This is a genomic window from Methylorubrum subtropicum (assembly GCF_038442325.1).
GTDB lineage: Bacteria > Pseudomonadota > Alphaproteobacteria > Rhizobiales > Beijerinckiaceae > Methylobacterium > Methylobacterium subtropicum.
In genome coordinates this window covers 1-53,614 of record NZ_JBBXMW010000025.1, presented here as the reverse complement: position 1 = coordinate 53,614, position 53,614 = coordinate 1, and the positions used below count along the sequence as shown (strand labels likewise).

Here is a 53,614-nt window from a genome sequence, read left to right as displayed (position 1 = left end):
TCGAACTGGCCCGTGGGCAGGGCCTTGGCGACGCGGGTCTTGGACCAGAGGTGATGGTTCTCGTGGATCTTCACGTAGCCTTCCGGCGCGTCCTTGAACTCGATGCCGGGCGAGGCCGCGACCACCTTGTCGACGTCGAAGGAGCCCGCCTTCTCGACCGCCATCTTCCACAGGAACGGACCGAGATAGCCCGCCTGGGTGACGTCGCCGAGCACGGTCTTCTCGCCCCACATCTTCTTGAAGGCGGCGACGAACTTCTCGTTGTTCGGGTTCTTGAGCGACTGGAAGTACTTCATGCAGGAATAGGCGCCGGCGATGTTGTCGCCGCCGATGCCGTCGATCTCGTCCTCGGTGACCGAGATCGTCAGCAGGGTCTGCTTCGACAGATCGATGCCCGCCGCCTTGAGCTGCTTGTAGAACGCCACGTTCGAGCCGCCGACCACGTCGGCGAAGATCACGTCGGGCTTCTTGAGCTTGATCTTGTTGATCACCGAGTTGAACTGCGTGTGGCCGAGCGGATAGTATTCCTCGCCGACCACCGTGCCTTTCAGCACGTTCTCGATGTGCTTGCGGGCGATCTTGTTCGAGGTGCGCGGCCAGATGTAGTCCGAGCCGATCATGAAGAAGGTCTTGGCGCCCTTCTCCTTGTTGACCCAGTCGAGCGAGGCGAGGATCTGCTGCGTCGCCTCCTGGCCGGTGTAGATGACGTTCTTGGACTGCTCCAGGCCCTCGTAGAAGGTCGGGTAGTACAGCAGGCCGTTGTACTGCTCGAACACCGGCAGCGCGGCCTTGCGCGAGGCCGAGGTCCAGCAGCCCATCACCGCGGCGCAGTGGTCGTTGACGAGGAGCTTCTTGGCCTTCTCGGCAAAGGTCGGCCAGTCGGAGGCGCCGTCCTCCTGGATGATCTTGATCTTGCGGCCGAGCACGCCGCCCATCTCGTTGATCTGGGCGATGGCGAGCTTTTCGGCCTGGATCGTGCCGGTCTCGGAGATCGCCATCGTGCCGGTGGCCGAGTGCAGGATGCCGACCGTCACCTCGGTGTCGGTGACCGCGAGCCCGGTGGTGTTGACCGCCGAGGTCGGCGCGGCGGCGAACGACGGCCGCGGCATCAGCGCCAGCGCGGGCAGTCCGGCCATGCCCATCAGGAGCTTGCGCCGCAGCGGCGAGCGCAGGCCGTTCTCGGTGTCGGAAGTGTCCTTCGCCATTCTGCCAGCCCTGTACGCGTCCGGCGGCTCCTGGGGCGGCCGCGGATCGACGAGGTGCAGGCTAGGCCGTGCATTGCATCGCAGCATATACGCTGTTCTGCGTATGGCCCCTCCCCCAGCCGGGGCGCAGGATGGTCTCCCTTCGTATGAAATCCTCCGGCGTGCCGCCCGGCGCGCACGGCTCTTGCCTGCGTGGTGGCGGGGCGCGCATCCTGCCTCTCACGCCGAAGCGCAGGCTCGTCCGGCGTCGCACGGGACCGACGACACCCCTCACGATGAACGGCCGCCAGCACATCATCCCGATCCGGCGCGCCTACAACCGCCTCGTCGCCGACGAGACGCTGGAGGATTACGCGCTCCGCTTCACCGCCAAGAAGGCGCGGCGCTGGAGCCCGCTGGCGGTGGCGCAGACGGCGCTCGGCTCGATCTCGTTCCTGGCGCTGGAGGCCATCGGCGGCACGCTGGTGCTGGCGGTGGGCTTCACCAACACGCTCGCCGCCGTGCTGCTCGTCGGCGCGCTGATCTTCGCCACCGCCGCCCCCATCGCCGTCTACGCCGCCCGCCACGGCGTCGACATGGACCTGCTGACCCGCGGCGCGGGCTTCGGCTATCTCGGCTCGACCGTGACCTCGCTGATCTACGCGAGCTTCACCTTCCTGTTCCTGGCGATCGAAGCCGCCATCATGGCGCTGGCCTTGCAGCTCTGCTTCGGCCTGCCGCTCTGGCTCGGCTACATCCTCTGCGCGGGAATCGTGATCCCGCTCGTCGTCTACGGCATCCGCCTCATCAGCCGCTTCCAGATCTGGTCGCAGCCGGTCTGGCTCGCGCTCAATCTCCTGCCGCTCGTCTTCATCGCGGCGAGCCCCGACGCCCCCGCCTCGCTCGGCACGCTGGCCGCCTTCCCCGGCCTCGGCGACGGAGCAGCCGTCGGGTTCGATCCGCTGCGCTTCGGGCTCGCCACCAGCGTACTCCTCGCGCTCCTCGCCCAGGTCGGCGAGCAGGTCGATTTCCTGCGGTTCGTCCCCCCGGCTCGGGGCCGCGGCGATCGGCGCTGGTGGACGGCGGTATTGGCCGGCGGCGCCGGCTGGATCGTGCCGGGCCTTCTCAAAATCCTGCTCGGGGCGTTCCTCGCGGTGCTGGCGCTCGGCCACGGCATCCCGGCGCCGCAGGCCGCCGAGCCGACCCGGATGTACGCCGTCGCCTTCGGCTACGTCACGCCCTCGCGGGAGGGGGCACTCTTGCTGATGGCCGGCTTCGTCGCGCTGTCGCAGATCAAGATCAACCTCACCAACGCCTATGCCGGCTCGATCGCGTGGTCGAACTTCTTCTCGCGCCTCACCCACAGCCATCCGGGCCGCGTGGTCTGGCTGGTGTTCAACGTCGCCATCGCGCTGATGCTGATGGAACTCGGCATCGACAAGACCATCGAGAGCACCCTGCCGCTCTACGCCGTCGTGGTCTCGGCCTGGGTCGGGGCGCTGGCCTCGGATCTCGGCGTCAACAAGCCGCTCGGGCTCTCGCCGCCGGGCATCGAGTTCAAGCGGGCCCATCTCTACGCGATCAATCCCGTCGGCACCGGGGCGATGGCGCTGGGGCTGGCGCTCGGCTGGCTCGCCTATGCCGGCGTGTTCGGGAGCCTCATGGCCGCCTTCGCGCCGCTCTTGGCGCTCGCCGCCGCGTTCGCGACCGCGCCGCTGATCGCCTGGGGCACGGGCGGGCGCTTCTACATCGCGCGCCAGCCCGCGCCCGTGGCCGGCGAGATCGTCTGCCGCGTCTGCGAGCTACCGTTCGAGGGCGAGGACATGGCGCATTGCCCGGCCTATGACGGGCCGATCTGCTCGCTGTGCTGTTCCCTCGACGCCCGCTGCGGCGACCTGTGCAAGCCGCACGGGCGCCTCGACGCACAGGCGCAGGCGAGCCTCGGGCGGTTCGTGCCTGCGCCGCTGGCCGCCTGGATCGGCGCGCCGCTCGGGCGCTACCTCGCCCTGATGCTCTGCCTCGTCGGCGTGATCGGGCTGATCCTCGGCATCGTCCATGCGGGGGCGAGCAGCGGCCACCCGGAGCACCGCGAGACCCTGCGGGCGGCGCTCACCAGCGTGTTCTTCATCCTCGTGCTGATCCTCGGCATTGTCGCGTGGCTGTTCGTGCTGGCGCAGGAGAGCCGCCGCGTCGCCCAGGCCGAGACCGAGCGCCAGACCGCGCTCTATCAAGCCGAGATCGCCGCCCATAAGATCACCGACGCCAAGTTGCAGGAAGCCAAGGAGACGGCGGAAGCCGCCAATCTCGCCAAGAGCCGCTACGTCGTCGGTATCAGCCACGAACTGCGCACGCCCTTGAACGCCGTGCTCGGTTACGCCCAATTGCTGGAGGTCGATCCCGAGATCCCGGCGCCCCGGCGGCGCGGCTTGCAGGTGATCCGCCGCAGCGCCCAGCACCTGTCGGGCCTGATCGACGGGCTGCTCGACATCTCGCGGATGGAGGCCGGGCGGCTCCAAGTGCACCGCAACGAGATCCGGCTGTCGGATTTCCTCGACCAGATCGTCGACATGGTCCGCCTCCAGGCCGAGGCCGCGGGGCTGACGTTCCGCTTCACCCGGCCCGAGAGCCTGCCCGCGGTGGTCGCCACCGACGAGAAGCGCCTGCGCCAGATCCTGCTCAACCTCCTGTCGAACGCGATCAAGTTCACGCCGTCCGGCGAGGTCGGCCTCGACGTGACCTATCGCAGCCAGGTCACCGTCTTCACCATCCGCGACACGGGGCTCGGCATCCGCCCGGACGACCTGCAGCGCATCTTCGAGCCGTTCGAGCGCGGCTCGATCCCCGCCGCCCGCAGCCAGCCGGGCACCGGCCTCGGGCTCACCATCGCCGGGCTGCTCGCCCAGGTGATGGGCGGCGAGATCACGGTGGAGAGCGAGGTCGGGCGCGGCACCCGCTTCCGCGTGCGGCTGATGCTGTCCTCGGTCGACCGCCCGGCCCCCGCCCCCGCCGCGCCCACGGTGCCGGCGCTCGCCGCCGCGCCGCGCCGCTATGCCGGGCGCAAGCGCCGCGTCCTCGTGGTCGATGACGATCCGGCCCATCGCGCGCTGATGCGCGACATCCTCGAACCCCTGGGCATCGCAGTGGCCGAGGCGCCCGACGGCCCCGCCTGCCTCGCCCTGTTCGACGCGGGGAAGCCCGCGCCCGACCTCGTCCTCCTCGACATCGCCATGCCGGGCCTGAGCGGCTGGGCGGTGGCCGAGCGCCTGCGCGAGGGCGCGCCGGGGGTGCGCATCGCCATGATGTCGGCCAATGTCCACGAGATCAGCCCGACGCGGGGCATCGACGCCCGCCACGACGCGATCATCGCCAAGCCGTTCGACCTGCGCGATTTTCTCGATCAGGTTACCCGCCTGCTCGGCCTCGATTGGGTCGAGGGGACGCCGGCCGCGCCGGAGCCGTTCCCCTCCCCCTTGCGGGGAGGGGTCAGGGGTGGGGCAGAAGGCACCGCTGCGGTCCCTCCTGCACCACCCCCACCTCTCACCTCCTCCCCGCAAGGGGGAGGAGGAGTCCCCCTCCCCGTCCTGAACGAACTCCTCCGCCTCGGCCGCATCGGCCACGTGCGTGCCATCGAGGTCCGGCTCGCCGAGATCGCCCAGGCGGAACCCGCCTCCGCCGCCTTCGCGCAGCGCCTGCAAACCCTCGTCGCCGCCTTCGACCTGCCGACCTACATGCGCGCCCTTCAGGAAGCCGCCTCGAAAGAACCCGCTCGGGAGGCCAGCGATGCCTGAGGCGCCCGGCCAGCGCGACATCGTCCTCGTGGTGGACGATTCCCCCGACACCCTGAGCTTCCTCACCGAGGCGATCGAGCGCTCCGGCGCCACCGTCCTCGTCGCGGTGGCGGGCGAGGCGGCGTTGGCGCTCGTCGACGAGATCACCCCCGACATCATCCTGCTCGACGCGGTGATGCCGGGCATGGACGGGTTCGAGACCTGCCGCCGCCTCAAGGCCAAGCCCGCGGTGGCGGCCGTGCCGGTCATCTTCATGACCGGGCTGTCGGAGACCGAGCATATCGTGGAGGGGCTGGAGGCGGGCGGCGTCGATTACGTGACGAAGCCGATCGCCCCCGACGAGATCCTGGCGCGCATCCGCGTCCACGTGGCGGGCGCGCGGGCGGCGCAGAGCCTGCGCGCGGCCCTCGACACCACCGGGCGCACCCTGTTCGCGGTCGATCCCGCGGGCGCCGTGCTGTGGGCGACGCCGCAGGCCTCGCAGGTGCTGGCGGCCTGCGCGCCGCGGGCCGACGACGCCTACGGGCTCCCCACCGCCGGCCGCGCATGGCTGCGCGGCTGCCTGGCCGGCACACAGGGTGCGCCTTTCACCCTCACCGACCTATCGGGGGCGGCGCACACGGTCAGCTTCGTCGGGCGCACCGGCAACGAGGTGCTGCTGCGGCTCTCGCGCGACGCCACCGCCGCCGGGATCGAGCTGCTGCGCACGCGCCTGCCGATCACCGCGCGCGAGGCCGACGTGCTGTTCTGGCTCGCGCGAGGCAAATCGAACCGCGACATCGGCGAGATTCTCAGCTTGAGCCCTCGCACGATCACCAAGCATCTCGAAGGCATCTACGCCAAGCTCGGCGTCGAGAACCGCACGGCGGCCTCGATCATCGCCGCGCGGCATCTGCAGGATCTGGGCTGATTCAACCCATCCGCTGCGCGGTCCAGCGGCCGGAGCAGGATCCCAGGCCCCCGAGCGACCATTGGCCCGCGCCGCTCGTGCCGCGCAGCTTTCCGGTCACCGCGATGCGGGCGAGACCGGAGCGGATCGTGCCGTTGATGCGCCCGTCGGCGGCGGCCCGGCCCGAGGCATCGACGCCCTGCCCGCCGCTGTCCTTCAGCACGCCGTCGCGGATCGCGATCGGGTAAGTGTAGGGGCCGGAGCAGGAGCCGGTCTCGGCCACGGCCTGGACCGACCATGCGCCGTCGAACGGTCCCGCCGCCGCGGGCAGGGACAGAAGGGTCAGGGCGAGAAGCGGGGCACCGAATCCGGTCAGCCGGCGTCGGGCGGTCATCGAGACAACTCCTTGGTTGGAAAAAAGAAAATTCAGGTCCAGCCGGCGGCCGCGTCGGGGCCGGCGGCGATGTAGCGGATGAACAGCTCGCTGGTCGCCCGGTCCGCGTAGGCCGTCAGCGGCTCGTCGGGATGGGGCGGCACCAGAGCGGTGACGGGCCGGCCCGCCAGCAGCACGGCGACCTCGCGCGGGGTGAAGCCGGCCGCGGTCGCCTCGCGTAGCGCCGTCCCGGCATAGGCGTCCGCGTCCTCGCACAGGACCGTGCCGGCGGCGGACATCGCCGGATGCTGTGCGCCGAGGACGGGCCAGGGCTGGATCGGACGTGTCGCGGTGCCGGGTGCCGGAACGGCCAAAGCGGGTCTCCTCGTGAACGGTTCGAAAGGGCGCCGACGCGAATCCGCCGGGTGATGGCCCGCGGCGGTGTCGGCATGACGGGAAAGTGGTGGGTCGGAAGGTCATGTCACTGATACCGACATACCGGTATCGATGATTTTCAGGACATCGTCGTGCGCATCCGCACAAATTGGCCTTGCGGCGCAATCAAATCGAAGATGCCGTCACGGATAATGACGGTTACATCCTGAAATACCGTTTCTGAATGTTTCCTGAAACGCCGCGAAGCCGCGCCCGGATCGTTGGAAGATTGCGGCGCATCGCCCGGATGGGCCGCGCCTGTTACCCGCGGATCAGCGGCAGGTCCGCCCGGATGATGGCATTGCCGGCCATGCGCCGCACCGAGGCGATGACCCGGCACGAGGTCTCGGAGGCGCCCCCGGCCTCGGCCTGCATCTCCAGTTCGGTCAGGCGCCGAAACATCTCCCGCTCGCGCCGGGCCGGCGACAGCGGCATCGTCTCGGCGAGCAGGCCGACCATCTGGTGGAGGTAGCGGCACCGCAGCGGCGGCACGTCGGGATTCATGATGGGCGGCGTCCGCGGCGGTCGGGGACGGCCACCATGGTCCGTGCCGCGCTGCCGCGCCGCAACAAGGATCAACATGGGAGCTGCGCCGCTGAACGATCCCGGACGCCACGAAGATGGAAAGGTGCGACCCAAACCGGCCGGACGCCGCGACCCGATCACGAAACAGGAGGAACCGAGCGCAAGGCTGTCGGCGCGTCCTGTGAGATTGTCCAGAAGATCGTGAAACGTCGTGTGATGGCGCGCCCGAAAGGATTCGAACCTCTGACCCCCAGATTCGTAGTCTGGTGCTCTATCCAGCTGAGCTACGGGCGCCCTTGTCGTGTCGTGTCACCCTTGTCGGGTGATCTCCTCTTGTTTGGTCGGAGTGGCAGGATTTGAACCTGCGACCCCCACGTCCCGAACGTGGTGCGCTACCAGACTGCGCTACACTCCGAAGCCGCCTGCCCCGTGGGGCGTCGGCGAGCGGGTGTATAGCTGGCACTTTCCGGGGTCGCAAGCGGGTCTTTGCCGTTCGGCGGTTCTTTTCTCCGGCGGCCGGTTTCGGGGCCGATCGGGCGAACCCGATTCCCCCCTCGCGAGTTGGGCGGGGGAAGAAAACCACGACAGGGATAAGATACGCCATGCGCACCTCTTCACGGATCACCACGCCGGCGCTCGCCGCCGCGCTCGTCCTCGGTCTTGCGGGCGGGGCCTGGGCGCAAGGAACGGCGCCGGGTGCCACGACCCGCAGCACGGGCGAGCCGGGCGCCCTGCAGGGCAAGGACGGCGGGGCCATGCAGCGCAGCGGTCAGGTCCCGGCCGGGAACCCGACCCAGGACACGACCGGCGCCATCGGCCATCCGAAGAGCAACAACAGCAACGGCGCCACCACGGCGCCGGCGGCCCGCTGAGGGCGGCATGAACGCGCGCGGCGGGCCTCGAACGGGCCCGCCGCGGCTTTTCAGCGGATTTCGGCGATCTCGAATTCGTTGCCGTTGACCGTGACCGTGTCGCCGACGCCCTTACCGGTCAGCGCGCGGGCGAGCGGGGCGACGTAGGAGATCGAGCCGGCATTCGGGTCGGCCTCGTCCTCGCCGACGATGCGGAAGGTCTGGCGGGTGTCGTCCTCGCGCAGGACCGTCACGGTCGCGCCGAAGCGCACCGTCTCGCCATCGGACGCCTCGTCCACCAGCTGCGCCGAGGTCTTGCGCTGGCTCCAGTAGCGCAGGTCGCGCGAGACGCGGGCGTGATCGGCCTTGTTCTCGGGCGAGAGCCCGGACAATTCGGCCTCCAGCCGCGCCGCCTCGGCCTCGATCCGGGCGAGGCCCTCCGGCGTGACGTAGTTCGGGTGTGGGGAGATCGGCCGGTCGGGCAGGTCCTCGAAGGCCTCGCCACCTTCCGGCTCACGGACGAATGCTCTGCTCATGAGCGCGGCAATGCGCGGAGCCGGCGGGCGGTTCCGCGCCAACGTGTCACGGGATCGCGACGACGGTCCGGCCGCGCACCTTCCCGGCCAGCAGCGCCTCGGCGCGGGGGCCGGCCTCTTCCAGCGGAATCGTCGTGGTCATGCGGTCGAGGAGCGCGAGGTCGAGGTCGCGGGCGAGCCGGGCCCAGGCGGCGCGGCGCGGCTCCAGCGGGGTCGTCACGCTGTTGATGCCGAGCAGCGACACGCCGCGCAGGATGAACGGCGCCACCGAGGAGGGCAGGTCCATGCCGCCGGCATTGCCGCAGGCCGCGATCGCCCCTCCCCCCTTGGTCATCGCCAAGGCGTTGGCCAGAACCTTGCCGCCGACCGCGTCGATGCCCGCCGCCCAGCGCTCCTTGGCGAGCGGACGCGGCTCGCCGCTGAGCGCCTCGCGCTCCAGGATCTCGGCGGCGCCGAGTTCCTTGAGGTAACCCGCCTCGTCGCCGCGGCCGGTCGCGGCGATGACGTGCCAGCCGGCTTTCTTGAGAAGCGCCACCGCGACCGAGCCGACGCCGCCGGCCGCGCCTGTCACCAGGGCCGGGCCGGAGGCGGGCGTGAGGCCGTGATGCTCCAGGGCCAGCACCGAGAGCATCGCGGTGTAGCCCGCGGTGCCGACCGCCATGGCGCGGGCGGGCGTGAGGCCCTCGGGCAGCGGCACCAGCCAGTCGCCGCGCACGCGGGCGATTTCGCCGAGCCCGCCGAGATGGGTCTCGCCGACGCCCCAGCCGGTCAGCACCACGGCGTCGCCCGGCTTGTAGGCCGGATGCTCGGAAGCCTCGACCGTGCCGGCGAAGTCGATGCCGGGGATCATGGGGAAGCGGCGCACCACCGGCATCTTGCCGGTCATGGCGAGCCCGTCCTTGTAGTTCAGGCCCGAATGCGAGACCCGCACGGTGACGTCGCCGTCCATCAGTTCGGACCGCTCGACTTCGCGCAAGGCGAGCGTCTGGCCGCTCTCCGCCTTCTCGATCACCCAGGCCTTGAACGCCGCCATGCTCCGCTCCCCCGATGTCTATCGGGGGAGGGAGCTACGGCGGCGCCGGTCCGATTCAAGGTGTTTGTTCGTCTTGGTGGCTTCAGGCGCCACCGCTCATCGCGATGGCACCGTTCACCCGAACAGAATCAGTAGCCGTCGTAGACGCTGCCGCGGGAGAAGCCGAGACCGACGCCGATGTCGGCGGCCGACGCGCCGGCCAGCCCGAAAGCGTCCGGGATCGAGCCGACGCCGACCGGGCCGTAGCCGGGGCGCGGGCCGTAGGCCGGGGCGGCGGGCACCCAGGCGGCGCGGGCGGGTTGGACCAGCACTTGGCGCTGCGTCGTGGCGTAGACCGGCGGCACGGTCTGCGGGATCACTTCGGCGGGGCGCACCAGCACCCGGCGGGTCTGCACGGCGTATTGCGGCGGGGTCGTCACCCAGCAGCCGACGAGCTGGCCGTGGGCATCATAGCTCGTCTGCCAGCGGCGCCCGCCGGGGGCGACCAGCACGCGCTCGGACACGGTGTCGTAGACCGGCGGGGTCGTGCGGTAGACCGTGCGGGCGGGCTGGACCAGCACCTGCTCGGAGACGGTGTCGTAGACCGGCGGCGTGGTGACGCGGCGGTAGCACTCGGCGCTGACGCAGCCGCCGCCGGCCTGGGCCGGGACGACGCTCGCCGACAGCGCGAGGGCCGCGGCGAAAAGGGCGGGACGAAGAGCAAGGTGCGGGGAACGGGCGGCCATCTGTGAAAGAGTCCTCGGCAAGACGCGTTACTTGAGGTGTCGAGCGCCGCCGCCGATTCCGGCGCGCGCTCCTCTCGACGCCACAAGTGCAGCCAAGGTTGCGTTGCGGACAAGCTCGATTGTCGAAGACAGTAAAATTAACCAACGACTCAGACTACGCAGACCTTTCCGTCATCGTTCGACTTTGCCGGAACCGATGCGAGGGCGGGCGGGATGCCCCGATGCCGCCGTCAGCGGATCGCGGGGTGCCCGCGCCCCTCGCCGTCGTACCACCGTGGGATCGGTTTGCCCGGCCGGTGCGGTCGAACGGCGCTTGTCAGCCCATCGGCCAGGGTCTAGAGCGCTTGGCCGACCGGGCGGCGCCCGCTTCACGGCCACCGTGAGGCGGGCATAAGGAAGTCCGCCCGAAACCGGGCGCGCGTCCCTCGCGGCGCGGAGAGGATTGCAGGACCGAACGGCCCATGACCTACGTCGTCACCGACAATTGCATCAAGTGCAAGTACATGGACTGCGTCGAGGTGTGCCCCGTGGATTGCTTCTACGAGGGTGAGAACATGCTCGTGATCCATCCCGACGAGTGCATCGATTGCGGCGTGTGCGAGCCGGAATGCCCCGCCGAGGCGATCAAGCCCGACACCGAGGGCAACCTCGAGACCTGGCTCAAGGTCAACGCCGACTACGCCAAGTCCTGGCCCAACATCACCCAGAAGAAGGACGCGCCGTCCGACGCCAAGCAGTGGGACGGGGTCGCGGGCAAGTTCGAGGCGCATTTCTCCGCCAACCCCGGCTCGGGCGACTGAGCCGGCGCCTCCGGGCCTTCGCCTCAAAAATCTCGCGGTCGGCCCCGCTTCGGGGCCCTGCCCTCGTTTCGTCATCCCCCGCGGATACGCGCCCGACGCGCCGGCAATCCTTTGATTCGCCGGCCATTCGTGCTATACGAATGGCCGCCGTCGCTCACGCCCGATGCGCTTCCTTCGTCACCGCCCTGGCGGGTTCCATCTTCCTGGAAACGAGGTTGGCTGCGATCGACCGTCGGAAGCATTTCGCTCCCGGCGCGTTCTTTCGTGCGGTGTGGGTTGCGCGGACCAGTGCCCGGGAACCGGCAGGCTTATCGATCGGGCCCGCCGGACGAGGCGTGCGCCGGGTGTCCCACCCCGGAAGCGACGAGCGCGGGCGAGAGACCCGCGTGGATGACAGTGGAGGCTCATTCCGCATGACCACAGCCAAGAAGACCACGGCAGCAGGCCGCCAAGGCTTCAAGACCGGCGAGGCGGTCGTGTATCCGGCGCACGGCGTCGGGCGGATCACCGCGATCGAGGAGCAGGAGATCGCCGGCTACAAGCTCGAACTGTTCGTCGTCGCCTTCGAGAAGGACAAGATGGTCCTGCGCGTGCCCACTGCGAAGGCCAACAGCGTCGGCATGCGCAAGCTCGCCGAGCCGGAACTCGTCAAGAAGGCGTTGGACGTGCTGACCGGCCGCGCCCGCGTCAAGCGGACGATGTGGTCGCGCCGCGCCCAGGAATACGAGGCCAAGATCAATTCCGGCGACCTGATCTCGGTGACGGAAGTGGTGCGCGACCTCTACCGCTCCGAGGCCCAGCCCGAGCAGTCCTACAGCGAACGCCAGCTCTACGAGGCCGCCCTCGACCGCGTCGTGCGCGAGATCTCCACGGTGAACAAGATCACCGAGACCGAGGCGCTCAAGCTGATCGAGCAGAGCCTCGCCAAGTCGCCGCGCCGCGCCAAGGCCGACGCGGATGCCGAGGGCGAGGGCGACGAGGGCGACGTGGAGGAAGCCGCCTGAGGCGGTCGCCGGCGGGCAGAACCCTCGGCCCACGATTTAACCATGTTGACGAGAGGGTCCGGCGCAAGCCGGGCCCTTTTTTCATGCGCCTTTCGCATGCCTCTTGAATTTCTTGTGATCGGTTCCACGCGCTCGCAGGGAACCACCCCCGCGGCAATGTGTTGTGCCTGAGCCACGAATGGCCCGACCCGGGGTACCGTTTGCGTCCGCAGCCGCGGGCTTCCAGCGAACGATCCGACGCCCTGCGGTCCTATCCAAGAACGCTCACGAGAGAGGCGGGCATGGCAGAGATCGCGGGGATGCGGCGTCAGTTCGTTCGGACAGCGATGGAGGCGCCGTTCCTTGCGCGGGAAGAAGAGCGGGGCCTCGCGGTGGCCTGGAAGGAAGAGCGCAACGAGCGCGCCCTGCACCGGCTGATCTCCGCTCATATGCGCCTCGTGATCGCGCTCGCCGGCCGCTTCCGCCATTACGGCCTGCCCATGGCCGACCTCGTCCAGGAGGGGCATGTTGGCCTGATGGAGGCGGCGGCCCGGTTCGAGCCGGAGCGGGACGTGCGCTTCTCGACCTACGCCACGTGGTGGATCCGCGCCTCGATCCAGGACTACATTCTGCGCAACTGGTCGATCGTCCGCGGCGGCACCAGCTCGGCGCAGAAGGCGCTGTTCTTCAACCTGCGGCGGCTCCGCGCCCGGCTGATGCAGTCGACCGAGGAGCAGGTCGGCTCCGAGATTCACAGCCGCATCGCCACCGCCATCGGCGTCTCGCGCGAGGACGTGGCGCTGATGGACGCCCGGCTGTCCGGCCCCGATATGTCGCTCAACGCCCCCGTCGGCGAGGACAACGATGCGTCGTCCGAGCGGATGGACTTCCTCGTGGACGGTGCGGCGCTCCCCGACGAGACCGTCTCGGCCCGCGTCGACGGCGAGCGCCGCCTGATCTGGCTGCGTCAGGCCCTCACCGTGCTGTCGGAGCGCGAACTGCGTATCCTGCGCGAGCGCCGGCTCGCCGAGGATCAGGCGACGCTCGAAGCCCTCGGCCACCGCCTCGGCATCTCGAAGGAGCGCGTCCGCCAGATCGAGAACCGGGCGCTGGAGAAGCTGCGCCGGGCGCTGGCCGAAAAGTTTCCGCAGGCGCCGAGCAGCGTTTACGCTTGAGCCGTCGCTGAGTTTCGAAAGGGGGCCGTACCTATGGGTGCGGCCCTTCTTTTTTCATCGGGATGCGGGCGGTTCGCACTGACGCTTTCCACGCCACGCCGTCATTGCGAGGCGAAGCCGAAGCAATCCAGCGCTCCGCAGATTTAGAAAAAGCCGCGCTTCTTCCACCGTTTCCAACCCACACCCTCATCCTGAGGTGCGGAGCGCAGCGGAGCCTCGAAGGAGATCTCCAGGGATCGCTGAACGAACTGGAGCCCTCCTTCGAGGCTGCTTCGCAGCACCTCAGGATGAGGGGGGATGGGTGGGATGAGCGTGTCGATGAGGAGCTGTTTCGCTCCCTTCGGCCGACGTCGCGCCCTGGATTGCTTCGGCTTCGCCTCGCAATGACGGTGCGGGTTTGCCGGCCGGCCTCGCGAGTGATCCCGAAAAAAATCAGGGCGACAGCGCGCGTTCGATCACCCGCGTCCGGGCCGGCGTGGCGGCGGGGCGGCGGGAGTCGCGGGAGGCGGTGGCGAGCACCGCGGCGAGGCGCTTGGTGGCGAAGTCGATGAAGCTGCGGGACTTGGCCGGCAGCAGCCGCGAGGTGGTGACGAAGTAGACCGGCGTCGCCGGCAGGGTCCAGTCCGGGAGCACCCGGCGCAGGCGCCCGTTGGAGACGTCGCTGTCGACGTTGATGACGTTGGCGGTGGTGATCCCCTGGCCCGCGACGGCGAAGCGCCGGGCGAGGCTCGGCGAGTTGCAGGAGATCGGCCCGCCGACGGTGATCGCCACGCTCTCGCCGCCGCGGCTCAGGGTCCAGACCGCGCTGGCGCCCTGCGCGGGCACGATGACCTGATGGTTCTCGAGATCGAGCGGGGTCGCGGGCTCGCCGCGCTCGTCGAAATAGGCGGGGGCGCCGAACAGGCCGTTCTCGACCTCGGCGACCTTGCGCACGATCAGCGAGGTCTCGCGCGGCTCCTCGATCGCGACGGCGAGGTCGTAGTTGTCGCCGACGAGATCGACCGGAGCGGGCTTGAGATCGACGTGGACATGGATGTGCTCGTGCTGCGACGAGAACTCGGTGATGACGCCGGAGAGATGGCGCAGCACCCAGAAATCCGGCGGCGCGGCGATCTTGAGGAAGCCGCTCGGCCCCTTGGCTACGGCCATCATGTCGTCGAAGGTGCGCTGCGCCTCGTCGACGAGGCGCGAGACCTGGGCGAGATAGGCCTCGCCGTAGGAGGTCAGCGCCAGCTTGCGCGTGGTCCGGTCGAGCAGGCGCAGGCCCACCGCCGATTCGAACAGGGTGATGCGCCGCGACAGGGACGAGATCGGCATGCCGAGCGCGGCCGCGGCCTGACTGAAGCTCTTGCGGCGCGCGACCTCGACGAAGAGGGCCATGTCACGCAGCAATTGAGGATGCGGCATTGGTCCGCGGTCCACCCGCTCTGTCCTTACATGGGCGCCCGGCTCGCTATTCCCGGCCCTGCGCTCATTTTTCTCACGTACCATAGCGGTTTCAACGAAACCCGGCCATGCGAGGTCCATTCGGAAAAGACGTTTCGCGATATGGGATAATCTCAGAGCGTGTCTGAATTGCGCGCAATGCAGAGCCGGACGAGGGAATTTTCTTCCCGAAACCTTTTCGCGACGCGCGGACGGCGCGCCGCCTCAGGTGAACAGGCTCGACACGCTCGATTCGGTGGCCGTGCGCCCGATCGCCTCGCCGAGCAGCGGCGCGATCGAGATCACGCGGATGTTGCGGGCGAGCTTGACCGCCTGGGTCGGCAGGATCGAGTCGGTGATGACGAGTTCCTTCATCCGCGAGGCGGCGATGCGCGAGACCGCCCCGCCCGAGAGCACCCCGTGGGTGATGTAGGCCGACACGTCCTTGGCGCCCGCGTTCAACAGGGCCTCGGCCGCGTTCACCAGGGTGCCGCCGGAATCGACGATGTCGTCCACGAGGATGCAGGACTGGCCCTCGACCTCGCCGATGATGTTCATCACCTCCGACTCGCCCGCCCGCTCGCGGCGCTTGTCGACGATGGCGAGCGAGGCGTCGATGCGCTTGGCGAGCGCGCGGGCGCGCACCACGCCGCCGACATCGGGCGAGACCACCATGCGCTGGCCCGGCGCCAGCCGCTCCTTGATGTCGCGCACCATCACGGGGGCGGCGAACAGGTTGTCGGTCGGAATGTCGAAGAAGCCCTGGATCTGGCCGGCATGGAGATCGAGGGTGAGCACCCGGTCGGCGCCAGCCTCGGTGATGAGGTTGGCGACCAGTTTGGCCGAAATCGGCGTGCGGCCCGACGTGCGCCGGTCCTGCCGGGCGTAGCCGAAATACGGGATCACCGCAGTGATGCGCCGCGCCGAGGAGCGCCGCGCCGCGTCGATCATGATGAGCAGTTCCATCAGGTGATCGTTGGCCGGGAACGAGGTCGACTGGACGATGAACACGTCCTCGCCGCGCACGTTCTCCTGCAGCTCGACGAAGATCTCCATGTCGGCGAAGCGCCGGACCATGCAGCTCGCCAGCGGCAGTTCGAGATAGGCGGCGATCGCCTCGGCGAGCGGGCGGCTCGCATTGCCTGCGATGATCTTGATCGACGACGTCATGCCGGGCGTCTCTCGGCTCTCTCAAGGGGCGGAACGCGCACGACGACGCACGGCCGAGACCGCGCCGCAATCCGGTCGCGCCGGCTCATAACAGCGGGGCTGCTTCGTCACAACAGCTTCGCCGGGCGAAGCTGTTGTGAGGTTTTTGGCTGACCTTGGTCGCCGGCGTGAGGTCCGCTCCGTCAGACGCCTCGGTTGGCGCCGAGGCCGCTGCGCGGGGCGCTCTTCGCGCCCGGCTATACGGAAGCAGGACGATCTCTTCGCCCGTTCGGGCGCCGCCCTCACGGCTCGAGCAGGCGGTGCAGGTGGACGATGAAGTAGCGGGTCTGGGCGCTGTCGACGGTGGCCTGGGCCTTCGACCGCCACGCCTTCTGCGCGGAGGCGTAATCCGGGAAGATGCCGACCACGTCGAGGTCCTTCAGGTCGCGGAAGCGCACGCCCGAGACGTCCTCCAACTCGCCGCCGAACACGAGATGGAGCTTCTGGTCCGATTCGATCGCCGTGGTCACGAAGCCTCTCCCAACCGCAGAGCCCGCTCCGGGAAGGCACGAGCCGTGCCGCGTCGGTCGCAGAGGCGGCAGGGCGGGTCAAGCCGCCCCCGCGGGGGAGGGGGTTGCGCATCGATGTGGGGAATGCCCCCCTTCTGGCCAGCCGGCCAGACGGGGGGAAGCAGGAGGGCCCGTGTCCGCTCGCGAAGAAGAAACCCTCGCCTGGACCGTGGAGGAGGCCTGCCTCAACGCGTGGCCCTCGCCGCGCCAGCGCCTCGTCGGCGGCTACCTGCTGCGGTCGTCCGGCGGGCCGTCGCGGCGCCCGAACTCGGTCAATCCCCTGCGCGGCCCCCGGGACGAACCGGAGGCGGTGATCGCGGCCTGCGAGGCGGCCTATGCCGAACGCGGGCGGCCCGCCCTGTTTCGGGTGCCGGAGATCGCGCCCGATCTCGACGCGCCGCTGGAGCGGCGGGGCTACGCCGCCTTCGGCCGCTCGCTGACCCTGCTCGCCGACCTCGCGGCCCTCGACGCCGCGTCCGACCCGGACGTCGTGCTGGCGCCCTCCCCCGATGCGGACTGGCTCGCCGCCCGCGCCGCCCTCAACGCGGCCGATGCCGAGACCAGCCGCGTCTACGATGAGATGATCCGGACGATCCTGTGTCCCAAAGCCTTCGCGGCGATCCGGCGGGACGGCGCGGTCGTCGCCATGGCCTACGCCGTGCTCGACCGCTCCCTCGTGGTGATCGAGTCCGTCGGCACGCTGGAGGCGGCCCGCGGCCGGGGCCTCGCCCGCCGGGTCGCCGCCGCGCTGCTGCGCTGGGGCCGGGCCCACGGCGCGCGGGCGGCCTGCCTCCAGGTGGTGGCCGACAACGCCCCCGCCCGCCGCCTCTATGCCGGGCTCGGCTTCGACCGGGCGCTGTTCGCCTATCATTACCGGGCCCGCGCGAGCGATCACGCTTGACCCGGCGCAACGCGCGGGCCGAATGGGCCGGTCGCTGCCGGGAGTACCCATCATGGTTCGCGCGGGTCTCGCCGTCGCAATGCTCGCTGTCGCGCTCGGTTCGGCGGCGGCGGCCGAATGCAAGGGCACGACCCAGGCCGACCTCGACGCCTGCGCCGACGCCGACCTGAAGCGCGCCGACGCGGCGATGAACGCGGCCTATTCCAAGCTGATGAAGCGCATCGGCCCGCAGGCGCAAGCCGGCCTCAAGGAGGCGCAGCGCGCCTGGCTGCCCTACCGCGACCGCACATGCGATCTCGAAGCCCTCGGCGCGGCGGGCGGCTCGGCCCAGCCGATGGTGCGCGCGGGCTGCCTCGCGGCGCTCACCGCGGAGCGGACGAAGCGCCTCTCCGGCTATCTCGCCTGCCAGGAGGGGGATCTGGCCTGCGTCGGCACCCTCGCCGAGTGATCCAAAAACCAACCCACTTGCCTTCCCCCGCGATCCGGCCGGTCGTCCTCGGCGGTCTCGTGGCGCTCGCCGTCGCCATGGGGATCGGCCGGTTCGCCTTCACGCCGCTGATGCCGCTGATGATCCGCGACGGCGGCCTCGACGCCGCCACTGGCGCCGAATGGGCGGCGGCCAACTATGTCGGCTACCTTGTCGGCGCCCTGACCGCAGCCCGCTTCGCCGATCCGCGCCGCGGGTTGCGGCTCGGGCTCGTCGGCGTCGCGGTGACGACGCTGGCGATGGCGGGGCTCGGCGCGGTCCCAACGCCCCTGGTCGGTGCCGGTTTGCGGGCGGCGGCGGGCGTGTTCAGCGCCTGGGCGCTCGTCTGCGCCAGCGCGTGGGGCCTCGCCGAACTCGCCCGCCATCGGGCCGAGGCGTTGGGCGCGTGGATCTATACCGGCGTCGGCCTCGGCATCGCGCTGGCCGGCCTCCTGGCGTGGCTCGGCGGGCGCCAGCCGGCGGACCGGCTCTGGCTCGAACTCGGCCTGATCGCGGCCCTCGGCGCGGGGCTGGTCTGGCGCTTTTCGCGCGGGCCGAGCGCGACGGCCGCCGTGCCGCGCGCCGCCCCGGCCCCGGATCGAAGCGGGCAGGCGGCCCTCGTAATCTGCTACGGCGCCTTCGGCTTCGGCTACATCGTGCCCGCCACCTTCCTGCCGGCGATGGCGCGGGCGCTCACGCCCGATCCGCTGGTGTTCGGGCTGGCCTGGCCGCTGTTCGGGCTGGCCGCTGCCCTCTCGGTCGCGGGCGTGGCGCGCTGGCTGAAGCGGACGCCGCGCCGTCGGGTCTGGGCGGTGGCGCAGGGGCTGATGGCGCTCGGGACCGCCCTGCCCCTCGCTCTCCCGTCGCTCTGGACGGTCGCCGCCTCGGCGCTGCTCGTCGGCGGCACCTTCATGGTCGCGACCATGGCCGGCCTCCAACTCGCCCGCGCGGCGCACCCCGCCGACCCGACCCCGCTCATCGCCCGCATGACCGCCGCCTTCGCCGCCGGCCAGATCGCCGGCCCGCTCATGGTCCGCGCGCTGGGCCTGCTCGACCTCGCCGACGGAACCGCCCTCGCCTGGACCGGGGCGATGGCGACGGTGGTGCTGGTGGGAACGGCGGTGTGGCTATGGCGCGAGGCGTGAGCGGAGGTTCACCCCCTCCTCCCACCCAACCCCCTCATCCTGAGATGCGGAGCGAAGCGTAGCCTCGAAGGAGGGCTCCAACTCGCTCAGCGATCCCTGGAGCCCTCCTCCGAGGCTGAGCTGACGCTCAGCACCTCAGGATGAGGATGGGATCGGCCGATGCAGGCGACCCGATCCTTTCAGAACAGCGACCCCTGCCGCGCCGCGGGCGCGGGCTCGGCGGCTTCCGGCTTCGGAGCCGCCTCCGGCGCCGGCTTGCGCGCCGCCCGCTTCGGCTTGGCCGGGGGCGGCGGTGCGGAGCCTTCCGGCACGGCCGTGATGGCGCCGTCGGCGAACTGGAGCTGGAGGCGGGGCGTCCCCGCGGCGGCCTCCGCCGAGCGGATCGGCAGGCCGGCCTCGTCGCGCACGAGCGCGTAGCCGCGGGCCAGCACCGCCTTGTAGCTGAGCGCCCCGAGCATCCGGTCGAGTGCTCCGAGCCGGTCGCGGCGGCGTTCCAGCGTGCGCAATACGGCGGTGCGCGGGCGGTGGTCGATGCCGGCGAGCCGGGTGCGAGCCTCGGCCACGGCGATGGCCGGCGAGCGTCGGGTGAGCCGGTCGGCCAGACGCGACAGGCGCTCGCGGGAATCGCGGGCGTTGGCGGCGAGCGCGGGCCGCAGCCGCGCCTCGGCGAGGTCGAGCCGCTGGCGCTTGCCCGCCAGGAAGGCGTCCGGGTTGGGGATCGCCCGCACCAGCGCGCGGAAATCGGAGCGCTCGCGCTCGATCCGCCGCAGCACCGTGCCGGCCTGCCGGGCACCGAGATCGTGGATCTGCGCCAACAACTCGGTCCGCACCGGCACCGCCATCTCGGCGGCGCCCGTCGGCGTCGGGGCGCGCCGGTCGGCGGCGTAGTCGATCAGCGTGGTGTCGGTCTCGTGGCCGACCGCGGCGATCAGCGGGATCGCGCTCTCGGCGGCGGCGCGCACCACCGCCTCCTCGTTGAAGGCCCACAGATCCTCGATCGAGCCGCCGCCGCGGGCGACGATCAGCACGTCCGGCCGCGGGATCGCCCCGCCGGGCGTCAGCGCGTTGAAGCCGCGGATGGCCGCCGCGATCTCGGGCGCGGCCCCCTCCCCCTGCACCCGCACCGGCCAGACCAGCACGGGGCGCGGAAACCGGTCGGCGAGCCGGTGGAGGATGTCGCGGATCACCGCGCCGGTCGGCGAGGTGACGACGCCGATCACGCCCGGCAGGAACGGAATCGGCCGCTTGCGCTCGGCCGCGAACAGCCCTTCCGCCGCGAGCACTCGCTTGCGCTCTTCCAGCAAGGCCATCCAGGCGCCGACGCCCGCGGGCTCCATCGAATCGACGACGATCTGGTAGGAGGATTTGCCTGCGAACGTCGTGATCTTGCCGGTGGCGACGACCTCGAGACCTTCCTTCGGCTTCTGGCGCAGCCGCCCGAGCACGCCCTTCCACACCACCGCGTCGATCTTGGCGGTGCCGTCCTTCAGCGAGAAATAGGCGTGGCCCGAGCCGTGCGGCCCGCGATAACCCGAGATTTCTCCGCGTAAGCGGACATGGCCGAAAGAATCCTCCAGCGTGCGCTTGAGCGCGGCGGCGAGGTCGCCGACCGACCATTCGGGGGCGTTGGCGTTCAGGAGCGCTGCGGGCGCGGCCTCCCCCGGCGGCGGAGGTGGCGGCACGGCGGCGGTACGCGGCGGGGGCACGAGCGGCATGCCCCGGACGCTACGGGACCGGGCCGGGGCGGGTAAAGGGCAAGGCGGCCACAGGTTGGGGAGGGATGCGGGGCGGCGTCAGGGGGCAGGCTGCGGCCGGGCTGCCGCCTCGCCTGAGCCGAACGGCCGCTGCTCGGCAGCGATCAGGCTGAAATGAAAGGCGTCGATGGCGAGATCACTGTCCCCCTCGCCCCAGACGACGGAGGCGCCGTAGAGCCCGGTCCGAGCGGTCGCGAACAATGCCGGCTCGCGTAAGGAGGCCAGCGGGGCGCTGCCGATCGCGATCCAGTCGGCGAGATCGACGCGAGCCTGCGTGCCGTCACGCCAGAGCACGATCAGGGTCGAGGATGGTGCCGTCTCGATGGCGGCAACGTGGATGATGTTTCTTGGAAGTGCCGACACCCGATGCACGATGCCGTTTCGGTCGGGCTGTGCCGAACTCAGATCAACTGCGCCAAAATCAGCGCCGCCGTCAGCGTCGGCGCGGCCACGATCACGATGGCCCAGGGCCAGGCCGGGACGGCGCGGGGGCGGCGGTTGTCGTTGGCGGACCGCGGCGCGAGGCGACGGGTCACCACGTAATGCGACAGCCGCACGGCCGTCGGCCCGGGAGGGGCGGGAAGCGTGGGGCTGGTCGAGTGGCGGCAGAGGGGCATGGCTTGCTTCAACGGGCGAGCGGGCGGCGCGTTCCGCTCCTCGGCCGCGGCGCGCGGGGAAATCGGCGCGGCGCACGGCAAAGGCCTCACCACAGCGAGAATTCGGTGGCGAAATCCGTGGTGCGCAGCGGGCAGTTCGGCGCCGGGCAGGGGGCGGCGGGGGCGAGCCCGAGGGTGCCGTCGCCCTGCGTCTCGAAGCGCAGGCGCACCGATGCCGCGTCCTCGCGGGCATAGGCGAGCCGCACCTCGAAGCGCACCGCGTCGAATTCGGTGCGGTCGGCGTAGACGATGAGGTCGCGCGAGACCGCCTCCCCCGGATTCAGTTCGGAGGGCTCGCTCGGCAGGTCGGTGGCGCCGGAGAACAGCACCCCCTGGCGCAGGATCGGCGCCTGCGTCGCGCTCTCGCGCACGTAGTCGCGGGCGGCGTCCACCGTGGCGGCGCGGTCGAGGCTTTGGCGGAAGGCCGCCTCGCGGGCCGCCGCATCCGCGCCGGGCGGCGCGAAACGGGTGCGCAGGCCGATCACCGTGTAGGTCAGGCCGAGCACGCGCACGCCGGCGTGGCCGACATTGGTGCGCGTCACCGTCGAGCGGATCGCGACGTGGCCGTCGCGCTCGCCGACCCGCACGAGGTCGGTCTTGACCGTGACCGAGGGCGGCTCGAAGCCCGGCTTGATCCGCGCCTCGTAGATGAAGGTGTAGACGCCCCAGGCCCCCGCCCCGAGGATCGCCAGCGTCTGCACCAGGGTGTTGGCCCGGTCGAGGTCGAGCCGGCGCTTCGGCGCCGCGGGCGGAGTCTTTGGCATCGCGGATTCTCTTTAATTCTGCCTCAAGCGCCGGCGGCCGCGTCCGCGGACATCGTGTGCCCTTGGGCTATCGCCCCGCTCGACGGCTCGGCATAGCCGAGGCCGCTCAAGCGCGGCGCTCTTCGCGCCCGGCTCTACGGTGCTGCCGCCTTGCTCCGTGCGACAGCCTTCGCGAATCTGATCCGAGCCCTTCCCCCGGCCCGCGATTTTTGGGAAGGGGTGAGGCATGAGCCAGACTCCTCTCAACATCCTGCTCGTCGGCTCCGGCGGGCGCGAGCACGCCCTGGCCTGGGCGATCGCGAAATCGCCCCTGTGCCAGAGGCTGTTCGTGGCCCCCGGCAATCCCGGCACCGCCCGGCACGGCGAGAACCGCCCGGACCTCGCGGTCGCCGACCACGACGTTGTCGTGAGGTTCTGCCAGTCCGAGAATATTGGGCTCGTGGTGGTCGGGCCGGAGGCGCCGCTGGTGGCGGGCCTCGTCGACGACCTGACCGCGGCCGGCATCCCGGCCTTCGGGCCGACGCGGGCCGCGGCCCAGCTCGAAGGCTCCAAGGGCTTCACCAAGGATCTCTGCGCCGAGCGCTCGATCCCCACCGCCGCCTTCGCCCGCTTCACCGAGTTGGAACCGGCGCTCGCCTATCTGCGCGAGCAGGGTGCGCCGATCGTCGTCAAGGCCGATGGGCTCGCCGCCGGCAAGGGCGTGACGGTGGCCGAGACGCTGGAACAGGCCGAGGAGGCCGTGCACGCGATCCTCGGCGAGACGGGCGGGGCCCTCGTCATCGAGGAATGCCTGTTCGGCGAGGAGGCGAGTTTTTTCGCGCTCTGCGACGGCACCCGCGCGATCCCGCTCGGCACCGCGCAGGACCACAAGCGCGTCCATGACGGCGACCGCGGCCCCAACACCGGCGGCATGGGCGCCTATTCCCCCGCCGCGATCGTCACGCCCGAGATCGAGCGGACCGTGATGGAGGCGATCATCGCCCCGACGCTGCGCGGCATGACCGAGCGCGGCACGCCGTTCTCCGGCATCCTCTATGCCGGGCTGATGCTGACGGACCAGGGCCCGAAGCTTATCGAGTACAACACCCGCTTCGGCGATCCCGAGGCGCAGGTGCTGATGCCGCGCCTCACCGGCGACCTCGTCCCGGCCCTGCTCGCCGCCGCGAAGGGCGACCTCTCGGGCGTGACGATCGGCTTCGATCCGGCGCGCGCGGCGCTCACCGTGGTGATGGCGGCTGAAGGTTATCCCGGCCCCGTCACCCGCGGCTCGGAGATTCGCGGCGTCGAGGCGGCGGAGGCGGAAGGCGGCGCCATCGTGTTCCAAGCCGGCACCCGCCGCGACGGCGACAGGCTGCTGGCCGACGGCGGGCGCGTGCTGGCGGTCACCGCGCTCGGTGCCAGCGTCGGGCAGGCACAAGCCCGCGCCTACGCGGCGCTCGACCGGATCGACTGGCCGGAAGGCTTCTGCCGCCGCGACATCGGCGGGCGGGCGGTGGCGCGAGAATCCCTGGATGGGAACGCGGCCGAGGCCTCCTCGGACTGATGGACCCGTTCGACCGCGCCTTCGCCGCCGCCCGCGAGGCGGCGCGCCTCGGCGAGGTGCCGGTCGGCGCGGTTCTGGTGCGCGACGGCGCGGTGCTCGCGGTCGCCGGCAACCGCCCCCGGGCGCTGCACGACCCGACGGCGCATGCCGAGATCCTGGCGATCCGTGCCGCCTGCGCCGCTCTGGCCGACGAGCGGCTGCCGGGCTGCGACCTCTACGTGACGCTGGAGCCCTGCCCGATGTGCGCGGGCGCGATCTCGTTTGCCCGCATCCGGCGGCTCTACTACGCCGCGAGCGACCCGAAGGGCGGCGGCGTCGAGCACGGGCCGCGCGTGTTCAACCAGCCGACCTGCCATCACGCCCCGGAGGTCTATTCGGGTTTTCGCGAGAGCGAGGCGGCGGGCCTGCTGCGCGACTTCTTCGCCGGGCGTCGGGTCTGACCCCAGGGTCTCAGTGGATTCATCGCACCCGGAAGCGTAGCGCTCCGCCGCCGGCCCGTGCAGCGAGGCAACACTCGTTGGTCACGGTGAACCGTTCGCGAATTCGTTATGGAAAAATCAATCCCGATCTTGGTATCCCATTGCCTTCTGAGTGGGGGCGACCATGGCGAAGGCGACGCTGGCCGATATTGCGGCGTGTTTCCGAATTCTTCTCGGCCGCGAGCCGTCGGCGGAAGAGATCGGCGTTCATATCAAGGCGCATATCGGCAACGATCTCGCCGACGTTCTGAAGAGCTACTTGGAATCCGAAGAGTTTCGCGCCCGGCGGATCGTGCAGGTGATGAAGTCCCAGCCCGAACGACTGCACGCGGTCGGCTACTGACCCGGCTCGGTCTTCGATGCAGGGTCGGTCCGTGCGGCGGTTCGGCACCGGACCGGCACGGGCCGCGCGGGGCGCCACATCATGCCCCGCCGACACCGCCACGATGAACGCCGCCGCATTACTGGTATGCCATATCATGCAGCCTTGGCGAAATCCGATCTAGCGCTTTGTTTTGCCAAGCTTTTCATGTTCGATCCGGGGTTTCCTTTCGATCGTTCATGCCCTAAACCTTTGTCATGCCTCGCCTCGTGACCTACACGATCAGCGACCGAGCGGACGGGCGGTTCGACGTCACCGCCACCATCGAGCCCGACAAGGTTTTCCGGCGCGACGGTTTCGCCACGTTGGCGGAGGCCGAAGAATGGGTGGATGGCCTGCGCGTGCTGATGGCCGCGCTCGGCGCCCCCGTCGCCCAGACGACGTCCGCCGAACCGCTCGCGCCTCCGGTCCCGGCCCGCACGCCCCGCCGCGCCCGCTGACGCCGCCGGGCGCACGCGCGCACCTGTTCTGCGGATGCCGTTCGGGCCGGCGGAACGATCCTGCATGATCTGCCGGGCGGACCGCCTTCGGCCCGGGCCTCGCCCTGGATCGCATCGACCACGAAGGCTTCGGCGTGGACCGGATCGGTCGCGATGTGGGCGCAGGCGGCGTCGATGACGGCGGCCTTGTCCCCGGGCAGGTAGCCGAGGCGGCGGTTGGCGCGGGTGGCGGCCTGCTCATCAGGGCGAGCGCGCGGACGAGTTCGGGGAATGCCGCACCGGTACGCCGGTGATCGGGAAGTTCGCCACCCCCTTGGGCGCCCTCTTGGCCGCCCTCTTGGCCACCCTCTTGGCGACGCGCTTGGCCGTGCTGCCGGGTGCCTTCGCCGTGACGTCTCTCCCCGGTGGTCTTGTCTCCCCGGTGGTCTTGCCGGTGGTCTTGTTCAGTCCTGCAAGCCCAGCACCGCGAAGCTGGTGCGGAGTTCGTCCGACATCGGGATGTCGAGGCGCTCGCCGTTGGGCAGCCGCTTGAGGAACCACTTGTCGTAGGTCCAGCGCAACTCGCGCGATTCGGCAAGCCGCTGGAAGGTGGCGGTGACGAGCGTCGCGAGCGCCGGGTCGTCCTTGCGGAAGGCGATGGCGTAGGGCTCGAACGAGAGCTTTTCCGGCAGCACCGTGAAGGCGGCGCCGTCAGGCCCCGCCGCCGCCTTGAGGCCGTAGAGCAGCACGTCGTCGGTGGCGAAGGCGTCGGCCCGCCCGTCGCGCACCATGGCGAAGGACTCGGCGTGGTCCTTGGCGACGAGGATCTCGGCGGTGACCGCCGCCTTGGCCAGCATGGTGCGTAAAGCCGCCTCGTTGGTGGTGCCCGCCGTGACGACGACGCGCTTGCCCCCGAGGTCGCGATAGGACCGGATGCCGGAATCGCGCTTCACCAAGAGCTTCGTCGCGCTGAAATAGGTGACGGGCGAGAAGGCCACGCGCTTGCGCCGCTCGGCATTCGTCGTGGTCGAGCCGCATTCGAGGTCGATCCGGCCCGAGGTCAGCGCGTCGAAGCGGTCCGCCGAGGTCACGGGCTCGAAGCGGATGCGGACGTTCCGGCCGGTCGCCTGGCCGATGTCCTCGACGATCTCCCGGCACAGGTCGATCGCGTAGCCGACCGGGCCGCCGCGCTCCTCGAACGAGAACGGCACCGAACTGGTGCGGGCGCCGATCACCACCTCGCCGATCTCGGCGGCCTTGCGGAGCGTCCCGGTCAGGACGAGGTCGAGCGCGGCGGCCGGCGTCACCGCGAGCGCGAGCGTCAGGAGAAGAGCGGTCCGGGCGAGCATCGCGAAAGAAGCCCCTACTCGGCGGCCGACGGCGCCGCGGCACCGATCTCCCGGTCGAGGCTCTGGTCGGTCTCGCTGAGCTGGCCCTCCCACTTGGCCACCGCCACCGTGGCGATGCTGTTGCCGAGCACGTTGGTGGCCGAGCGGCCCATGTCGAGGAACTGGTCGATGCCGATGATGAGCAGCAGGCCGGCTTCCGGGATGTTGAACTGCGCCAATGTGGCCGAGATCACCACCAGCGAGGCCCGCGGCACGCCGGCCATGCCTTTTGATGTCACCATCAGCAGGAACAGCATGGTGAGCTGCTGCCCCCAGGAGAGGGGGATGCCGTAGGCCTGGGCGATGAACAGTACCGCGAAGGTGCAGTACATCATCGAGCCGTCGAGGTTGAACGAGTAGCCCATCGGCAGCACGAACGAGGTGATGCGGTTGGGCACGCCGAACTTTTCGAGGTTCGCCAGGGTCTTGGGGTAGGCCGCCTCGCTCGACGCGGTCGAGAAGGCGAGCACGAACGGCTCCTTGATCAGGCCGATCAGCCGCTTGAGGCCGTTCACGCCGACGAGCAGCGCGCCGGCTGCCAGCAGCACCAGCCACAGCACCGACAGGCTGAGATAGAACTCGACGAGGAAGGTGCCGTAGGTGACGAGCACGCCGATGCCCTGCGTGGTGATCGTCGCGGCGACCGCCGCGAAGACCGCGAGCGGGGCGAAGTTCATCACGTAGCCGGTGACCTTCAGCATCACCTCGGCGAGCTGCTCGACGCCGTGGGCCAGCGCCTTGCCCTTCTCGCCGAGCGCGGCGAGGGCGACGCCGAAGAAGATCGAGAACACGACGATCTGCAGGATCTCGTTGTTGGCCATCGCCTCGACGGCGCTCTTGGGCACGAGGTGGGTGACGAAGTCCTTGAGCGAGAGCGAGGCGGTCTTGATGCCCGTGCCCGCACCGGTGTCGGGCAGCGGCAGGTTCAGGTTGTGGCCGGGCTGCAGCAGATTGACGAGGACGAGCCCGAGCGCCAGCGAGCAGAACGAGGCGCCGACGAACCACAGCAAGGCCTTGCCGCCGACGCGGCCGACGGAGGCGGTGTCGCCCATGTGGGCGATGCCGACGACGAGGGTGGAGAACACCAGCGGCGCGATGATCATCTTGATCAGCCGCAGGAAGATGTCCGAGATCAGGGCGATGTAGCCCGAGATTTCCTTGGCGGTCTGCGGATCGGGCCAAGTGATGCTGCACAGGTAGCCGACGAGGATTCCGAGCACCATTCCGACGAAGATCAGGGTCGTCAGCCGGGTGGACTTCATCGGGTCTCTCCACGGGCCGGCCTTGTCGAATGCAGCCGGCTCCTCGGGGAGAAGAGTGAAGCAGGATGGAGGCCACGCGCAAGCCGAGTTGTGCGCGCCCTCTCCGAACGTCCGCAGAAAGCCTGGGAGGGCGGTCGGCCCCCTAAAAAAGAATCAGGCCGCGCGCACGCCCGCCAGGAAGCGATCGACCTCGCTGCCGAGCCGCTCGGATTGGCGCGACAGCTCGGTGGCGCAGGCCAGCACCTGGGCGGCGGCCGCCCCCGTCTCCTCCGCCGCGCCCGCGACGCCCGCGACGTTGCCGGTGACTTCCGCCGTGCCGAGGGCGGCCTGGGCGACGTTGCGGGCGATCTCCTGGGTCGCCGCGCCCTGCTCCTCCACCGCCGCGGCGATGCCGGTCGCCATGCCGCTGATCTCGCGGATGCGGCCCGCGATGCCGTCGATGGACGAGACCGCCTGACCGGTCGAGGCCTGGATGCGGCCGATCTGGTCGGTGATCTCGCCGGTGGCCCGCGCGGTCTGGTTCGCCAGTTCCTTCACCTCCGCCGCGACCACCGCGAAGCCGCGGCCCGCCTCCCCGGCGCGGGCCGCCTCGATCGTGGCGTTGAGCGCGAGCAGATTGGTCTGGCCGGCGATGGCCGAGATCATCGTGACGATGTCGCCGACGCGGGCGACCTCGCCGCTCAGCTCCTTCACCAGGGCGGCGCTGCGGCCGGCTTCGCCCACGGCGGCCTGTGCGAGCGCGGCCGAGCCGTCGACCTGACGGCCGATCTCGCCCACCGTCGAGCCGAGTTCCTCGGCCGCTGCCGCCACGGTGGTGACGTTGGTCCCGGCCTCCTCGGCGGCGGCGGCGACCGCGAGCGAGCGGCGGGCGGTCTGGTCGGCGGTGCCGGCCATGCCCTGCGCGGTCGCCTGGAGCTGGGCCGCCGCGGAGGCGACGCCGCCGATCAGCCCGCCGACCGCCCGTTCGAAACCGTCGGCCATGGCCCGCGTCGCGGCGCGACGCTGCACCTCGGCCTCGGCGCGGGCAAGCGCGGTCTCCTCCTCCAGCGCGCGGGTGCGGATCAGGTTGTCCTTGAACACCTGCACCGCCGCCGCCATGGCGCCGATCTCGTCGCGGCGGCCGACAGCTGGGATCGCCACGGTGGCGTCGCCCGCGGCCAGCCGCCCCATCGTCGCCGTCATGGCACGCAGCGGGCGCCCGACATGCAGCCCGAGCCCGATGGCGGCCGCGATCGCCGCGAGGCTCGCGAGGCCGACGAACAACGCCGTGAGCACGAAGGCCTGCGCGTAGGCCGCCTGCGCAGCCTCGCCGCTCAGCCGCGCCTCGGCCTCGTTGAGTTCGACGAGCTTCTGCAATTCGCTCAGCACCGCGCTGATGCCGGTGGACATGGTGGTGTTGTAGACGCGCTGCGCCCCGGCGAGGTCGCCGTCCTGAGCCTTGGCGGCGATCTCGGCCTGGAGGCCGGTATAGGCCTGCCACTGCGTTTCGAAGGCCGCGAACAGGGCGGCGACCTCAGCCGTGGCGGGCTGCTTCAGGTGTTCCTCCCGCAACGCGGCGAGTTCGCCGTCGCGCTTGGCGACCGTCGCGGCGACCTCGGCGCGCAGCTTGGGCGTGTCCGCGGAGATGAGGCGCCCGCCGTTGACCCGCTGGCGCAGCACTAGGACCTGAATCTTGCCGAGCCGCTGCGTCGCGGGCAGGCGCTGCGCGCGCAGATCCTCCGCCGCGGCATGGATCTGCCGCATCTCCCACAGGGAGAGCGCCCCGAGCCCCGCCACCAGGGCGACCATCAGCGCGAAACCGGCGCCGAGCTTCCCACGGATCGATGAAAGCCGGGCCATGTCGCGGTCTCCTGATCTGCCTGATGATTCAGCACGATGGGCCGCTGCGGAGTTCTCGATCCCTTAACGGAGGCCCGACGCGGGATATCTTTTGCCGCCTTTGTCAGCATTTGCCGCGACGATGGTCAGGCGCCGACGCGCGGAAGCCGCAGGACGGCCCTTCCCGTAGGCGATTCCGGCGGCTACGCTCGCGCCCTGCGCGGGGTCCGGCTGTCGCCGGGACGCACCTTCCGGCGACGCGCCGGGCGCCACCGTCACGAGAGACCCGAGACCGCCGCCGCATGGACGTGTTCGTACAGCAGCTCATCAACGGCCTGACGCTGGGCTCGATCTACGGCCTGATCGCCATCGGCTACACGATGGTGTTCGGCATCATCGGCATGGTGAACTTCGCCCACGGCGACGTCTTCATGGTCTCGACCTTCATCGCGCTGATCAGCTTCCTCGTGCTCACCGCGCTCGGCATCTCCTCGGTGGCGCTCGCCTTCCTCGCGGTGCTCGTCATCACCATGGCGCTGACCGCGCTTTGGGGTTTTTCCGTCGAGCGCATCGCCTACCGCCCCTTGCGCGGCTCGTTCCGGCTGGCGCCGCTGATCTCGGCCATCGGCGTGTCGATCTTCCTGTCGAACTTCGTGCAGGTGGCCCAAGGCGCGCGCAACAAGGCGCTGCCCTCGCTGCTCGACGGCGGGCTGACCCTGTTCGAGCGCGACGGCTACGCCGTGACGCTCTCCTACAAGCAGATCCTGATCATGGCGGTGACCAGCGTGCTGCTGCTGGGCTTCTGGTACCTCGTCCAGCGCACGCCGTTCGGCCGGGCGCAGCGCGCCTGCGAGCAGGACCGGAAGATGGCGGCCCTGCTCGGGATCGACGTGGATCGCACCATCTCCCTCACCTTCGTGCTCGGCGCGGTGCTCGCGGCGGTCGCAGGGCTGCTCTACCTGCTCTATTACGGCGTGGTCTCGTTCTCCGACGGCTTCGTGCCCGGCGTGAAGGCGTTCACCGCGGCCGTGCTCGGCGGCATCGGCTCGCTGCCCGGCGCCGTGATCGGCGGGTTGATCATCGGCCTGATCGAGACCTTCTGGTCGGCCTACTTCTCCATCGAGTACAAGGACGTGGCCGCCTTCTCGATCCTCGCCATCGTCCTGATCTTCATGCCCTCGGGCCTGCTCGGCCGGGCCGAGGTCGAGAAGGTCTGATGGCCGCCACCGCCTCGCCGCCCGCCGCGATTCTCAAGGATGCCGGCCTGTTCGCCCTGGTGGCGCTCGGCCTCTGCATCCCGATCGTCAGCCACCGCACCGATCTCGGCTCCGACGGGCTCGCGCTGACGCCCCGCTGGGGCCTCGTCGCGGGGCTCGTCGCCGCGGTCTTCACTGTCCGGCTGGTGCAGCGCCTCGTGCTGGAGCGCCGCGCCGCGCGCGTCGCGCTCACCCCTTCGCCGCATCAGGCCACAGAGCCGGTCGGCGCCGAACCCAACGCCGGGCAGCGCCTGTCGCGCCTCGGCCTGCCGCTCTTCGTGGGCTTTGCCCTGTTCCTGCCGCTGATCGCGGCGCTCGCCAGCGGCGGCCTGTCGCCCGCGCGCTACTGGATCGATCTCGGCATCCTGATCCTCACCTACGTGATGCTCGGCTGGGGGCTCAACATCGTCGTCGGGCTCGCCGGCCTGCTCGACCTCGGCTACGTCGCCTTCTACGCGGTCGGGGCCTATTCCTACGCCCTGCTCTCGACGGTGTTCGGCCTGTCGTTCTGGGTCTGCCTGCCGCTCGCCGGGCTGTTTGCCGGCCTGTGGGGGGTGATGCTGGGCTTCCCCGTCCTGCGCCTGCGGGGCGACTACCTCGCCATCGTCACGCTCGCCTTCGGCGAGATCATCCGCCTCGTCCTGATCAACTGGACCGACGTGACCGGCGGCTCGGCGGGCATCTCCTCGATCCCCCGCGCGACCTTCTTCGGGGTGCCGTTCAAGGCCGGGCCCGATGGCTTCTCCGCCCTGTTCGGCCTGCCCTTCGATCCGATGCACCGGATCGTGTTCCTCTACTACCTGATCCTGGCGCTCGCGCTGATCACCAGCCTCGTCACCTTGCGCCTGCGCCGTCTCCCCATCGGCCGCGCCTGGGAGGCCCTGCGCGAGGACGAGATCGCCTGCCGCTCGCTCGGCATCGACACCACCAAGACCAAGCTCACCGCTTTCGCGCTGGGTGCCATGTTCGGGGGCTTCGCCGGCTCGTTCTTCGCCGTGCGCCAGGGCTTCGTCAGCCCCGAGAGCTTCAACTTCCTCGAGAGCGCGATCATCCTGGCGATCGTCGTGCTCGGCGGCATGGGCAGCCAGCTCGGCGTCGCGGTCGCCGCCGTCGCCATGGTCGGCGGGCCGGAACTCCTGCGCAACCTCGGCTTCCTCAAGGCCGTGTTCGGCGAGGGCTTCGACCCCAACGAGTTCCGCCTGCTGCTGTTCGGCCTCGCCATGGTGGCGATGATGATCTGGCGCCCCCGCGGCCTCATCTCGGACCGGATGCCGACCGTCGCGCTGGGCCGACGCAAGGCGATCGGCAAGGACCTCGTGCGCGAGGGCCACGGCTGATGGCCACGCGCCGCCCCGACGACCCGCAAGCCGTCCTCACCGTCGATCACCTCACCATGCGCTTCGGCGGCCTCACCGCCGTGGATGACCTCTCGTTCAAGGCGCGCCGCGGCGACATCACCGCGCTGATCGGCCCGAACGGGGCCGGCAAGACCACCGTGTTCAACTGCATCACCGGCTTCTACCGGCCGAGCGAGGGCATGCTGACGCTCCGCCACGCCGACGGCGCCAGCCACCTCCTGGAGCGGTTGCCGAACCACGCGGTGAACCGCAGGGCGCGGGTCGCGCGCACGTTCCAGAACATCCGCCTGTTCTCCGGCATGACCGTTCTGGAGAACCTGATGGTGGCCCAGCACGCCCCCCTGATGCGCGCCTCGGGCTACACCCTGCTCGGGCTCCTCGGCCTGCCGGGCTACCGCCGGGCGGAAGCCGCGGCGGTGGCCAAGGCGAGCGCGTGGCTGGAGCGGATCGATCTGCTCCGCCGCGCCGACGATCCGGCGGGCGACCTGCCCTACGGCGACCAGCGCCGGCTGGAGATCGCGCGGGCCATGTGCACCGGCCCCGAACTCCTCTGCCTCGACGAGCCGGCGGCGGGCCTCAACCCGCGGGAATCGGCCGACCTCGCCCGGCTCCTGCGTCACATCCGCGACGAGCACGCGACCTCCGTGCTGCTGATCGAGCACGACATGGCGGTGGTGATGGAGATCTCCGACCACGTCGTCGTGCTGGATTACGGAAAGAAGATCGCCGACGGCCCGCCGCGGGAGATCCGCGAGGACCCCAAGGTCATCGCCGCCTATCTCGGCGTCGAGGACGAGGAGGTGGCCCAGGTCGATGCCGAGGTCGGGCTGACGATCCCCGTGGCCGAGGAGGCGCGCGCGTGAGCGCCCCGCTCCTGAGCCTCCGCAACGTCTCGGCCTATTACGGCAGCGTCGCCGCGCTCCGCGGCGTCGATCTCGACGTGAACGAGGGCGAGATCGTCACCCTGATCGGCGCCAACGGGGCCGGCAAATCGACCCTGATGATGACGGTGTTCGGGGCGCCGCGCGCCCGCTCCGGCACGATTGCCTTCGCGGGCGAGGACATCACTGCCCGCCCCACCCACGCCATCGCCCGTCTCGGCCTCGCCCAGTCGCCGGAAGGGCGGCGGGTGTTTCCCCGCATGAGCGTGCAGGAGAACCTGCAGATGGGCGCCGCGCTGCACGGCGGCCGCTACTTCGCGCAGGACCTGGAAAAAGTCTGCACCCTGTTCCCCCGACTCAAGGAGCGCCTGAGCCAGCGCGCCGGCACGATGTCGGGCGGCGAGCAGCAGATGCTCGCCATCGGCCGCGCCCTGATGAGCCGGCCGCGCCTGCTGATGCTCGACGAACCCTCGCTCGGCCTCGCGCCGCTGGTGGTGAAGCAGATTTTTTCCGCGATCTCGGCGCTGAACCGCGAGGAGGGGATGACGATCTTCCTCGTCGAGCAGAACGCCTATCACGCCCTGAAGCTCGCGCATCGCGGCTCCGTGCTGGTCAACGGCCGCATCACCTTGAGCGGCCCGGCCCGCGCATTGCTTGACGATCCCTCGATCAAGGCCGCCTATCTTGAGGGCGGCCACGCCCCGGCGGCGAAAGCCGGGGAGGGGGTCCAGGCGTGATGCAGGGCGTTCTGCACGAGTCGGAGTCGATCCTGCCCTTCCTCCTCGTCACCGTGGCGATGGGCGGCTGGGCCGGCTGGATGGCGGCCCGCGCCGTGGCGCGGGGCTGGCGGCCCTATCTGGCCTGCCTGCCGGCGCTGCTCGGCGTGGCGGCGGCGGTGCGCTTCATCCACTTCGCGCTGTTCTCGGGGACGCTGCTGTCGGTTCATTACTTCGCCATCGACGCGCTGGTGGTGCTCGCCATCGGCTCGGTGGCCTTCCGCATGACGCGGACGCGGCAGATGACGACGCAGTACCGCTGGCTCTACGCCCGCACCGGGCCGTTCACGTGGCGCGAACGCCCGGAGGCGGGGCGGCCGTGATTGTCGATTTTCGGGGGGACACCATGAAGCGATTCACACTCCTGGCCGGCCTCGTGCTCGGCCTCGGCCTGAGCGGCGCCGCGCAGGCCCAGATCAAGATCGGGGTCGGCAGCCCGCTCACCGGCAACAGCGCCGCCTTCGGGGCGCAGGTGCGAAACGGCGTCGTCCAGGCGGTCGAGGACATCAACAGGGCCGGCGGCGTGAAGGGCCAGAAGTTCGAGCTCTCCAGCGGCGACGACGCCTCCGACCCCAAGCAGGGCGTGTCGGTCGCCAACAAGTTCGCCTCGGAAGGGGTGAAGATGGTGGTCGGCCACTTCAACTCGGGCGTCTCGATCCCGGCCTCCGACGTCTATCTCGACGCCGGCATCATCCAGATCAGCCCCGGCTCGACCAACGTGAAGTTCACCGAGCGCGGCATGTGGAACACCTTCCGCACCTGCGGCCGCGACGACCAGCAGGGGGCGCTCGCCGGCGAGTACCTCGCGGTGACGCTGAAGGGCAAGAAGATCGCCTTCGTCCACGACAAGACCCCCTACGGCAAGGGCCTCGTCGACGAGACCCTCAAGGCTTACAAGGCCAAGGGCGGCAAGGAGACCATGGTCGAGGGCATCAACCCGGGCGAGAAGGACTATTCGGCGCTGGTGTCGAAGCTGAAGCAGAACGGCATCGATCTGCTCTATTTCGGCGGCTACTACACCGAGGCCGGCCTGATCATCCGCCAGATGCGCGACCAGGGCCTCAAGGCGCCGCTGATGGGCGGCGACGGCATGGTCGACAAGGAACTGGTCGCCATCGCCGGCCCCGCGGCGGAAGGCACGCTCACCACCTTCCCGCCGGACCCCCGCAACAAGCCCGCGGCCAAGGACGTGGTGGCGGCCTTCAAGGCGAAGAACATCGAGCCCGAGGGCTACACCCTCTACGCCTACGCCGCGGTGCAGATTCTGGCGAAGGCCATCGAGGCCACCGGCTCGACCGAAGGCGAGAAGCTCGCCGCCTACCTGCACCAGGGCAAGCCGACCCCGACGGTGCTCGGCGAGATCGGCTACGACAAGAAGGGCGACATCACCCGGCCCGACTACGTGATCTACGAGTGGAAGAAGGGTGCTTCGGGGAACATCGACTACACGGGCAACGAGATCGCGCCGTAAGGCCCGTTCTCGGTTGATCCGCCGCATTCCCCTCTCCTCGCACGCGGGGAGAGGCCTTCATGGACCTCGTCGTCCATGAAGGAAGCGGAGGCGAAGCCGCAGCGGCGGTGAGGGGGCCTCGACGGATGAGGCTCTTTCAAAATCGCCCCCTCACCTTCGGCTGCCCTCTCGCTTCGGCGACGACAGGGTCGCCGAAGCCCCCTCCCCGACTGATCCCGGGCTTGTCCGAGGTCAGCCAGCAAAGTCCGAAGTCGGGCAAGCCCAACTTCGGGCGGGGCGCGGAGGCTGCACGGCATGCGCCGTGATCGGCCGGAGGCGATCGAAGGGTGTGCCGCATTCAGACACCCCGCTCGAACCGCGTCCGCTCGAATCACGCCCCGTGACAGGCATCCGTAGCGACAGCGCCCAAACAAGGACTCCGGCACGCTCAAGCGCGTCGCGGTCAAGCTCTCGAAGATCTGCCACGATCTGCGCCTGCTCTCCTCCGGACTCCGCACCGGAGCATCGTCCCGAAAGGTGGTTTCCGGCTTTCGGAAAAAGACGATGCTGCGTCGAGGGCTCGGTCGGCCTCGTCACGGCGCTGGCGCCGACGCTCGGCTACGAGGCGAGTTCCCCCGTGGCCCGTCGCGCCCTCAAGGAGAACCGCCCGGTCGCCGACCTCGTGCTGGAAGAGGGGCTGCTCACGCGGGCCCAGCTCGACCAGCTGCTCGAACTCGAAGCGATGACCCACCCGACCCGGCGGCAGAAGGCGGGAAGTGCGGGCTGAAGGGGGCGCTCCGAGAGCCGGTTCGACTCTGCGCCATCCCATCCTCACCCTCATCCTGAGGTGCCGCGTCAGCGGCCTCGAAGGAGGGCTCCAGCGGATCGCGCGATACACCGGAGCCCTCCTTCGAGGCTGAGCTGACGCTCAGCACCTCACGATGAGGGAATTGGGTGGGATGAGCCGGTCAAACAGGCTCCGCGCGAGGTGAGCCCGCCCTACCCCGCCGTCACGTCCACCGCCTCCCCGTCCAGCACCCGGCGCGCCCGCTCCCGATCGAGGTCGCCCTCCCAGGCGGCGACCACGACGGTGGCGACACAATTGCCGATGAGGTTGCCGAGCGCCCGGGCCATGCCGATGAACCAATCGACCGAGAGCACCAGCACGAGGCCGATCGCGGGAATCGCCGGCACCGCGTTGAGGGTCGCGGCCAGGATCACGATGGCCGAGCCCGGCACGCCGTGCGCACCCTTGGAGGTGACCAGCGAGACGCCGAGCACCAGCATCAGGTCACCGAACGACAGCGGCGTGTTGGTCGCCTGGGCGATGAAGACGACGGCGAGCGTCAGGTAGATCGAGAAGGCATCGAGGTTGAACGAGTAGCCCGTCGGCACCACGAGGCCGACGGTGGAATCCTTCACGCCGAGATGCACCAGCTTGCGCATGATCTGCGGCAGCACCGCATCCGACGAGGCGGTGCCGAGCACGATGGTGAGTTCGGCCTTGAGGTAGCGCAGGAACTTCCACAGGCTGAGGCCCGACAGCCGCATCACCGCGCCGAGCACCCCGAACACGAACACGGCGACCGCGGCGTAGAACAGGGCGACCAGCGACAGGAGCTGCGTCAGCGAGCCGATGCCGTAGCGCCCGACGGTGTAGGCGACGGCGCCCATCACGCCGAGCGGGGCCACCCGCACGATCAGGCCCATCGCCTTGAACAGCACGACGCTGAGCGCGTCGATCATATCGGAGACCGCCCGCCCCTTCTCGCCGCCGACGAGCGACAGGCTCGCCCCGAACAGGACGGCGAAGAACAGCACCTGCAGCACATCGTTGCGGGCGAGCGCATCGAACACGGTCTTGGGGATCACGTCGAGCAGGAAGGCCGAGATGCCCCCGCCCTGAAGCTTCTGCGCGTTGTCGGCGTGCTGGCCCAGCGCCTTGGCGTCGAGGCTCGCGACATCGATGTTCATGCCGTGGCCGGGCCCGGCGACCCAGGCCAGCACGAGGCCGAGCACGAGCGCGACCGTGGTCATCACCTCGAAATAGATCAGCGCCTTCACGCCCACCCGCCCGACCTTCTTGAGGTCGCCCGCGCCCGCGATGCCGTGGACGACGACGCAGAACACGATCGGCGCGACGATCATCGAGATCAGCTTGAGGAAGGCGTCGCTCAACACCTTCAGGCTCTTGGCGAAGTCCGGCGCCACGAGCCCGAGCAGGATGCCGGCGAGCAGCCCCGCGATCACCTGCGCGAACAGCGACTTGTGCAGCGGCGTGCGCGTCGCCGGCAAAGCGGCGGCTGTGGTGGTGGTCATCGGCTCTGCCCCCTCGTTCCGGCCGGATGAGCAAGGGCGGTGCCAGCGCTCACACCAAGCCGGTCAGGTAGTAGACCCCGATCACGAAGAAGACGGCCAGCGTCTTGATGACGGTGATCGCGAAAATGTCGCCGTAGGACTGGCGGTGGGTGAGGCCGGTGACGGCCAGAAGCGTGATGACGGCGCCGTTGTGGGGCAGCGTGTCCATGCCGCCGCTCGCCATGGAGGCGACGCGGTGCATCACCTCCAGCGGGATGCCGGCGGATTGCGCCGCCTCGACGAAGCGGCCGGACAGCGCGCCCAGCGCGATCGACAGCCCGCCCGAGGCCGAGCCGGTGACGCCGGCCAGCACGTTGACCGTCACCGCCTCGTTGATCAGCGGGTTCGGGATCGCCGAGAGCGCGTCCGAGATCGTCTTGAAGCCGGGCAGCGCGGCGATCACCGCGCCGAAGCCGTATTCGGTGGCGGTGTTCATGCCGGCCAAGAGCGAGCCGGCCACCGCCGCCTTCGAGCCCTCGACGAAGCGGGGCGCGAGGTTGCGATACCCGAGGATGACGGTGGCGAGGATGCCGAGCAGCAGCGCGCCCTCCACCGCCCAGATCGCCGCCACCGCCTTGACCGGCACGGTGACCGGGTGGGCGGCCATCTCGGGGGTGAGGGCCGCGCTCGCGGTCTCGCCGTAGGCCGCCGTGATCCAGCCGAGCAGGAGCTTGTTGCCGATTCCGACGATGAGGAGCGGCAGGATCGCCACCAGCGGGTGGATGACGACCCGGTCCTCCACCGCCTGCGGCTCGTTGGAATGACCCTCGCCGTAGCCCTCGTCGCCCGCCCGGCGGCGGCGCCATTCGAGATAGGTGATCCCGAGCCCGAACACGAAGAGCGCGCCGAGGATGCCGAGGACCGGGGCGGCGTAGGCGTCGGTCTTGAAGAACGAGGCCGGGATGATGTTCTGGATCTGCGGCGTGCCCGGCAGCGTGTCCATGGTGAAGGTGAAGGCGCCGAGGGCGATCGTGCCGGGGATCAGGCGCTTGGGGATGTTCGAGCGCCGAAACAGCTCGGCGGCGAAGGGATAGACCGCGAACACCGCCACGAACAGCGACACGCCGCCATAGGTCAGGATCGCGCCGACCAGCACGATGGCGACGATCGCCCTGCCCTCCCCGAGCAGCCCCGTCACCGCGCCGACGATGGAGCGGGCGAACCCGGAAATCTCCACGAGCTTGCCGAACACGGCGCCGAGCAGGAACACGGGAAAGTACAGCTTCAGGAAGCCGACCAGCTTCTCCATGAACAGGCCGGAGAACAAAGTCGGCACCGCGGCCGGATCGGTCAGCAGCACCGCCCCCATGGCGGCGACCGGCGCGAACAGGATCACCGAGAAGCCGCGATAGGCGATCCCCATCAGGAAGAAGAGCGCCGCGAGGCAGATCAGGAAGCTCAAGGCCGTCATCCCCAAGCGGCCGGTTCGCGACCGCGTGGGACTATGATGTCCGCAAGCGGAGCGGATTCAATACGGCGAAGCCTCGAACGGTGCGGATCGGGCGGGACGTGTCAGGGAGCCGGCGGCGCTTTCGTGTCTTGTGCAGGTGCAATGGTTGCACCATAGTCGGGACATCCCGGATCGCTCGACGTGCCGACCTACGCATCCTTCGATGGCTTCCGTGTCGAGTTGCGCTCGCGCGATCATGCCCCGCCGCATTTCCACGTCGTCGGAGCGGATTTCCATGCCCTCGTCGGGATTCGGGATCTGCGGGTCATGCGGGGCACGATCACACGGCGGGCCCTGGCCGAGGTGGTGGCTTGGGCCGGCGGGCGAACGGACGAGTTGATGGCCGAGTGGAGGCGTCTCAATGAGCGCGACTGACCTAATCGCGGTCGGCGATCCCCTGCCGCGCCTCGCCGCGGTCGAGCCCGCGGAGGAGCCTTACGGCGTGGCGCTCACCTGGGCCGAGGGCGCCCGCGCCGGCCGGCGCGACGTGATCGACCTCGCCCCGATCCTCCTCACCTTCAAGGTGTTTCGCCCGCTGCGGGAGGACGCGGCCCTGTTCGCCGCAATGCGGCTCGGCGAGGGCGGCGTCTCGATCGTCTGGCCGGGCCATCCCGATCTCGACATCGGCGCGGACAGCCTCGAAGAGCTGGCCGAGGAGACGATGACCAATCTCGACTTCGCCGCCTTCTTGGAGCGCAACGGCCTGACCTACGATGCCGCCGCCGTCCAACTCGGCGTGTCGCGGCGCATGGTTGCCTATTACGCCAAGAGTCACGCGGTCCCCCGCCTCGTCGGGCTCGCCTGCCGCTATCTGGAACTGCGCGGCGCGGCCTGACGCCTACAGCACCCGGTGCATCACCAGGGCATCGACCGGCCCGTGGGCGGGATGGCGAAACACGCCCGGCAGGCGGCCGATCTCGCGCATGCCGAGGCCGGTCCAGAGCGCCACCGCGCGGGTGTTGGTCGCCACCACGATGTTGAACTGCATCATCGTGAAGCCGAGGCTTCGCGCGGTCGCGAACGAGTGCAGCCCCATGGCCCGTGCGACGCCCCGGCCGGTCGCTTGGGCATGCGTCGCGTAGGCGCCGTTGGCGACGTGGTCGCCCGCGCCGAGCTGGTTGGCGCGGATGTAGTAGGAGCCGACCACCGCCTCCCCGTCTAGCGCGACGTGGACGTGGTGGCCGGGCGCGAACCAGTAGGCCAGCGCCTGCGCCCGGTCCCAGTCGCGGGGCAGCGCGAAGGCCTCGCCGGCCCGCAGGATGGGTTCGAGGATCGCCCAGATCGCGTCGTGGTCGGTGGGCTCGGCGGGGCGGATCGTGAGGTCGGGCATGGGCCCGCTTTTCCGCACGATAGCGGTCACGGCAAGCCCCTCGTCGGGCTCTGCCCGACGCCCGCCAAAGGGGTGACCCCTTTGGGAACCCGTTAGCCGGAGACCGGGTCGGGCCGGCGGGCCGGCTCTGGACGGGCGGTGTCGCTCCCACCCGGGATCAGGGCGATCCGCCCCCAGCCCGGCAGCTTCAGCGCCGGGCGGCGCCAGTCGAGGCCGGCGACCGCGCCCAAGAGGTTGATCTCGAAGCCGTCGACCCAGCCGATCGTCAGTCCGGCATAGCCCTGGAGCGACAGGCGCAGGCCCGTGTGGCTCGGGGTGACTTCCAGGAAACGGCCCGGCGGGGTCCAGTCCTTGCCGAGCGCGGTCGGCGGCAGCGGCACGTCGTTGTCGGGAATCGCCGCGACGACGTGGGCCGCGAAGGTGTTCGAGTTCGGCCCCGGCCACGCCCGGTACGAGCCGAGGCTGCGGTGCGGGTAGTCGGCCACCGCGGCGCGGATCGCCGGGATCGCGCGCGCCGCCGCCGCCCCGTCGAGGGCCAGCACCGGCTCCGGGTCGTTGCCGAACCAGCGCCCATCCGGGGCGTAGGCGTCGGTCCGCACCGGTGGGCCCCAGCCGACCACGTCGTAACGGGTGTAGCGCGACGCCCCCGCCTCCTTCGTCACCACCCAGCTGTGATGGGCAAAAATACCCCGCCAGCGCCCGACGCGGGCGGCGTAGACCCGCACCATCGCCTCCGGCGCGGCGGAAGGCGGCGGCAGCAGGCCCGCGCTCGACCAGTCGGCCGAGGACCAGCTCTCGGCCCGCCCGCCCTTGGCGTTCCACCACAGGGCATGGGTCGCGAGCGGCAGCAGGAAGGCCAGCACGAGGACGAGGAGGAGGGTGAGGCTGGCGAGGCGCAGGCTCGCGAGAAGGGCAGCGGTCATGTCCGTCGCATGTTGCCGCGGGCCGGCCGCGGTTCAAGCGGCGCGGGGCCGCCTGCGGCCTTTGGCCGGCTCACCTTCATGCGCCCCGTGCGCGCCCGCACGCGGGGCGGGAGTGCGGCTTTACGGCAACGCTTGTCCGCCCGCGCGTTACCGGGGCTCCTTCGCGCTTGTAACAGTGTCACATCCGCGCGATGAAACATTATAACGTGTTGAGCGAGGCGTGATGCGGTCGGCGGCGAGGCGGACGGGGCGGGGCATGCTGCTGGCCGGGACGATCCTGTCCGGCGGGGCAGTGCCGGCCTTCGCGCAACAATCGACGACGCTGGAGGAGCTGAGCGTCGCCGCGAGCCCGGTCCAGCCGGCGGCCAAGCCCGTGGCCGGCGCCTCGCCGCAGGGGCCGCTGCGGATTCCGACCGGCGTGCTGCCGGTGGTGACCGATTCGTTCTCGTCGGTGACGGTGGTGACGCGCTCCGAGATCGAGCGTTCGCAGCCGACGCAGCTCGGTGACGCCCTGTTCGACAAGCCCGGCCTGTCGGCATCGACCTTCGCGCCGGGCGCCGCCTCGCGCCCGATCATCCGCGGCCTCGACAACACCCGCGTGCGCATCCAGGAGAACGGCGTCGGCATCGGCGACGTCTCGGAGCTGTCCGAGGACCATGCGGTGCCGATCAACCCGATCGCCACCGACCGGATCGAGGTGGTGCGCGGCCCCGCCGCGCTCCGCTACGGCAGCCAGGCGATCGGCGGCGTGGTGGCCGCCGAGAACAACCGGGTGCCGACCTTCATCCCCGTCGGCGGCGTCGCCGGCCGGGTGACGACGGGCTATTCCAGCGTCGACAACGGCTACAACACCGCGGCCAGCGTGGATGCGGGCGGCGACGGCATCGCCGTCCACGCCGACGGCTTCCGCAGCCAGGGCGACAGCTACAACACGCCCGCCGGCATCCAGACGAACTCGCAATACCGGTCGCAGGGCGGCGCGGTCGGCATCTCGGTGATCGGCGACCGCGGTTTTGTGGGCATCTCCTACAGCCATTACGACGCGCTCTACGGCATCCCCGGCGGCGGCTCGGCGGAGCGGCGCGTGCTGCTCGACCCGGTGCAGGACCGGGTGCTGGCCCGCGGCGAGTACCGGCCGCTCGAAGGGCCCTTCGCGGTGATCCGCTTCTGGGCCGGCGGCTCGGTCTACAAGCACAACGAGAGCGGGCTGGAGGACGATGGGCTTCGCGCCATCGGCTCGACCTTCAAGAGCCGCGAGGTCGAGGGCCGGGTCGAGGCGCAGCACGTGCCGGTGGACCTGTCGTTCGGCGTGCTCACCGGCGCGGTCGGCGTCCAGTCGGACCGGCGGGTGCTCGGCACCTCGGGCGAGGCGGGCGGCCTCATCGCGCCGACCGACGCGCGGGCCAACGCCCTCTACGTGTTCGAGGAACTGGCGCTGCCGTCGGGCACCCGCTTCCAGGCGGCGGGCCGCATTGAGGGCAGCCGGGCGACCGGCACCGCGACGAACTTCCCCGGCGACTTCCTGCCCGGCCCGGTCGATCCGCTGGAATTCGACCGCCGCCGCCGCTTCGCCCCCAAGAGCGCGAGCTTCGGCGTGCTGCAGGACCTGCCGGGCGACTTCGTCGGCAGCCTGACGGCATCTTACGTCGAGCGTAGCCCCTCCGTGCTCGAACTCTATTCGCGCGGGCCCCACGAGGCGACCGAGACCTTCGAGATCGGCGCCCCGAACCTGAAGCTGGAGCGCGCCCGCACCCTCGAACTCGGCATCCGCCGCGCGGTCGGGCCGCTCCGCCTCGACGCCACCGGCTACGTCACCCGCTACACCGGCTTCATCTACAAGCGCGAGACCGGCACGTTCTGCGGCGACGAGTTCTCGACCTGCGGCGCCGAGGACGAACTGCGCCAGATCGTCTACACCCAGGCCAACGCGCAGTTCTACGGCGCCGAGATCGGCGCCCAGCTCGACCTGATCCCGGTCGGCAACGGCTTCATCGGGCTCGACGCGCAGTACGATTTCGTCCGCGCGCAGTTCGACAACGGCAGCTTCGTGCCGCGCATCCCGCCCCACCGGGTCGGCGGCGGCGCCTATCTGCGGGCCGACGGCTGGTACGCCCGCGTCTTCCTGCTCCACGCCTTCGCCCACACCGAGACCGCCCCGATCGAGACGCCGACGCCGGGCTGGGACGATCTGCGCGCCGAGATCAGCTATACGAAGCCGCTCGATCCGGCGGTGTACGGGGCGAGCGAGATCACGCTGGGCTTACAGGGCCGCAACCTGCTCGACGACCGCATCCGCAACTCGGCCTCGTTCAAGAAGGACGAGATTCTGCTGCCGGGGCGGAATTTGCGGTTGTTTCTGACGGCGCGGTTCTGAAGAAGCACCGTCGTCATTCCGGGGCCGCGAAGCGGAACCCGGAATCCACCCGTGATGCGATGCTGAAAGAAGCGTCGCGGCCAGTCGTGGATTCCGGGTTCTCGCCTGCGGCGAGCCCCGGAATGACGGCGGTGGGGGTTGGGCACGGGCTCTCGGTCCTCGCCTCGAACATTCGACAGCCCCCGATCCGCGGCGTAGGATCGCCCCGCAATCAGGAGGCGGGCGGTCATGGCGATGCACGTTCCGGCAATCGGGGTTTCAGGCACGGCCTCACGCCGACGCGTCGGGCCCCGAACCCTCCTCCTCGCCGCGGCCTTCCTCGCCGCCGGGGCCGTGCTGGCGACCTACGATCCCACGGCCAAGAGTGCCGTCGAGGCCGATCTCGCCCGCGTGCTTCAGTTCATGGCGGCCCTCAAGCTCGCCTTCGCGGCCTGCGCCCTGGGCCTGTCGTGGTGGCGGCTCGCCCGGCCGGCGGAGGGGTGGCGCGGGATTGCCTATGTGGCCGGCCCGCCGCTCTCGCTCGGCGGCGGGCTGCTGATGCTGTCGCTGGCCCATCCGGGGCTCGCCGCGATCGGCGTCCATGCGGGGCTCGCGGCGGTGATCGCCGCCGCCCTGACCGACAAGGATTTTTTCACGGGCCGGCGGCGGCTCTGATCAGGCGGCGCGGACGCGGGCGAGGAAGCTCGCGACCTCGGCGCTGAGATGCTCGGATTGCCGCGACAGGGCGGCGGAGGCCGACAGCACGTGGGTCGCCGCCGCGCCCGTCTGCTCGGAGGCTTCGGCCACCTCGACGATGCTGCCCGTGACGGCGCTCGCCCCGCTCGCCGCCTGGGCCACGTTGCGCACGATCTCCTGGGTCGCGGCGCCCTGCTCCTCCACCGCCGCCGCGATGCCGGTGCTCATGGTGTCGATCTCGCGGATGCGGCCCGAGATCGCCCCGATGGCGATCACCGCCTGATCGGTCGCCCCCTGGATCGCGCCGATCTGGCCGGAGATCTCGTCGGTGGCCTTGGCCGTCTGGCTGGCCAGCTCCTTCACCTCGGAGGCGACGACGGCGAAGCCCCTCCCCGCCTCGCCGGCGCGGGCCGCCTCGATGGTCGCGTTGAGGGCCAGGAGGTTGGTCTGCGCGGCGATGTTGGAGATCAGGCCGACCATGTCGCCGATCTTGGCCGAGCTGAGCTTGAGCGCCTGCACCAGCGCCGCGGTCCGGTCGGCCTCGGCGACGGCGGTCTGGGCGAGCGCGGCCGAGTTGCCGACCTGCCGGCCGATCTCGTGCACCGAGGAGCCGAGTTCCTCGGCCGCCGCCGCCACGGTGTTGACGTTGGTCGCGGCCTCCTCGGCCGAGGCCGCGACGGAGCCGGAGCGCGCGGCGGTCTGCGCCGCGCTCGCGGTCATCTGCTGGGCCGTCGCCTGCAGTTCGCTCGCCGACGACGACACCGTCCCGACGATGCTGCCCACCGCCCGCTCGAACCCGTCGGCCATCTGGCGCATGCCGGCCTTGCGCTGCTCCTCCGCGCTCGCACGGGCGAGGCGGGTGTCCTCCTCCAACTGGCGGGTCCGCAGGATGTTGTCGCGCGAGGCCTCGACCGCGCCCGCGATCGCCCCGATCTCGTTGGTGAGGCGGGTGAACGGCACCGCGGCTTGCGCGTCGCCCGCGGCCAGCGCCCGCATCCGCGCGATCAGGCGGTCGAGCGGGCGGGTGAGGCCGAGCACCACAAAGGCGAGGCCGGCGAGCCCGATGGCGAGGGCGAGGCCGCCGAGGAGCGCCGTCAGCCCGATCGCGGTGTCGTAGGTGGCCGCCGCCGCCGTCCGGGCGCGGTCGCCGCCCTCGATGTTGATGGCCGTGCCCCGGTCGAGGGTCTTCACCGCGCTCTCGAAGCTCGTGCGCGAGGCCGCGAACAGTTCGACCATCCGGCCCCGGTCGCCCGCGAGCGAGGCCGCCTGGAGCTGGCTGCGCACAGTGAGATAGTCGCTCCAGTTCTTGCGGAAGGTGGTCCAGGCGTCCCGCTCCTCCTCGCTCGCGATCAGCGGGACGTAGCGCGTGGCCGTCGCCTCGGTCTCGGCGAGGCGCCCGTCGCCGGTCTTGACCAGTTCGGCGTGCGGCTCGGTCGCGGTGACGAAGCGGGCATCGACCAGCCGCAGGCGGGTGATCCGGTACTTGAGTTCGCCGAGTTCGCGCACGCTCGGCAGCCAGTTGTCCGACAGATCGACCGCGTTGGCGTTGACGGCCCGCAACTGGGTGAGACTCAGGGTCCCCTGCCCCAGGATCGCCAGGGAGAGGCCGCCCACCAATCCGATGAGCGTGTGTTTGATCCGGACGTTCACGGCTTAAGCCCCCGATTATCCTATGATAATTGGGCGGCTGGATGAACGGACCGTAAATTTTCGCCAATCGTCGCCGGGCGTCGGGATGATTTCGGAGTCTGGTTCGTTATCGAACTCAAATTACGCGCGCCGCGCCGCCCGCCACAGCCGCCAGATCTTGCGCCAGCGGGCGATCTCGACCGACGTGTTGAGCGGGTCGTAGCCCGGCCGCTCCATCGCGGCGAGGTAGGGCTCGACCAGCGCCGCGGGCAGGAAGGCGGCGCGCGCGGCGGGCGCGATGGTGCTCCGCGCCGCCTCGTAGGAGGCGAGGTGCTGGCGGGCGAGCGCGCGCAGTTCGGCGCAGGTCCGCACGAGGCCGGGGCCGCCGCGGCCCGACACCACGTCCTCGCGGGTGACGCCGTTCTTCCGCAGGAGGTCGCCGGGCAGGTAGACCTGCCCCTGGCGGGCGTGCCAGGGCAGCGCCCGCAGCAGCCCGGTGATGCCGTAGGCCACGCCCGCGTGACCCGCGGCCGCCGCGCCGCCGGGCTCGGCCCCGTCGGCGAGCACCAGGGCGGAGAGGCGCATCAGCGAAGCGGCGGTCTCGCCGCAATAGCCCTCCAGATCGTTCACCCGCGGCATCGGGTCGTCGTAGAGGTCGAACACCCGGGCATCGATCAGATCGACGAAGGGCTGACGCCCGAGGCGGCGGGCGACGATGGCGTCCTCCAGCGCCGCCGCGACGGGGTTAGCCCGCACGTCGCCCCGCGCCTCGCCCTGGAGCGCGTCGCGCCACCATTGCAGGCGGATCTCGCCGGCCATCGGGTTGCCCGCGGCCTCGCGCACGCGGGCCACCGTGAGGCTGAAGGCCGAGAGCGCGAACAGGTGCGGCCGGAAGGCCGCCGGGGCGAACAGGGTGGCGAAGTAGCGGTCGGGGTCGCCCTCGCGCACCAGCTCCTCGCAATGGCGAAAGGCGAAGGCGAGGCCGCCGCCGCTCTCAGGCTGAGGGCTCGGCGCGGTGCGGGTCTCGTCGGGGCGCGGCGTCATGGAGCGGGGCTCATGCGGCGTCGGGTGGTTCGGGAGCGGCCGCAAGCGGCGTGCCTCGTGAACGCGCGAGCGCGGCCGGTTCTCCCGCGGGCGGCACTACGGCACGGCGATGAGCGCGGCCGCGACCTTGCGGTTCTCCGCGGCCAGGATGTTGTACGTGCGCGCCGCCGCCCCCGTCTGCATCGCGTCGAGGCCGATGCCCGCGGCCTTCAGGCGCTGCCGGAGAGGATCGGGCAGGAACACGATGTCGGCGCCAGTGCCCACCAGCAGGAGTTCGATTCCCTCCCGCTCGGCCAGCACCGCTGCGAGGCTCGCCGTGGTGATGGCGTCCGCCCGCTCCACTTCCCAGGCGTGGACGCCGGACGGCAGCATCAGGATCGAGCCCCGGTGCGACATATCGCCGAAGCGGAAACCGCCGTTGCCGTAGGCGTCGATGCCGTGGCGGCCGGGCAGGAAGCCGCCGGGGCGCGGGGCGTCGCTCACCGTCCGCTCACTCCGCCGCCTGCGGCCGCGCCAGCCCGGACTCGCGCTGGCCCGACTTCGCGCCCGAAAGGGTGAGACCGATATAGATCAGCGACGGCGTCGAGACGAAGATCGCCGAGTAGGTGCAGATCGCCACGCCCGCCAGCATCACCACGGCAAAACCCTTGATCGCCTCGCCGCCGAATAGCACCAGCGCGACGAGCGACAGGATCGTCGACATCGACGTCATCACCGTGCGCGACATGGTGGAGTTGATCGACAGGTTGAGGAGATCGACCACCGGAATGGTCTTGTAGCGGCGCATCAGCTCGCGGGTGCGGTCGAACACCACCACGGTCTCGTTGAGCGAGTAGCCGACGATGGTCAGGATCGCGGCGATCGAGGTCATGTTGAACTCGATGCCCGTGACGATGAACACGCCGACCGTGAGCACGATGTCGTGCAGGGTGCCGACGATGGCGCCGAGCGCGAGTTCACGTTCGAAGCGGAACCACAGGTAGAGCAGCACGGCCAGCACCGAGAGCACGACGCCGACGGTGCCGGACTGGACCAGCTCGCCCGAGACGCGGGGGCCCACCGTCTCGGTGCGGCGGAAGTCGTAATGCGCGTCGAAGGCGGCGTGCGCCTTCTGCATCACCACGGTCTGGCCCTGCTCGCCGGCCTGGAGGGGGAAGCGCACCAGCACCTGCCCCTCGCCGCCGAGCTCCTGCACCTCGGTCTCGCCGAAGCCGAAGCCGTTGGCGGTCTCGCGGATCTCGGCGACGTTCGCCTTCTGGCCGGGCTTGACCTGCAGCTCGACGAGGGTGCCGCCCTTGAAGTCGATGCCGTAGTTCAGCCCCACGGTGAGGAACAGCACCACGGTCGCCACGGAGATGAGCGCCGAGAGCGGGAAGGTGAACCGCCGGAACCGCATGAAGTCGAAATGCGATTCATCGGGCCAGAGGCGAAGCAGGCGCATGGTCGGTCTCGGAGCCTGAAGGCGGCGCGGCGCCTTCCGTCATACGGGCGAGGCGGCCTGCCGCGCGGCAGGCCGGGAGCGATCAGAACGGCAGGGCTTTCGGCCGGAAGGTGTTGTACCACAGCGCGATCATCATGCGGGTCAGCGTCACCGCCGTGATGACCGTGGTGAGGATGCCGAGGATGAACACCACGGCGAACCCCTTCACCGGGCCGGAGCCCATGAAGAACAGGATGATGGCGGCGATCGCCATGGTCGAGTTCGAGTCGACGATGGTGGCGAAGGCCCGGTCGAAGCCGGCCTGGAGCGCCGAGACCAGCGAGCGGCCGGAGCGGGCCTCCTCGCGCATGCGCTCGTAGATCAGCACGTTGGAATCGACTGCGGTGCCGATGGTGAGCACGATGCCGGCGATGCCGGGCAGCGTCATCGTCGCCTCCAAGACCGACATCAGGCCGAGGATGAGGCCGACGTGCACGAAGAGCGCGATGTTGGCGATGAAGCCGAACACGCCGTAGGTCGCGAACATGAAGATCACGACCAGCACCGCGGCGACGATGGTCGCCCGCGTGCCGGCCTCGATCGAGTCGCGGCCGAGGCCGGGGCCGACGACGCGGCGCTCGACCACGGTGAACTTGGCCGGCAGGGCGCCCGCGCGCAGCAGCACCGAGAGGTCGTTGGCCTGCTGGACGGTAAAGTTGCCGGTGATCTGGCCCGAGCCGCCGGTGATGGCCGAGCGGATCACGGGGGCCGACTGGACCACGCCGTCGAGCACGATCGCCATGCGGCGCCCGACGTTCTCCGAGGTCGCCTGACCGAATTTCTGGGCGCCCTTCAGGTTGAACTTGAAGCTCACCATCGGCTCGTGGGTCTGCGTGTCGAAGGCCGGCTGGGCGTCGGTCAGCTCGCTGCCGTCGGCCATCACCCGCCGCTCCACCGGCACCTTGGCGCCGCCCTCGTCCTTGTTGGGCAGGAGATCGACGTCGCCGGACGGCGAGTCGGCGAGCATGCGGAATTCGAGCTTGGCGGTGGAGCCGAGCAGCGCCTCTAGGCGGCTCGGATCCTGCTCGCCCGGCACCTGGATCAGGATGCGGTCGGCGCCCTGCTGCTGGATCGAGGGCTCCAGCGTGCCGGTGGAGTCGAGGCGGCGGCGGATGACCTCGATGCCCTGGGTCACGGCGCGGCGGGTGCGCTCGGTGAGGCCGGCATCGGTGAAGGAGAGCTGGATCAGCCCGTCGGGCTGCTCGGCGATGTCGAGGGTGCTGCCGCCGCCGGGGCCGACCAGCGCGTTCTGGATCGGCTGGGCCAGTTCGCGCAGCTTCGGCAGCACCTTGGCCCGGCCCGCCGCGTCCGGCACGCGCACCTGCACGCCGCGCTTCAGCGTCTGGATGCCGCCCTCGGCCCGCACGCCCTCCTGCTGGAGCACGCGGCGCACGTCGTCACGCAGGCCCTTCACCATGCCGCCGACGAGGTCGTTCTGATCGACCTCCAGCAGGAGCTGCGAACCGCCCTGGAGGTCGAGGCCGAGCACGATCGCCCGCGTCGGCACCATCCACTGGATCGAGGCCGGCAGCGCCTTGACGAAGCCCTCGCGCTGCTCCTTCGAGAAGAAGCTCGGAACCGCGAGGCTCAGGCCGATCAGGATGATCGCCAGGGTCGCGAAGATCTTGGATTTCGAGAAGCGCAGCATCCGCCCGTTCCGACTTTTTCGTCATTGGCGCCGGGCCCTTGGCCCGACGCGCTCAAGCGGTGCTTCAGGACGCCTTGACGGGCGCGCCCTTGACGCGGACCTCGGAGACCATGGTGCGCACCACCCGCACGCGGACATTCGGGGCGATCTCGACCTCGATCTCGTTGGAATCGTCGACCACCTTCGTCACCCGGCCGACGAGGCCGCCGGTCGTCACGACGGTGTCCTCGCGGCGCAGGTTCTTGACCATGCTCTGGTGATCCTTGAGCCGGCGCTGCTGCGGGCGCAGGATCAGGAAGTACATGATCACGAAGATCAGGACGAAGGGGACGAACTGCAACGCGACATCCGCGCCGCTCGCGGCTCCAGTTGCTTGCGCGAAGGCGGGGGTGATCACGCGGTCGAACTCCTGAAACGGGGACGGGCCCGTGGGCTACGGGAGCCGCGGGCCATGCGAGACGACGGGCCTGTCGAAAAGCGCGCGGACTATAGCCACGGGCGATTCGAAAGCAACGGCACGCGGCGTCCGACCGGAGTTTCGCGGCCGGTCGTCGCGATTGGCCCCGTCTCATCCGCTCCCGCCGTCATTCCGGGGCCGCGCAGCGGAACCCTGAATCCACCCGAGATGCGCGGCCCTTCGCACCGTCGCGGCCAGTCGTGGATTGCACGCCTCCGGCGCGCCCCTTCGGGTCCGGGTTCGCCTACGGCGCCCCGGAATGACGGCCTAGCCAGAAACCCGCATACGCCCCGCCGCGCCTCCCCATTTCCGCAGGAAGCGCCTACACAGCCGCGTGATACGGGGCAGGTGCCCCCCTTCGAGAACCGGACACGCCATGGCCGCTGCGCCGACGCCCGCCGACCTGTTGCCGCTGTTGGAGCGGATCGCCGCCGCCCTGGAGCGCGCCGCGCCCGCTTCCGTCCCGAAGGTGGACACGAACGCCGCCGACGCCTTCGTCTGGGGGCCCGAGCGCCGGCTGATCCCGGTCCCGAAGGTCAATCGCGTCGAGATCGGTCTGCTCACCGGCATCGACCGCGCCCGCGACACCCTGGTGGAGAACACCGAGCGCTTCGCGAAGCGGTTGCCGGCCAACAACGCGCTGCTGTGGGGCGCCCGCGGCATGGGCAAGTCGTCGCTGGTCAAGGCGGCGCATGCCGAGATCAACGCCCGCCGGGCTTCGGATGCGCTGCCGATGAAGCTCGTGGAGATCCACCGCGAGGACATCGAGGCGCTGCCCGAGCTGATGAGCCTGCTCCGCGACGATCCCCACCGCTGGCTGGTGTTCTGCGACGACCTGTCGTTCGATGCCGACGACACCTCCTACAAGTCGCTCAAGACCGCGCTCGACGGCGGCATCGAGGGCCGGCCCGAGAACATCCTGTTCTACGCCACCTCCAACCGGCGCCATCTGCTCGCCCGCGAGATGGTCGAGAACGAGCGCTCCACCGCGATCAATCCCGGCGAGGCGGTGGAGGAGAAGGTCTCGCTCTCCGACCGCTTCGGCCTCTGGCTCGGCTTCCACAAATGCAGCCAGGGCGAGTATCTGGCGATGATTTCCGCCTACGTGCAGCGCCACGGCCTCAAGGTCGAGCCGGAGCGGCTGCGCGCCGAGGCGCTGGAATGGTCCACCACGCGGGGCTCGCGCTCGGGCCGCACGGCGTTCCAGTTTATTCAGGATCTGGCGGGGCGGCTGGGGCAGCGGCTCGACGGCTGAACGCCTCGACCAAACCCCCTCATTACCCCCATCCCCTCATCCTGAGTTGCGTAGCCGAAGGCGAAGCCTCGAAGGAGGGCTCCAGCCAGCCGCGCGATCCGCTGGAGCCCTCCTTCGAGGCCGCTTCGCGGCACCTCAGGATGAGGGGGATGGGGTGGAGAGACGGGCGGCTCAGATCAGTCGCAGCCGCCTTAAGGTCCGCGCGAGGAACGGTCGCAATGGGAGCGACAGGCGGTAGGCGGCTTCCGCCGGGACGAGGAGCAGGCGGCGGCCGAACACGCGCAGCGACAGGAGGCGCCCGAGCCAGCGCCAGCCCGGCAGGGCGAGCCAGAGGCGGGCGAAGGCGGCGGCGCCGTCGGTGAGTTTTTGGTCGCGCCCGCGCACATGGAAGCGGCGGAGCGCGGACGCCCGGTCGAGGTCCGGGCCGAGCGCGGCGCCCTCCCCCGACACGTCGACGAAGGCGAGGCGTTCGGCGCCGCGGCTCTTGCGGTAATGGCCGATCTCGGCGCGGCAGAGCGGGCAGCCGCCGTCGTAATAGACGGTCAGGTCGGCCGCATCCGGGGGCGGGCGGCGCTCGGTCATGCGCTCGGGCTCACGGTCGGCGGCTGACCTGGGTGACCGGCTCGGTCGGTCCGTCGATGGACCGGATCTGGTTGGTGGTCGGGCCGGTGCCCATGAACAGCGCGACGATGCCGAGCCCGGCCACCATCACGCCCGCCGCGAACACCATGAAGAGCGTCTCAATCGTCCGCATCGCGAAAATCCTGTCCTTCTGCTGTCTTCGAAGGCGGTCGCGGCCGGAAATCACGCTTCCGGCGCCGCCCGTGTTGCGACGGGAGATCGGGCCGGAGCCGGGAGCGTCCAGGCCAAGAATGTCGCGTCTCGCGCCGATGTGAAGTTTCGTCCATAATTGTCGCAGGGACAGCACTTCGGAAAGGCAGAATTGGGAGAAATATTTCGCGTTTTGACGAATTGTCGCAGTGTAGAACCATGGCGAGGGGCGGGCGTTGGCTGCCGAGTTCTTGCTAACCACGAGGTCAGATCATGACGCCGGACAAGCTTCCGACCGATGCGGCGCGCCAGGGCCAGCGGGGCCGGCCCGTGCTCGTCGTCCTGCTCGCGAGCCTCGCCGTGCTGGCGGTGGCGCTGGTCGGGCTCGTGACGTGGCAGGGGGCGAATGCGCCCAAGGACTACGCGAGCCTGAGTCAGGACGCGGCCCGCCACACCGCCGTCTCGCCGAACCCGGCGCCGGCACCCAAGCCGCAGTAAGGGCCGGCGCGATGCTTCCGCTTCGATCCGAGACGCCGCCGCCGCCGGCGAACCTCGATTTCGGGCTCGCCCCGGACGACGCGGCGCCGAACGTCGCGCAGCTGAAGGCCGACATCGATGCCGGCCGTACCGGCGACAAGGCTCCGCACGGCGATATCGGCGCGGCCCCGCTCGGCACCTGCGAGGAGGCCGGCGGCGCGCCGCCGACCCCGCAGGAGGTGCGCGAGGCCCGCCGCTACCGCGCCGCGCCCTCGGTGCGGGCCGCGATGGACCCGCACGGCGAGCGCTCCTTCGTCATGCCGCTGTTCTGGGCGACCGCGGGCAGCATGGCCGGCCTCGTCGCGCTGGGGCTGGTGTTCTTTCCGGGCTGAGGCCCTGACAGCCCGCGCCGTCATCGCGAGGCGGAACTGACGCGCGGTCCGACGCGGCGCTTCTTATCACCCTCCCCCTCATCCTGAGAGCCTGTTTGAGATCGCGATCTTATGCGGGATTGTTGAGGGCGTTGGCGGCCATGAGGCAGGCGACGCAGGCAAGACGGCCGGTCGCGACATCGAGGCGGCCGGCCCGCTCGCGCAGCAGACCGC

The 53,614-nt window shown here is 70.4% G+C and carries 55 protein-coding genes, 2 tRNA genes and 2 pseudogenes (1 of these 59 cut by a window edge); 27 read left to right on the top strand and 32 right to left on the bottom strand.

The window, feature by feature from the left end; translation table 11 throughout:
* Positions 1 to 1,205, bottom strand: partial view of an urea ABC transporter substrate-binding protein gene (gene urtA / locus AAHG03_RS23945; protein WP_342153761.1) — the 5' portion only. The gene continues 61 nt to the left of window position 1, outside the view; the window shows 1,205 of its 1,266 coding nt (coding positions 1–1,205); the start codon lies at positions 1,203 to 1,205; its stop codon lies beyond the left edge, outside the window.
* A gap of 275 nt (positions 1,206 to 1,480) precedes the next feature.
* Here urtA and AAHG03_RS23940 point away from each other — a divergent pair, with 275 nt between their 5' ends.
* On the top strand, positions 1,481 to 4,972 hold the full coding sequence (locus tag AAHG03_RS23940; protein WP_342153759.1) for a hybrid sensor histidine kinase/response regulator: 3,492 nt from the start codon (positions 1,481 to 1,483) through the stop codon (positions 4,970 to 4,972).
* Positions 4,965 to 5,882: a response regulator transcription factor gene (locus AAHG03_RS23935; RefSeq protein WP_342153757.1), complete on the top strand. Its 918-nt coding sequence runs from the start codon at positions 4,965 to 4,967 to the stop codon at positions 5,880 to 5,882. The genes AAHG03_RS23940 and AAHG03_RS23935 overlap by 8 nt, the downstream gene beginning before the upstream one ends.
* 1 nt (position 5,883) lies before the next feature.
* On the opposite strand, the gene AAHG03_RS23930 is transcribed toward AAHG03_RS23935, so the two are convergent.
* The 5 genes from AAHG03_RS23930 to AAHG03_RS23910 form a co-directional block, all read right to left on the bottom strand.
* The gene (locus AAHG03_RS23930) at positions 5,884 to 6,255 is read right to left on the bottom strand and encodes a hypothetical protein (protein ID WP_342153756.1); all 372 of its coding nucleotides are present in this window, start codon (positions 6,253 to 6,255) and stop codon (positions 5,884 to 5,886) included.
* A 32-nt stretch (positions 6,256 to 6,287) separates the two neighbouring features.
* A complete protein-coding gene (locus tag AAHG03_RS23925; protein WP_342153754.1) occupies positions 6,288 to 6,608 on the bottom strand; it encodes a hypothetical protein in 321 nt (106 codons plus the stop codon).
* Between the two features lie 322 nt (positions 6,609 to 6,930).
* A complete protein-coding gene (locus AAHG03_RS23920; RefSeq protein WP_342153752.1) occupies positions 6,931 to 7,173 on the bottom strand; it encodes a hypothetical protein in 243 nt (80 codons plus the stop codon).
* A 238-nt stretch (positions 7,174 to 7,411) separates the two neighbouring features.
* Positions 7,412 to 7,488 (bottom strand) — tRNA-Arg (locus tag AAHG03_RS23915).
* Positions 7,489 to 7,532: 44 nt separating this feature from the next.
* Positions 7,533 to 7,609, bottom strand: a tRNA-Pro gene (locus AAHG03_RS23910).
* 187 nt (positions 7,610 to 7,796) lie between these two features.
* On the opposite strand from AAHG03_RS23910, the gene AAHG03_RS23905 reads away from it, so the two are divergent.
* Positions 7,797 to 8,066, top strand: coding sequence for a hypothetical protein (locus AAHG03_RS23905; protein WP_342153751.1), 270 nt, complete (start codon positions 7,797 to 7,799; stop codon positions 8,064 to 8,066).
* Positions 8,067 to 8,116: 50 nt separating this feature from the next.
* Here the strand turns inward: AAHG03_RS23905 and greA are convergent, their stop codons facing one another.
* The 3 genes from greA to AAHG03_RS23890 all read right to left on the bottom strand — a co-directional run bounded on the left by greA (position 8,117) and on the right by AAHG03_RS23890 (position 10,339).
* On the bottom strand, positions 8,117 to 8,581 hold the full coding sequence (greA, locus tag AAHG03_RS23900; RefSeq protein WP_342153749.1) for a transcription elongation factor GreA: 465 nt from the start codon (positions 8,579 to 8,581) through the stop codon (positions 8,117 to 8,119).
* 46 nt (positions 8,582 to 8,627) lie between these two features.
* Positions 8,628 to 9,614, bottom strand: a complete 987-nt coding sequence (gene acuI / locus AAHG03_RS23895) for an acrylyl-CoA reductase (NADPH) (protein ID WP_342153748.1) — start codon at positions 9,612 to 9,614, stop codon at positions 8,628 to 8,630.
* Between the two features lie 128 nt (positions 9,615 to 9,742).
* Complete coding sequence (locus AAHG03_RS23890) at positions 9,743 to 10,339, bottom strand: hypothetical protein (RefSeq protein ID WP_342153746.1); 597 nt, start codon at positions 10,337 to 10,339, stop codon at positions 9,743 to 9,745.
* A gap of 461 nt (positions 10,340 to 10,800) precedes the next feature.
* Here AAHG03_RS23890 and fdxA point away from each other — a divergent pair, with 461 nt between their 5' ends.
* The 3 genes from fdxA to AAHG03_RS23875 all read left to right on the top strand — a co-directional run bounded on the left by fdxA (position 10,801) and on the right by AAHG03_RS23875 (position 13,297).
* Positions 10,801 to 11,139: a ferredoxin FdxA gene (gene fdxA, locus AAHG03_RS23885; protein ID WP_342153744.1), complete on the top strand. Its 339-nt coding sequence runs from the start codon at positions 10,801 to 10,803 to the stop codon at positions 11,137 to 11,139.
* Between the two features lie 413 nt (positions 11,140 to 11,552).
* A complete protein-coding gene (locus AAHG03_RS23880) occupies positions 11,553 to 12,143 on the top strand; it encodes a CarD family transcriptional regulator (protein WP_342153742.1) in 591 nt (196 codons plus the stop codon).
* A gap of 281 nt (positions 12,144 to 12,424) precedes the next feature.
* Positions 12,425 to 13,297 (top strand): RNA polymerase factor sigma-32, encoded by an 873-nt coding sequence (locus tag AAHG03_RS23875; RefSeq protein WP_342153740.1) that lies wholly within the window; start codon positions 12,425 to 12,427, stop codon positions 13,295 to 13,297.
* Between the two features lie 432 nt (positions 13,298 to 13,729).
* Here AAHG03_RS23875 and AAHG03_RS23870 read toward each other — a convergent pair whose 3' ends face one another.
* From AAHG03_RS23870 to AAHG03_RS23860, 3 genes are all read right to left on the bottom strand, one after another.
* On the bottom strand, positions 13,730 to 14,677 hold the full coding sequence (locus tag AAHG03_RS23870; RefSeq protein WP_342153738.1) for a LysR family transcriptional regulator: 948 nt from the start codon (positions 14,675 to 14,677) through the stop codon (positions 13,730 to 13,732).
* Positions 14,678 to 14,947: 270 nt separating this feature from the next.
* A complete protein-coding gene (locus AAHG03_RS23865) occupies positions 14,948 to 15,892 on the bottom strand; it encodes a ribose-phosphate pyrophosphokinase (protein WP_342153736.1) in 945 nt (314 codons plus the stop codon).
* 281 nt (positions 15,893 to 16,173) lie between these two features.
* Entirely contained in the window at positions 16,174 to 16,401 is a 228-nt protein-coding gene (locus tag AAHG03_RS23860; protein ID WP_183573643.1) for a DUF4170 domain-containing protein, read from the bottom strand.
* Positions 16,402 to 16,573: 172 nt separating this feature from the next.
* On the opposite strand from AAHG03_RS23860, the gene AAHG03_RS23855 reads away from it, so the two are divergent.
* From AAHG03_RS23855 to AAHG03_RS23845, 3 genes are read left to right on the top strand one after another with little or no spacing between them, the layout of a single operon-like run.
* Positions 16,574 to 17,341 carry a GNAT family N-acetyltransferase gene (locus AAHG03_RS23855; RefSeq protein ID WP_342153733.1) on the top strand — a complete coding sequence of 256 codons (768 nt, stop codon included), beginning with the start codon at positions 16,574 to 16,576 and terminating at the stop codon, positions 17,339 to 17,341.
* A 52-nt stretch (positions 17,342 to 17,393) separates the two neighbouring features.
* A complete protein-coding gene (locus AAHG03_RS23850) occupies positions 17,394 to 17,789 on the top strand; it encodes a lysozyme inhibitor LprI family protein (RefSeq protein WP_342153732.1) in 396 nt (131 codons plus the stop codon).
* Between the two features lie 17 nt (positions 17,790 to 17,806).
* Complete coding sequence (locus AAHG03_RS23845; RefSeq protein ID WP_342153730.1) at positions 17,807 to 18,952, top strand: YbfB/YjiJ family MFS transporter; 1,146 nt, start codon at positions 17,807 to 17,809, stop codon at positions 18,950 to 18,952.
* Positions 18,953 to 19,131: 179 nt separating this feature from the next.
* On the opposite strand, the gene xseA is transcribed toward AAHG03_RS23845, so the two are convergent.
* From xseA to AAHG03_RS23825, 4 genes are all read right to left on the bottom strand, one after another.
* Positions 19,132 to 20,667, bottom strand: coding sequence for an exodeoxyribonuclease VII large subunit (gene xseA / locus AAHG03_RS23840; protein ID WP_342153728.1), 1,536 nt, complete (start codon positions 20,665 to 20,667; stop codon positions 19,132 to 19,134).
* A gap of 78 nt (positions 20,668 to 20,745) precedes the next feature.
* Positions 20,746 to 21,078, bottom strand: a complete 333-nt coding sequence (locus tag AAHG03_RS23835; RefSeq protein ID WP_342153727.1) for a hypothetical protein — start codon at positions 21,076 to 21,078, stop codon at positions 20,746 to 20,748.
* A 29-nt stretch (positions 21,079 to 21,107) separates the two neighbouring features.
* Entirely contained in the window at positions 21,108 to 21,323 is a 216-nt protein-coding gene (locus tag AAHG03_RS23830) for a hypothetical protein (protein ID WP_342153726.1), read from the bottom strand.
* An 86-nt stretch (positions 21,324 to 21,409) separates the two neighbouring features.
* On the bottom strand, positions 21,410 to 22,126 hold the full coding sequence (locus AAHG03_RS23825; RefSeq protein WP_342153725.1) for a hypothetical protein: 717 nt from the start codon (positions 22,124 to 22,126) through the stop codon (positions 21,410 to 21,412).
* Positions 22,127 to 22,352: 226 nt separating this feature from the next.
* Here AAHG03_RS23825 and purD point away from each other — a divergent pair, with 226 nt between their 5' ends.
* The 4 genes from purD to AAHG03_RS23805 all read left to right on the top strand — a co-directional run bounded on the left by purD (position 22,353) and on the right by AAHG03_RS23805 (position 24,970).
* Positions 22,353 to 23,669 (top strand): phosphoribosylamine--glycine ligase, encoded by a 1,317-nt coding sequence (gene purD / locus AAHG03_RS23820; protein WP_342153724.1) that lies wholly within the window; start codon positions 22,353 to 22,355, stop codon positions 23,667 to 23,669.
* Entirely contained in the window at positions 23,669 to 24,109 is a 441-nt protein-coding gene (locus tag AAHG03_RS23815; protein ID WP_342153723.1) for a nucleoside deaminase, read from the top strand. The genes purD and AAHG03_RS23815 overlap by 1 nt, the downstream gene beginning before the upstream one ends.
* Before the next feature lie 163 nt (positions 24,110 to 24,272).
* Positions 24,273 to 24,491, top strand: coding sequence for a hypothetical protein (locus AAHG03_RS23810; protein ID WP_056237288.1), 219 nt, complete (start codon positions 24,273 to 24,275; stop codon positions 24,489 to 24,491).
* Positions 24,492 to 24,727: 236 nt separating this feature from the next.
* On the top strand, positions 24,728 to 24,970 hold the full coding sequence (locus AAHG03_RS23805; RefSeq protein WP_342153722.1) for a hypothetical protein: 243 nt from the start codon (positions 24,728 to 24,730) through the stop codon (positions 24,968 to 24,970).
* A 95-nt stretch (positions 24,971 to 25,065) separates the two neighbouring features.
* Here AAHG03_RS23805 and AAHG03_RS23800 read toward each other — a convergent pair.
* The 4 genes and pseudogenes from AAHG03_RS23800 to AAHG03_RS23785 all read right to left on the bottom strand — a co-directional run.
* Positions 25,066 to 25,285: pseudogene (locus AAHG03_RS23800) on the bottom strand (aspartate ammonia-lyase); the annotation flags it as partial.
* Positions 25,286 to 25,413: 128 nt separating this feature from the next.
* A complete protein-coding gene (locus AAHG03_RS23795; RefSeq protein WP_342153721.1) occupies positions 25,414 to 26,298 on the bottom strand; it encodes an amino acid ABC transporter substrate-binding protein in 885 nt (294 codons plus the stop codon).
* Positions 26,299 to 26,312: 14 nt separating this feature from the next.
* Positions 26,313 to 27,599: a dicarboxylate/amino acid:cation symporter gene (locus tag AAHG03_RS23790; RefSeq protein WP_342153720.1), complete on the bottom strand. Its 1,287-nt coding sequence runs from the start codon at positions 27,597 to 27,599 to the stop codon at positions 26,313 to 26,315.
* 153 nt (positions 27,600 to 27,752) lie between these two features.
* The gene (locus AAHG03_RS23785) at positions 27,753 to 29,438 is read right to left on the bottom strand and encodes a methyl-accepting chemotaxis protein (protein ID WP_342153719.1); all 1,686 of its coding nucleotides are present in this window, start codon (positions 29,436 to 29,438) and stop codon (positions 27,753 to 27,755) included.
* Positions 29,439 to 29,719: 281 nt separating this feature from the next.
* Here AAHG03_RS23785 and AAHG03_RS23780 point away from each other — a divergent pair, with 281 nt between their 5' ends.
* The 7 genes and pseudogenes from AAHG03_RS23780 to AAHG03_RS23750 all read left to right on the top strand — a co-directional run.
* A complete protein-coding gene (locus AAHG03_RS23780; RefSeq protein WP_342153717.1) occupies positions 29,720 to 30,634 on the top strand; it encodes an ABC transporter permease subunit in 915 nt (304 codons plus the stop codon).
* Positions 30,634 to 32,010 (top strand): high-affinity branched-chain amino acid ABC transporter permease LivM, encoded by a 1,377-nt coding sequence (gene livM / locus AAHG03_RS23775; RefSeq protein ID WP_342153715.1) that lies wholly within the window; start codon positions 30,634 to 30,636, stop codon positions 32,008 to 32,010. Before AAHG03_RS23780 ends, livM begins: the two co-directional genes overlap by 1 nt.
* Positions 32,010 to 32,894, top strand: coding sequence for an ABC transporter ATP-binding protein (locus AAHG03_RS23770; RefSeq protein ID WP_342153713.1), 885 nt, complete (start codon positions 32,010 to 32,012; stop codon positions 32,892 to 32,894). Before livM ends, AAHG03_RS23770 begins: the two co-directional genes overlap by 1 nt.
* A complete protein-coding gene (locus AAHG03_RS23765) occupies positions 32,891 to 33,649 on the top strand; it encodes an ABC transporter ATP-binding protein (protein ID WP_342153711.1) in 759 nt (252 codons plus the stop codon). Before AAHG03_RS23770 ends, AAHG03_RS23765 begins: the two co-directional genes overlap by 4 nt.
* Positions 33,649 to 34,011: a DUF6867 family protein gene (locus AAHG03_RS23760; protein ID WP_342153709.1), complete on the top strand. Its 363-nt coding sequence runs from the start codon at positions 33,649 to 33,651 to the stop codon at positions 34,009 to 34,011. Before AAHG03_RS23765 ends, AAHG03_RS23760 begins: the two co-directional genes overlap by 1 nt.
* 23 nt (positions 34,012 to 34,034) lie before the next feature.
* A complete protein-coding gene (locus tag AAHG03_RS23755) occupies positions 34,035 to 35,159 on the top strand; it encodes a branched-chain amino acid ABC transporter substrate-binding protein (protein ID WP_342153707.1) in 1,125 nt (374 codons plus the stop codon).
* A 417-nt stretch (positions 35,160 to 35,576) separates the two neighbouring features.
* Positions 35,577 to 35,925 (top strand): annotated as a pseudogene (locus AAHG03_RS23750) (hypothetical protein); the annotation flags it as partial.
* Positions 35,926 to 36,137: 212 nt separating this feature from the next.
* Here the strand turns inward: AAHG03_RS23750 and AAHG03_RS23745 are convergent.
* Together AAHG03_RS23745 and AAHG03_RS23740 are read right to left on the bottom strand one after the other, a co-directional pair.
* Positions 36,138 to 37,457: a dicarboxylate/amino acid:cation symporter gene (locus AAHG03_RS23745; RefSeq protein ID WP_342153705.1), complete on the bottom strand. Its 1,320-nt coding sequence runs from the start codon at positions 37,455 to 37,457 to the stop codon at positions 36,138 to 36,140.
* A gap of 49 nt (positions 37,458 to 37,506) precedes the next feature.
* On the bottom strand, positions 37,507 to 38,898 hold the full coding sequence (locus AAHG03_RS23740) for a GntP family permease (RefSeq protein ID WP_342153703.1): 1,392 nt from the start codon (positions 38,896 to 38,898) through the stop codon (positions 37,507 to 37,509).
* A 189-nt stretch (positions 38,899 to 39,087) separates the two neighbouring features.
* Between AAHG03_RS23740 and AAHG03_RS23735 the strand changes: the two genes are divergently transcribed.
* Positions 39,088 to 39,321 carry a DUF4160 domain-containing protein gene (locus tag AAHG03_RS23735; RefSeq protein WP_342153701.1) on the top strand — a complete coding sequence of 78 codons (234 nt, stop codon included), beginning with the start codon at positions 39,088 to 39,090 and terminating at the stop codon, positions 39,319 to 39,321.
* Positions 39,308 to 39,781, top strand: a complete 474-nt coding sequence (locus AAHG03_RS23730) for a hypothetical protein (protein ID WP_342153699.1) — start codon at positions 39,308 to 39,310, stop codon at positions 39,779 to 39,781. The genes AAHG03_RS23735 and AAHG03_RS23730 overlap by 14 nt, the downstream gene beginning before the upstream one ends.
* Before the next feature lie 3 nt (positions 39,782 to 39,784).
* Here AAHG03_RS23730 and AAHG03_RS23725 read toward each other — a convergent pair whose 3' ends face one another.
* The gene (locus tag AAHG03_RS23725) at positions 39,785 to 40,276 is read right to left on the bottom strand and encodes a GNAT family N-acetyltransferase (RefSeq protein WP_342153697.1); all 492 of its coding nucleotides are present in this window, start codon (positions 40,274 to 40,276) and stop codon (positions 39,785 to 39,787) included.
* 92 nt (positions 40,277 to 40,368) lie between these two features.
* The gene (locus AAHG03_RS23720) at positions 40,369 to 41,199 is read right to left on the bottom strand and encodes a DUF3750 domain-containing protein (protein ID WP_342153694.1); all 831 of its coding nucleotides are present in this window, start codon (positions 41,197 to 41,199) and stop codon (positions 40,369 to 40,371) included.
* Between the two features lie 256 nt (positions 41,200 to 41,455).
* On the opposite strand from AAHG03_RS23720, the gene AAHG03_RS23715 reads away from it, so the two are divergent.
* Both AAHG03_RS23715 and AAHG03_RS23710 read left to right on the top strand, forming a co-directional pair.
* A complete protein-coding gene (locus tag AAHG03_RS23715) occupies positions 41,456 to 43,573 on the top strand; it encodes a TonB-dependent receptor (RefSeq protein WP_342153693.1) in 2,118 nt (705 codons plus the stop codon).
* Positions 43,574 to 43,801: 228 nt separating this feature from the next.
* The gene (locus AAHG03_RS23710) at positions 43,802 to 44,227 is read left to right on the top strand and encodes a hypothetical protein (protein WP_342153691.1); all 426 of its coding nucleotides are present in this window, start codon (positions 43,802 to 43,804) and stop codon (positions 44,225 to 44,227) included.
* Here AAHG03_RS23710 and AAHG03_RS23705 read toward each other — a convergent pair whose 3' ends face one another.
* The 6 genes from AAHG03_RS23705 to yajC all read right to left on the bottom strand — a co-directional run bounded on the left by AAHG03_RS23705 (position 44,228) and on the right by yajC (position 50,446).
* A complete protein-coding gene (locus AAHG03_RS23705) occupies positions 44,228 to 45,898 on the bottom strand; it encodes a HAMP domain-containing methyl-accepting chemotaxis protein (protein WP_342153689.1) in 1,671 nt (556 codons plus the stop codon). It lies immediately after the preceding gene.
* A 120-nt stretch (positions 45,899 to 46,018) separates the two neighbouring features.
* Positions 46,019 to 46,921 (bottom strand): phytoene/squalene synthase family protein, encoded by a 903-nt coding sequence (locus AAHG03_RS23700; RefSeq protein ID WP_342153687.1) that lies wholly within the window; start codon positions 46,919 to 46,921, stop codon positions 46,019 to 46,021.
* Between the two features lie 96 nt (positions 46,922 to 47,017).
* Positions 47,018 to 47,404 carry an Mth938-like domain-containing protein gene (locus tag AAHG03_RS23695; RefSeq protein WP_342153685.1) on the bottom strand — a complete coding sequence of 129 codons (387 nt, stop codon included), beginning with the start codon at positions 47,402 to 47,404 and terminating at the stop codon, positions 47,018 to 47,020.
* 7 nt (positions 47,405 to 47,411) lie between these two features.
* The gene (gene secF / locus AAHG03_RS23690) at positions 47,412 to 48,362 is read right to left on the bottom strand and encodes a protein translocase subunit SecF (protein ID WP_342153682.1); all 951 of its coding nucleotides are present in this window, start codon (positions 48,360 to 48,362) and stop codon (positions 47,412 to 47,414) included.
* 82 nt (positions 48,363 to 48,444) lie between these two features.
* Positions 48,445 to 50,049, bottom strand: a complete 1,605-nt coding sequence (gene secD / locus AAHG03_RS23685; RefSeq protein WP_342153680.1) for a protein translocase subunit SecD — start codon at positions 50,047 to 50,049, stop codon at positions 48,445 to 48,447.
* A gap of 64 nt (positions 50,050 to 50,113) precedes the next feature.
* Complete coding sequence (yajC, locus tag AAHG03_RS23680) at positions 50,114 to 50,446, bottom strand: preprotein translocase subunit YajC (RefSeq protein WP_342153678.1); 333 nt, start codon at positions 50,444 to 50,446, stop codon at positions 50,114 to 50,116.
* Between the two features lie 436 nt (positions 50,447 to 50,882).
* Between yajC and AAHG03_RS23675 the strand changes: the two genes are divergently transcribed.
* Positions 50,883 to 51,761: an ATP-binding protein gene (locus tag AAHG03_RS23675; protein ID WP_342153676.1), complete on the top strand. Its 879-nt coding sequence runs from the start codon at positions 50,883 to 50,885 to the stop codon at positions 51,759 to 51,761.
* A gap of 171 nt (positions 51,762 to 51,932) precedes the next feature.
* On the opposite strand, the gene AAHG03_RS23670 is transcribed toward AAHG03_RS23675, so the two are convergent.
* Positions 51,933 to 52,343, bottom strand: coding sequence for a thiol-disulfide oxidoreductase DCC family protein (locus tag AAHG03_RS23670; protein ID WP_342153674.1), 411 nt, complete (start codon positions 52,341 to 52,343; stop codon positions 51,933 to 51,935).
* Between the two features lie 10 nt (positions 52,344 to 52,353).
* The gene (locus tag AAHG03_RS23665; protein WP_342153672.1) at positions 52,354 to 52,794 is read right to left on the bottom strand and encodes a hypothetical protein; all 441 of its coding nucleotides are present in this window, start codon (positions 52,792 to 52,794) and stop codon (positions 52,354 to 52,356) included.
* Between the two features lie 11 nt (positions 52,795 to 52,805).
* Here AAHG03_RS23665 and AAHG03_RS23660 point away from each other — a divergent pair, with 11 nt between their 5' ends.
* On the top strand, positions 52,806 to 53,030 hold the full coding sequence (locus AAHG03_RS23660; RefSeq protein ID WP_342153670.1) for a hypothetical protein: 225 nt from the start codon (positions 52,806 to 52,808) through the stop codon (positions 53,028 to 53,030).
* Positions 53,031 to 53,041: 11 nt separating this feature from the next.
* On the top strand, positions 53,042 to 53,401 hold the full coding sequence (locus AAHG03_RS23655) for a hypothetical protein (RefSeq protein ID WP_342153668.1): 360 nt from the start codon (positions 53,042 to 53,044) through the stop codon (positions 53,399 to 53,401).
* Positions 53,402 to 53,614 lie beyond the last annotated feature (213 nt).

What these genes read in the sequence shown, in the direction of transcription:
- AAHG03_RS23940 (WP_342153759.1), top strand. Translation starts at nt 1,481, where the DNA reads ATGAACGGCCGCCAGCACATCATCCCGATCCGGCGCGCCTACAACCGC.
- AAHG03_RS23935 (WP_342153757.1), top strand. Translation starts at nt 4,965, where the DNA reads ATGCCTGAGGCGCCCGGCCAGCGCGACATCGTCCTCGTGGTGGACGAT.
- AAHG03_RS23930 (WP_342153756.1), bottom strand. Translation starts at nt 6,255, where the DNA reads ATGACCGCCCGACGCCGGCTGACCGGATTCGGTGCCCCGCTTCTCGCC.
- AAHG03_RS23920 (WP_342153752.1), bottom strand. Translation starts at nt 7,173, where the DNA reads ATGAATCCCGACGTGCCGCCGCTGCGGTGCCGCTACCTCCACCAGATG.
- AAHG03_RS23905 (WP_342153751.1), top strand. Translation starts at nt 7,797, where the DNA reads ATGCGCACCTCTTCACGGATCACCACGCCGGCGCTCGCCGCCGCGCTC.
- greA (WP_342153749.1), bottom strand. Translation starts at nt 8,581, where the DNA reads ATGAGCAGAGCATTCGTCCGTGAGCCGGAAGGTGGCGAGGCCTTCGAG.
- acuI (WP_342153748.1), bottom strand. Translation starts at nt 9,614, where the DNA reads ATGGCGGCGTTCAAGGCCTGGGTGATCGAGAAGGCGGAGAGCGGCCAG.
- AAHG03_RS23890 (WP_342153746.1), bottom strand. Translation starts at nt 10,339, where the DNA reads ATGGCCGCCCGTTCCCCGCACCTTGCTCTTCGTCCCGCCCTTTTCGCC.
- fdxA (WP_342153744.1), top strand. Translation starts at nt 10,801, where the DNA reads ATGACCTACGTCGTCACCGACAATTGCATCAAGTGCAAGTACATGGAC.
- AAHG03_RS23880 (WP_342153742.1), top strand. Translation starts at nt 11,553, where the DNA reads ATGACCACAGCCAAGAAGACCACGGCAGCAGGCCGCCAAGGCTTCAAG.
- AAHG03_RS23875 (WP_342153740.1), top strand. Translation starts at nt 12,425, where the DNA reads ATGGCAGAGATCGCGGGGATGCGGCGTCAGTTCGTTCGGACAGCGATG.
- AAHG03_RS23870 (WP_342153738.1), bottom strand. Translation starts at nt 14,677, where the DNA reads ATGGCCCTCTTCGTCGAGGTCGCGCGCCGCAAGAGCTTCAGTCAGGCC.
- AAHG03_RS23865 (WP_342153736.1), bottom strand. Translation starts at nt 15,892, where the DNA reads ATGACGTCGTCGATCAAGATCATCGCAGGCAATGCGAGCCGCCCGCTC.
- AAHG03_RS23850 (WP_342153732.1), top strand. Translation starts at nt 17,394, where the DNA reads ATGGTTCGCGCGGGTCTCGCCGTCGCAATGCTCGCTGTCGCGCTCGGT.
- xseA (WP_342153728.1), bottom strand. Translation starts at nt 20,667, where the DNA reads ATGCCGCTCGTGCCCCCGCCGCGTACCGCCGCCGTGCCGCCACCTCCG.
- AAHG03_RS23830 (WP_342153726.1), bottom strand. Translation starts at nt 21,323, where the DNA reads ATGCCCCTCTGCCGCCACTCGACCAGCCCCACGCTTCCCGCCCCTCCC.
- AAHG03_RS23825 (WP_342153725.1), bottom strand. Translation starts at nt 22,126, where the DNA reads ATGCCAAAGACTCCGCCCGCGGCGCCGAAGCGCCGGCTCGACCTCGAC.
- purD (WP_342153724.1), top strand. Translation starts at nt 22,353, where the DNA reads ATGAGCCAGACTCCTCTCAACATCCTGCTCGTCGGCTCCGGCGGGCGC.
- AAHG03_RS23815 (WP_342153723.1), top strand. Translation starts at nt 23,669, where the DNA reads ATGGACCCGTTCGACCGCGCCTTCGCCGCCGCCCGCGAGGCGGCGCGC.
- AAHG03_RS23810 (WP_056237288.1), top strand. Translation starts at nt 24,273, where the DNA reads ATGGCGAAGGCGACGCTGGCCGATATTGCGGCGTGTTTCCGAATTCTT.
- AAHG03_RS23805 (WP_342153722.1), top strand. Translation starts at nt 24,728, where the DNA reads ATGCCTCGCCTCGTGACCTACACGATCAGCGACCGAGCGGACGGGCGG.
- AAHG03_RS23795 (WP_342153721.1), bottom strand. Translation starts at nt 26,298, where the DNA reads ATGCTCGCCCGGACCGCTCTTCTCCTGACGCTCGCGCTCGCGGTGACG.
- AAHG03_RS23790 (WP_342153720.1), bottom strand. Translation starts at nt 27,599, where the DNA reads ATGAAGTCCACCCGGCTGACGACCCTGATCTTCGTCGGAATGGTGCTC.
- AAHG03_RS23785 (WP_342153719.1), bottom strand. Translation starts at nt 29,438, where the DNA reads ATGGCCCGGCTTTCATCGATCCGTGGGAAGCTCGGCGCCGGTTTCGCG.
- AAHG03_RS23780 (WP_342153717.1), top strand. Translation starts at nt 29,720, where the DNA reads ATGGACGTGTTCGTACAGCAGCTCATCAACGGCCTGACGCTGGGCTCG.
- livM (WP_342153715.1), top strand. Translation starts at nt 30,634, where the DNA reads ATGGCCGCCACCGCCTCGCCGCCCGCCGCGATTCTCAAGGATGCCGGC.
- AAHG03_RS23770 (WP_342153713.1), top strand. Translation starts at nt 32,010, where the DNA reads ATGGCCACGCGCCGCCCCGACGACCCGCAAGCCGTCCTCACCGTCGAT.
- AAHG03_RS23760 (WP_342153709.1), top strand. Translation starts at nt 33,649, where the DNA reads ATGCAGGGCGTTCTGCACGAGTCGGAGTCGATCCTGCCCTTCCTCCTC.
- AAHG03_RS23755 (WP_342153707.1), top strand. Translation starts at nt 34,035, where the DNA reads ATGAAGCGATTCACACTCCTGGCCGGCCTCGTGCTCGGCCTCGGCCTG.
- AAHG03_RS23745 (WP_342153705.1), bottom strand. Translation starts at nt 37,457, where the DNA reads ATGACCACCACCACAGCCGCCGCTTTGCCGGCGACGCGCACGCCGCTG.
- AAHG03_RS23730 (WP_342153699.1), top strand. Translation starts at nt 39,308, where the DNA reads ATGAGCGCGACTGACCTAATCGCGGTCGGCGATCCCCTGCCGCGCCTC.
- AAHG03_RS23725 (WP_342153697.1), bottom strand. Translation starts at nt 40,276, where the DNA reads ATGCCCGACCTCACGATCCGCCCCGCCGAGCCCACCGACCACGACGCG.
- AAHG03_RS23720 (WP_342153694.1), bottom strand. Translation starts at nt 41,199, where the DNA reads ATGACCGCTGCCCTTCTCGCGAGCCTGCGCCTCGCCAGCCTCACCCTC.
- AAHG03_RS23715 (WP_342153693.1), top strand. Translation starts at nt 41,456, where the DNA reads ATGCTGCTGGCCGGGACGATCCTGTCCGGCGGGGCAGTGCCGGCCTTC.
- AAHG03_RS23710 (WP_342153691.1), top strand. Translation starts at nt 43,802, where the DNA reads ATGGCGATGCACGTTCCGGCAATCGGGGTTTCAGGCACGGCCTCACGC.
- AAHG03_RS23700 (WP_342153687.1), bottom strand. Translation starts at nt 46,921, where the DNA reads ATGACGCCGCGCCCCGACGAGACCCGCACCGCGCCGAGCCCTCAGCCT.
- secF (WP_342153682.1), bottom strand. Translation starts at nt 48,362, where the DNA reads ATGCGCCTGCTTCGCCTCTGGCCCGATGAATCGCATTTCGACTTCATG.
- secD (WP_342153680.1), bottom strand. Translation starts at nt 50,049, where the DNA reads ATGCTGCGCTTCTCGAAATCCAAGATCTTCGCGACCCTGGCGATCATC.
- AAHG03_RS23675 (WP_342153676.1), top strand. Translation starts at nt 50,883, where the DNA reads ATGGCCGCTGCGCCGACGCCCGCCGACCTGTTGCCGCTGTTGGAGCGG.
- AAHG03_RS23670 (WP_342153674.1), bottom strand. Translation starts at nt 52,343, where the DNA reads ATGACCGAGCGCCGCCCGCCCCCGGATGCGGCCGACCTGACCGTCTAT.
- AAHG03_RS23660 (WP_342153670.1), top strand. Translation starts at nt 52,806, where the DNA reads ATGACGCCGGACAAGCTTCCGACCGATGCGGCGCGCCAGGGCCAGCGG.
- AAHG03_RS23655 (WP_342153668.1), top strand. Translation starts at nt 53,042, where the DNA reads ATGCTTCCGCTTCGATCCGAGACGCCGCCGCCGCCGGCGAACCTCGAT.